Raw genomic sequence first — 57,671 nt, 5'->3', positions numbered from 1 at the left:
CGTCCGACTTCGGCGGGCCGGACGGGCGGACCGACCAGGTACGCGGGCGGCTGGACGCGGTGCTGATCGCGTCGCGGGTGGCTCCGCTCACGAGCCGCATCGGGCTGGTGCCGACGGCGACCGTCACCCACACCGAGCCGTTCCACATCTCCAAGGCGATCGCGACCCTCGACTTCACCAGCGGTGGCCGGGCCGGGTGGCGGGCGCAGACATCCCGGCCGGCGGAGAACACGCACTTCGGCCGGCGGCCGGCCCTCGCCTTCGGCGTCGCCGACCTCGACCGGCCCGAGGTTCTGGCGGCGATCACCGAGGGGTTCGACGAGGCGGCCGACTTCGTCGAGGTCGTGCGCCGGCTGTGGGACAGCTGGGAGGACGACGCCGAGATCCGCGACGTCGCCACCGGCAGGTTCATCGACCGGGAGAAGCTGCATCACATCGATTTCGAGGGCCGCTGGTTCTCGGTGCGCGGGCCGTCGATCGTGCCGCGGCCGCCGCAGGGCCAGCCGGTGGTGTCGGTGCTCGCGCACGGGACCATCCCGTACCGGCTCGGAGCGCGTGGCGCCGACGTCATCTACGTGACCCCGCGAACCGCGGATGGGGCCGCGGCGATCGTCGCCGAGGTCCGCGCCGAGCAGGAAGCGGCCGGCAGGGCGGCAGAAACCGTGCACATCTTCGGCGATCTGGTGGTGTTCCTCGACGAGACCGCCGCGGCGGCGACCGCCCGCAGGCAGCGCCTGGACGCGGCCGCCGGGGAGGAGTACGGCAGCGACGCGCTGGTCTTCACCGGTACGTCCGCCGATCTCGCGGATCTGCTGGAGGACTGGCAGCGTGCCGGCCTTTCCGGCTACCGGCTGCGGCCCGGCACCGTCCCGCACGACCTCGAGGCCATCACCCGCGCCCTGGTCCCCGAGCTCCAGCGCCGCGGCCTGTTCCGCACCGCCTACGAGGCGGGCACCCTGCGCGGGCTGCTCGGCCTTGCCCGGCCCGCCGACCGCTACGCGGCAGCCCACTGACCACGCGACTCGAGGTATCAGCATGAGCAACGCGCGTAAGCAGATCATCCTTGGCGCCTACGTCGGAGGCGTCAACCATCACACCGTGTGGTCGGATCCGGCGGCCGGCAGCCAGATCGACTTCTCCACCTTCCGCCATGTGGCGCGGACGGCGGAGCGGGGAAAGTTCGACTTCTTCTTCCTGGCCGAAGGCCTCATCCTGCGCGAGCGGCTGGGAAGGATCTTCGACCAGGACATCATCGGCCGGCCGGACACGCTGCCGGTACTCGCCGCACTGGCAGCGGTCACCGAGCATCTGGGCCTGGTCGGCACCCTCAACGCGACCTTCAACGAGCCCTACGAGCTGGCCCGGCAGATCGCGTCCCTGGACCATCTCTCCGGAGGCCGCGCCGGCTGGAACGTCGTCACCTCCTTCGACGCCTTCACCGGCCAGAACTTCCGGCGCGGCGGCTTCCTGCACCGCGACGACCGGTACGTCCGGGCCGAGGAGTTCGTCGCCGTCACCCGCCGGCTGTGGGACACCTGGGCGCCCGACGCCGTGCTCGCCGATGCCGAGCACGGCCAGTTCGTGCGCACGGGCGACGTGGGTGCGTTCCGCTTCCAGGGCCGGCAGTTCGACCTCTCGGGCCGCTTCAACGTGCCGCGCAGCCCCCAGGGCCGGCCGGTGGTTCTCCAGGCCGGAGTGTCCCCTCAGGGCCGGGACTTCGCCGCGAGCACCGCCGACGCCATCTTCTCGCCCTACCACCATCTGGCCGAGGCGCAGGAGTTCTACCGCGACATCCAGGCCCGGGTGGCCCGCGCCGGCCGCCCGGAGGGCTCGGTGCGGATCCTGCCCAGCGGTTCGTTCGTCCTCGGCGACACCGAGGCCGACGCCGTCGAGAAGGCGCGGGAGATCGCCCGTACCCAGATCACCGGCCGAACGGCGCAGATCCTGTTCGAAGCCGTCTGGAACCGCGACCTGTCCGGCTACGACCCGGACGGCCCGTTGCCGGACGTCGATCCCGACCCGGACGGCCCGCTGGTCATCCAGGGCCGGGCCCGGCTGCACCAGGACCCGTTCGCGACGGTCCGGGAATGGCGGGAGCTCGCCGAGGCGAAGAAGCTGTCCCTGCGCGAGCTCGCCATCCACCTCTTCAGCCGGGTCGAGTTCGTCGGCACCCCGACCCGGGTCGCCGACCAGCTGGACGGGTTCGTGCAGAACGGCGGGTCCGACGGCTTCATCGTCGGCTCCCACCTGACCCCGACCGGCCTGGACGAGTTCGTCGACAGGGTCGTCCCGCTGCTGCAGGAGCGCGGCTCGCTGCGCGCCGACTACTCCGGCACGACCCTGCGCGACAACCTCGGCATCCCCTTGCCGGAGCCTGCCAAGGTCCCGGTTGCCACCGCGTAGCCCGCTCGGCGCCGAGGCGGGGACGCCGTGACGGCCCCGCCAGTCGTGCTTCGAGGACCTCGTGTCCACCTGTCCCGCCCTCCTGGCGGCGCTCCAGGACGCGGGCTGGTCCAGGCGTGACCTCGACGCGCTGGCCTGGGGCAACACGGCCCGTGTTCTCGCCGAGGCCGAGGAGGTCGCAGGGCAGCCGCGTTGATCTCCGCGGCCGCCGGGCCGGCACGGGCACCGGCCGGTGAGTCAGGCGCTGCCGAGGCGGCGGTGACTGAGGCGTTCGAGGCTGGTGACGACCGCGTTGGCGAGGACCATGACGAACGTGGTCAGCACCACGGCGGACCACAGCTGGTCGTACTTGTAGGTCGCCGTCGAGCGGAGCATGAGGAAGCCGATGCCGCGGCCGGTCGCCAGCCACTCGGCGACGAGCGCGCCGATCAGTGCCCGCGGTGCCGAGATCCGGGCCGCGCTGAGCAGCGCGGGCACCGATGTCGGCAGCTGGGCCTTCACCAGGATCGCGAACCGGCCACCGCCGGACGCGCGGATCAGGTCCACCATCGGTCTGGGCGTGCCGCGCACCGCGTCGAGCACGGTCACCAGCGTCGGGAAGAACACGATGATGCCGGCGATGACCACGGTGGCGGTCAGGCCGCTGCCGAACATCGTCAGCATCAGCGGCGTGAACACGGTCAGCGGCACCGACTGCAGCAGGATCGTGGCCGGCATCAGCGCCTGGCTCGCGGCCGGCCACAGTGCCAGCAACGTCACCAGCGCCATCGCGATGGCGGTTCCGGCGACGAAGCCGATCGCCGCCTCCTGCAGGGTGGTCCCCAGCGCGCTGAACAGCTCGGAGCGGTGCTCCCCGGCCTTCGGCGCGCTGACCATGTACTCCCAGACGTCCACGGGAGTCTTGGCGACCAGGTCGGAGAGGTCGAAGACGATGATCAGGCCCCACCACAGGCCGACGACGGCGGCGGCGGAGGTGACCGCGGCGCCGGCGGTGCGGGCCCAGCGCAGCGGCGCCGGCCGGTCGGCGTTGCGCCGGCGCGCGTCGGCGTCCGGGTCCAGCGACGGGGTCAGGTCCACCGTCTCGCCCGCCCACGGGGCGACGAGCCGGCCGACCAGACCGGTCAGGACGTAGCCCGCGCCGGCGATCACGGTCGCGACCAGGGCCAGCGCCCAGGTGAGCGCGAGGTCCATCTGCTGCTGGGTGGTGATGATCGCGTTGCCCAGGCCGCGGTCCGCGCCGAGGTACTCACCGAGGATCGCGCCGAGCATGGCCGCCGGTGCCGCGATGCGCAGGCCGGCGAACAGGCTCGGCAGTGACGCGCGCAGCCGTACCCGCAGGGTCTGGGTGACCGGGCGCCCGCCCGCCGCGTGCACCACGTCGAGCGCGGCGCGCGGAGCGGTGCGGACACCGAGCACGCCGGCCAGCAGCGTGTTGAAGAAGACGCTGAGCGCGGCGATCGCGACCGAGGCGCCGTTGCCGGGCAGCAGCGCCTGCAGCACCGGCCCGATCGCCATCGCCGGCAGGCAGTAGACGACGACCGAGATCCGCAGGATGGGCCGTTCGGTGCGGGGCAGGAACGCCCCGAGGAGCACGAGGGCGACCGCGGCCGCGTTGCCCCACACCCAGCCCTTGAAGGCCCCGGACAGGGTCGCGCTCGCGTTCGCGCGGACCATGGACCAGTTGTCGACGAGCGCGGCCACGACGGCCCGCGGGCCGGGCACGTAGGCGGGCTGCCAGGCACCGACCAGCGCCCACAGCGCGCCGACACCGACGAGCGTCAGCGTCGGCGCGAGCAGCCGGGCCCGGACCGTCCGCCCGACGGTCCCGAGCCACTGGGTCGCCGGCGAGCCGCTGCCGGGGCTGCCGCTGCCCGGGCCGCCGGGGCGAGTGGGGCGGCTGGGGCTGGGGCTGGGGCCAGGGCCGCTGGACGCGGCCGCGCTCGCGACGGTCACGAGGCGGGGACCGCCGGCAGCCCGGAGATCAGCTCGGGGGACTCCTGGTAGATCTCGTCGAGCAGCGACAGGTCGAACAGGTCGGCCGCGTCGATCTCGTACCCGGAGGCGGCCAGCGTCCTGATGTTGGTGTCGATCAGCGCGTCGCTGACCGTAAGCAGGCCGGCGGTCCTGGTGCCCGCGGTCAGGATCAGGCCGTTCTGGACGTCCGCGACCTTGGTGACGACGTCCTTGTTGAGGCCGGCGTCCTTGGCGTAGGTCTGCAGGGTCAGGTCGACGCCGCGGCTCGGCGTGGTCGCCTGGGTGCCCCAGCCGGAGATCTCCGCCTTCAGCGCGGCCTTGAGCTCTTCGCGCCGGTCGGAGATGGAGGAGTCCTGCGCGATGTAGACCTGCGCGACGAGCGGGTAGCCGTTGTCGGCCAGCAGCATCGTGGTCACCTGGTGCCCCTTGGCCGCGAGCGTGATCGGCTCGTTGGTGACGTAGGAGAACCAGCCGTCGACCTCGCCGGTGGTCAGCGGCGTCGGGTCGTACTGGACGGGCACGGCCGTGACGTCACCGGCGTCGATGCCGGCCGCCGCCAGGAACGCCTCCCAGACGGTGGTGTTCACGGCCTGCACGCCGATCTTCCTGCCGACCATGTCGGCCGGCCTGCTGATCGGCGCGGAGGTGAGCGAGGTGATCGCGTAGCTGTTCTTCTGGTAGAGCGCACCCACGATCTTGACCTTGGCGCCGTTGTTGAGCCGGGCGGCCGCGACCTGGTCGGGGGTGGAGGCCACACCGAGGAACGCCTTGCCGGTGCCGACGTCGGTCGGTGACGGGGTCGCCGACGGGCCGCCGGGGATCAGCGTGACGTCACCGAAGCCCTGCTTGCCGTACAGGCCATCGCTCACAGCAATATAGGTCCCCGCGAACGCGACGCCCTGGGTGTAGGAGAGCCGGAAGCTGATGTCGCCGTAGTCCGCCGGGCCGGTGGTCGCGGCCGAGTCGGTCGAGGTGGTGGCGGTGTCGGAGTCGTCATCCGAGCAGGCGCTCAGCACGGTGGGAACTGCCAGGCCAAACGCCGCAAGGCCCACCCCACGGCGGAGGAAGGCGCGGCGGTCGGACAGCGTCGACATGGGTTCTCCTGGGAGAGGTGGTGGGGCGTCCGGGATGGGATCGGCGCCGCGGGACGAGCGGGCGTGGTGTCGACGGATCGGCGCGGACGCGTGTCCCGTCGGCCCTGCACCTACCCAGCTCATTGCATGAAGCAATATTAAGGAGGCCTGTTTCCGGATCGGTCCCCGGTCGTTGCCGGCCGGTTTCCGTCTGTGCGGGCCGCCGGCTCAACGGTTGAGCGCGCCCGTTCGCTCACCGAGCGTGGACGTCGCCGTCGTCGGGCGGTGCAGCCGCGGGGCGGCGAACTTCGCGGCCAGGTGCTCGCCGGCGACCACCGGCGGGTACTTCGGCGGGTCGTCGGCGCCGGTACAGGTGGGCAGGCACTCGACCCGGGCGTCGTAGTTGCCGTCGTGGAAGAACGCGATCGAGCGCCGCCGGGCCACCCTGTCGGCCCGCGGCACGGGCAGCACCACCCGGTGCACGGTGGAGGCCCAGTGGTCGTTGGTCCACTGCGCGAGCAGGTCACCGAGGTTGACCAGGAACGCCCCGGGCCTGGGGATGACCGGGTGCCACCCACCGTCCGGGCCGACGATCTCCAGGCCGGGCACCTGGTCGCCGTAGAGCACGGTCAGGATGCCGTAGTCGGTGTGCGCACCCATCCTGGCCGGCTCACCGGCCGCCGCATCCGCATCCGCATCCGCGGGCGCGGGCGCGTCGCCGGCCGTGACGTTCCCGCCGCGCGGGGCGGTGCGGTAGAGCAGTGCGCGCAGGGTGTCGGTGGAGTGGTCGGTGAACGCGTCGAAGTAGTTCTCGGGCAGGCCGAGCGCCACCGCGAAGATCGCGGTGAGCCGCCGGGCCAGCCCGGAGACGGCGGCGAAGTACGCGGTGAGTGCGGGACGCAGGCCCGGCGGGTCGGTGGGCCACAGGTTCACGGCGAACACCCCGTCGCGTTCCCGCTCGTACACGGGGTCACCGGCGGGCCAGCCCTCCGGGCCGATGTTGAACGCCTCGAAGGTGTCCGGCTCGGCGTTCACACCGAGGCTGTAGGCCAGCGACTCGGCCTTCGGCGGGCTGTACCCGCGGTTGGTCATGACATCCGCGGGGACGTAGCGCATCTTGGTCCGAGCTGGCAACGCCCAGAACGCGTCGAGCTCGCGCAGCGCCGCGTCGATCACCGACGGCTCGACCCCGTGGCCGACGATCTCCAGGAACCCCACTCGGCGGCACCCGTCGTCGATCGCGGACGCGATCTCCCGGCGCCGGCGCGGGTCACCGTCGTGCAGCCCGCCGATGTCCACCGCCGGGACCAGCTCCGTCATGGCATTGCTCCCCTCTGGCCAGTGGATGTCACCGCACCAGCGGGAGCGAATATAAGCCATGCCTATAACATTCGTGAGAATTTCTTGTCACGTCGATCAGATCGGGCCGGGTGCACTACCTACCATCGCCTAGCCGGCCACCAGCGCCGGGCAGCGGATCCCGGAGCACCTGGCACGATCGTGATCACGCCCGGGCCGCATCCCCGGCATCCGACCCGGCTCGTCTGGAGGACACCCGCATGGCCGCACGCCCACGTCTCCCGGTGTCGTCCCCGCGCCCCGGCGACAACGCCGCCACCAGCAACGACGCCACCAGCAACGAGGTGCGGCCCGACGACCCCGGCGGCGACACCACCGGCGCCGTCCCCGCCCCGGCGGCCCCGAACACCGCCGTCGCGCCCGCGCCCGTCGCAGCCGCCACGCCGGCGGCCGGCGGGCCACCGCCGGCCATGCGCGCGATCGGCACGGCGATCCGCGCGGCCCGCCGGCGCGCCGGGATGCCGATGACCGTGCTGGCCGAGCGGGCCGGCGTCAGCCAGCCCTACCTGAGCCAGCTGGAGAACGGGCGCAACAACCCGAGCATCCAGACGCTCTACCGGATCGCGAACGCCCTGGAGCTCTCCCCGCAGGACCTGCTCCCCTCGGACGCCGACGAGGTGGTCGTGACCAGGGCGGGAACGGCGGCCGGTACGACGATCGAGGACCGGCCGGACGCGGCTTTCGCGCGGGTGCTGGTCGGCGCGCCCAGCAAGCTCATCCAGGTCCAGGAGGTCACCGTCCGGGCCGGCGGCTTCCTCGGGGACTGGTTCGAGCACGACGGCGAGGAGTTCGTCTACCTGCTCGAAGGTGAGGTCGTCGTCGAGCTCCAGACCGACCGGACCGAGCACCTGCGGCCGGGCGACGCGATCTGGTACGCCGCCACGACCCCGCACCGGTGGCGCTCGGTCGGCGCCGGCGCGGCCCGGATCCTGGTCATGTCCGCCGCCGTCCCGCGCGGCCGCCCGCACTGAGAAATCCGCCCGTTCGTAACGGTCCGGTGAAATCCCGCACCGTTGCTTGCCCTCGGCCCCATCCAGGGCGTGTATTGCACTGAGCAATGGTGCGGAGCAGGCGTCAGCGCCCGGTCGACCCGTCGGCCGGGGGTGGCCAGGCGGAGCAGGAGGCATCAGTGTCCGAGGCAGTGACCGCACCCAGTGCGACCGACGCGGTCGTGGTGCCCGGGTACGTCCCGGTGATCGACTTTTCCGGGGCGACCAGCTCGGACCCGGCACGGCGGGCGGCGGTGGGCGCGGCGCTCGACGAGGCCTGCCGGACGTCCGGCTTCTTCACGGTGGTCGGCCACGGCATCGACCCGACGCTGATGGAGACGGCGATCGACGAGGTCCGCACGTTCTTCGAGCTGCCGATGGCGGCCAAGGAGCGCTACCTGGCGGCCAAGGGCGACCCGACGCTGCGCGGCCTGCGGGTCTGGCACAACCAGGGCGCCGGCTACGACCTGGACACGATCAACCTGGAGGGATTCGTCGAGGACCCCGACTCGCAGGAGTACGCCCGGGCACGGCGCCCCGACATCTGCGAGCTGTTCACGATGAACCGCCTCGGTGAGCCCGGCGTCGCCGAGGGCGCGGGGCTCGGCGAGCACTTCGACGTCTGGTCGAAGCCGAACGTCTGGCCGACGGAGGTCGAGACGATGCGCCCGGCCTGGCTCGCGCTCTACACCGAGCTGGAGCGGTTCGCCCAGACCACGATGCGGATGTTCGCCCTCGGTCTCGGGCTGGCCGAGACGCACTTCGACGGCATCATCGACGAGCACCTGACCAACCTGTGCGCGAACTACTACCCGGCGGTCCACGGCGAGGTCGGCCCGGAGCAGTTCCGCAAGATGCCGCACACCGACTCGGGCACCGTGACCATCCTCTACCAGGACGTCCGCGGCCTGCAGGTGATCGACCGCCGCTGCGGCGAATGGGTGGACGTGCCGTACGTCCCCGGCTCCTACGTGGTGAACATCGGCGACCTGATGGCGCTGTGGACCAATGACCGGTGGGTCTCGACGATGCACCGGGTGCTGGTGCCGCCGCCCGCCGACCGGTCCGTCCCGCGCATCTCGATGCCGTTCTTCCACCAGCCGAACTGGAACGCGCTCATCGAGTGCCTGCCGACCTGCCGGGTGGACGGCGAGGCGCCGAAGCACGCCCCGGTGCTCTCCGGCGAGTACCTCGAGTACAAGGTCATGCCGCTGGCCGCCTGAGCGCCGGGGCCCGGTCGCAGGCGCGACGCCGCGTTGGCGCCCGGCCTGGGGGTGGCCTGGCAACGCACGGCGAGCTTGCCGAACCTGGTGGCCACGCCCCCAGGCCGATCGCCGAGGCGAGCTGGCGGTCTTCCGGCTCTCCTCGAAGAGCCACTGGGACGTCCCGATCCGGGTCGGGCGGGAGACGGTGCACCTGCTGGCGAGCCATCCCACCCCGCCGACGTTCGACGGGCCGGAGGACCGCAACGGACGGCGCAACCACGACGAGATCCGGCTCTGGGCCGACTACATCCGCCCGGGTGCGGGCTCCTACCTCTACGACGACCGGGGCCGTCGCGGTGGGCTGAAGCCGGGAGAGCGCTTCGTCATCGCCGGTGACATGAACGCCGACCCCCTCGACGGGGACAGCGTCGCCTCCGCCGCCGCCCAGCTGCTCGACAGCCGCTGGGTGAACAGCACGGTCGCGCCGACGAGCACTGGCGCCGTCGAGGCCGCGGCCCTGCAGGGCGGTGCCAACACCGCCCACCGCGGGGACCCGGCCCAGGACACCGCCGACTTCGCGGACACCGCGCCGGGCAACCTGCGGGCCGACTACGTCCTGCCGTCGCGGAACCTCGCGGTCACCGGCGCGGGCGTGTTCTGGCCGCCGTCGTCGGACCCGCTGTCCCGGCTGACCGGCGTTTACCCGTTCCCCAGCTCCGACCATCGGCTGGTCTGGCTGGACGTCCGCACTCCCCGCCACTGACGGCGAGGACCCACGGCCCGGCCCGGATCCCGGATCCCGGCTCCGTCCGTCAGCCGGCGGCGGGGCCGGGGTCGGCCCGGGGCGTCTCGGCTCGGCGAAGGCGGATGACGGCGGTGGCGTCGAGGCCGCCGTCGCCGCGCTGCTGGGCTGCCGCGTAGTCGGCCTCGGCCCGGGTGGCGAACGGGAGCGGGATGTCCCGGCGGGCCGCCTCGGCCAGGCAGATGCGCAGGTCCTTGCGCATCCAGTCGACGGCGAAGCCGAAGTCGAACTCGTCGCGGACCATGGTGTGGCCGCGGTTGTTCAGGTACCAGGAGCTGGCCGCGCCGCCGCCGACCGCGGCGAGGACGAGATCGGTGTCGAGGCCGGCCGCCATCGCGAAGTTGAGGGCCTCCGCGGCGCCGGCGATCGCCGAGGCGACCAGGATCTGGTTGACCATCTTCGTCAGCTGGCCGCTGCCGACCGGGCCGATGCGGGTGATGGTGGCCCCGTAGGCGGCGAGCACCGGCCGGACGGTCTCCAGCACCTCCGGGTCGGCGCCGCACATGATGCTCAGCCGGCCGGCCTCGGCGCCCGCCTGCCCGCCGGAGACGGGGGCGTCGACGAAGCCGACGCCGGCCTCCGCGGCCCGGCCCGCGATCTCCACCGCCAGCTCGGCGGAGGTGGTCGAATGATCGACGATGGTCGCGCCGGGGCGCAGCGCCGCCAGTGCCCCGGCCGGTCCGGTGAGCACCTCGCGGACGTCGTCGTCGGCGCCGACACAGACGCAGACGACGTCCGCGCCGGTCGCGGCCTCGGCGGGGGTGGGTGCGGAGCTGCCCGGGTACCGCTCCACCCACCGGCGGGCGGTCGCCTCGGTGCGGTTGTGGACGACGGTGCTGAAACCGGCCCCGGTCAGGTGCCCGGCCATGGGGAAGCCCATGGTGCCCAGGCCGATGAAGGCCACCTTCATGTCCGCGTGCTCCTGTCCGTCCCCGTCACCCATCCGCCCCGCCACCTGTCAGCGTGTGCCCCGATGCCGACCACACCGGCCGCACCGGATGTGTTCACAGTGCGCGCAGCAGGGTCCGCAGGATGTCATCGAGATTCTCGCGCTGCTCGGCGGTCAGCGTGTTCGCCAGCCGGGTGAAGTTCGCGATGTGCTCGGCGAACGCGGCGTCGATGGCGACGCGCCCGCTGTCCGTGAGGCCCACCCGGAAGCTGCGCCGGTCAGCCGGGTCCAGCCGGCGTTCCACCAGGCCGGCGGTTTCCAGGCGGTCGAGGCGGCTGGTGATGCCGGCCCGCGACATCATCAGCTGCTCGGAGAGCTGGGAGGGGATCAGCACGCACGGCGGACCGGACGCCCGCAACGCACCCAGCACCTCGAAGTCACCGAGCGTGAGACCGTGCTCCTCGAGCGGGCGGTTCATGGCCGTCGCCAGGGCGCCGACGAAGACCTTCATGCGCGCGAAGAGCCCCATCGCGCTCAGATCCAGGTCCGGACGCTCGCGCTGCCACTGCTCGACGAAGTCGTCGACCTTGTCGGGCGTCGGCCCACCAGCGCATACGTCCGCCGGCTCCCCAGGGCATATGTCCCACCCACCGTCCACGACACGAGTGTATTTGATCACCGCCGGCCCGCCTAGAAATTAGTTTGGTCCGGTACTATTCGGTGACGTACTGTTCGGCTGCCAAGCATCCCGGCCGCCTCGGTGGCCACTCCGACAGATCACCCCCAGACATCAGGAGAGATCTTCGTGACCGCATCCACCGACGTCGCCGGCGGCGGCTCCTCGACCGCCGCGGTCGGGTCACCAGAGCCGGGGGCGCACCTCGACCCCCGCCGCTGGGTCGCGCTCAGCGTGATCGCCGTCGCCCAGCTGATGGTCGTGCTGGACGCCTCGATCGTGACCATCGCGCTCCCGCACGCGCAGGCCGACCTGGGAATCTCCACCGCCGACCGGCAGTGGGTCATGACCGCCTACACGCTGGCCTTCGGCGGCCTGCTGCTGCTCGGCGGCCGGATCGCCGACTTCCTCGGCCGCAAGCGGATCTTCATCTGGGGCCTGATCGGGTTCGCCGGCGCCTCGGCGCTCGGTGGCGCGGCCCCGAACGCCGAGCTGCTGTTCGCGGCGCGGGCCCTGCAGGGAGCCTGCGCCGCACTGCTGGCGCCGGCGGCGCTGTCACTCATCACGGTGACCTTCACCGAGGGCAAGGAGCGCGCCCGCGCGTTCGGTGTCTACGGCGCGATCTCCGGCGGCGGTGCCGCGATCGGCCTCATCGTCGGCGGGCTGCTGACCGAGTACACGTCGTGGCGGTGGTGCCTGCTGGTCAACGTCCCGATCGCGCTGGCCGCCGCGGCCGCCGCGCTCCCCATCGTGCGGGAGAGCAAGGCCGAGGGCACGCCCAGCTACGACATCCCGGGCACGGTGACGGTGACCGGCGGTCTGCTCGCCCTGGTCTACGGCTTCACCGTCGCCGCCGACGACGGTTGGGGATCGGGCAAGACGATCGGCCTGCTCGTCGGCGCGTTCGTGCTGATCGCCGCGTTCGTCGTGATCGAGGCCCGGACGGCCAACCCGCTGCTGCCGCTGCGGGTGCCGCTGGAGCGCAACCGCGGCGGGTCCTTCCTCGCCTCGATGCTGATCGGTGGCGGGCTGTTCGCGATGTTCCTGTTCCTCACCTTCTACTTCCAGCAGACACTGGGCTACAGCGCACTGCGCAGCGGCTTTGCCTTCCTGCCCTTCAGCGCCGGCATCATCTTCTCCGCCGGGATCGCCAGCCAGCTCCTGCCCCGGACGGGCCCCAAGATCCTGATGGTCCTCGGCAGCGCGCTCGCCGTCGGCGGCCTGGTGCTGCTGACCCAGATCGGCGTCGACACCGGCTACGCCAGCCACGTTCTCCCGGCCGAGCTCCTGATCAGCTTCGGGATGGGCCTCGCCTTCGTGCCGATGTCGAGCGTGTCGCTGCTCGGTGTCGCCGAGCATGACGCCGGTGTGGCCAGCGCGCTGGTGAACACCACCCAGCAGGTCGGCGGGTCCCTCGGTGTCGCGCTGCTGAACACCGTCTACGCGACGGCGGTGACCGACTACCTCACCGGTCACGGCACCGGGCCGGCCGCGCAGGCGCAGGCGGCGGTCGAGGGCTACACCACCTCGTTCGTCTGGAGCGCGGTGATGATCGGGCTCGCCCTGGTCACCGTCCTCTTCCTCGTCCGGGCCGGCCGGGACGACATCCCGCAGGGCGAGGGGGTCCCGATTCACGCCGGCTGACCGGCAGCCGGACGGCACTGCGCGGCCCCGGGCCGGGCGACCTGCAGGTCGCCCGGCCCGGGGCCGCGACCGTACGCGCCGCGGACCGTGCCTTCAGGACCTGTAACACTCAGTACCTGTAACGACGAGGGTTGCTCGTGCCGCAGACCAGGCACACCAGCCAGTCCCGGCGCCAGCCGTCGTTGTCGTCCGACGGTGCGCTGACGACGTTGGCCTCCTCCTCGCCACAGAAGAAGCAGGTTCCCTCCTCGCCCGCGAGACGTCGCATCGCCGTCAGGGCTCCGCCCGCCCGGCGCTGGTAACCGACCCAGTCACAGTGTCGGCACTCCCACCACCGTTCGGGCCTCGGTCGCGGCGCGAAGCCGCCCCAGTTGCCGCGCCGGTGAACAACCTCCAGCCAGGTCAGCGTCCGTGAGCACCGCGGGCACCCCGGACCGCTTCCCTCACCCGGCTTCCCGTTCGCCCCGGAATCCGGTTCATCGCCACCGCCCATAACGCATGAGACTGCCACCGGCGAGCCCGCCGGTGGGCCGGTCGTGCCCAGCTAGGCCGGTGCCGGCCCGGTGCGGGTGGCCGTGGCGAGGGGGACGACGATCTGGTCGACCACCGCGGCGACGAACTCGTCCGGCACCATCGGCTCACGGACCAGCGAGTACTGCACCAGCATCGCCGGGCCACTGGCCGCCACCATTTCACTCGCCGCCGCCGGCGGCACCTCGCCGCGCTCGGCCGCCTGGCGCAGCACCGTCAGGATGAGCCCGATGCACGGCTCGACCACGTGATCGATGATCGACTGGCGGATCAGCGGACGGTCGCAGCCGGCCTCGGCGGAGACGAGCTGGAACGCCGTGCCGCGGGTGGAGAGGAACGCCATCTGCACGCAGCGCAGCAGCGCGAGGATGTCGGTGCGCAGGTCGCCGGTGAGCGGCACGTCCGCCGGTGCGGGCAGCGTGTGCCTCAGCGCCTCGCCGACCAGGGCCTCCTTGGAATCCCACCGGCGGTACAGCACCGCCTTCGAGGTGTGGGCGGCGGCGGCGACCCGGTCCATCGTGAGGTTCGCGTAGCCGGTGGTGCGCAGCTGGTCGAAGACCGCGTCGTAGATCGCCCGGCGCAGCGCGTCACCGTGCCGGCGGCGGGTCACAGCGTCATTTCCGCCCGAGCGGGTGCTCGCGCGGGCCTGGGCGGCTGCGTCGGGCGGGATCACCATGATCTTCCGCCTCCGTCCGCGGGCCGCAGTCGGGCCGTGACCACGAGCGTACCGGCGCGGGCAGCTGGCGCCCGGCGCGTCCGCCGGTTACGGCTCGCCATCGGTGCCTCACCGGCTACCTGCGCGCTCGACAGTGCGACGGAAGGCGACCGGGCCGCCGCCACGCGATCCTCACCGAGCACGCCCGGTCGGAGTGCCCGACACACACGGTGTGACCTTCGGTAGCCGGTCCGGCGCTAGCATCGTTTAGGGTACGAAAAAGTTCCTTAGCCCGGCCGGGAGGCCCCCATGTCCTCGTCGCCCCTGGGCGCGACCGCCACCGAGCCGCCGCCCCACGAGGCCAGGCGGGCCCGCGTCGCGCTACTCACGATCGTGTCCTGCCAGCTCATGCTGGTTCTCGACATCACGATCGTGAACGTGGCGCTCCCCCACATACAGCAGACCCTGTACTTCTCCACCACCAACCTGGCCTGGGTGATCAACGCCTACACCCTCGCCTACGGCGGCCTGCTGCTGCTGGGCGGGCGCACCGGTGACATTCTCGGCCGGCGCAACACCCTCGTCGGCGGGATCGTCCTGTTCACCGTCGCCTCGCTGCTCGGCGGCCTGTCCACCGAGCCGTGGATGCTCGTCGCCGCGCGGGTCGGGCAGGGTGTCGGCGCGGCCTGCGCGTCGCCGAACGCGCTGGCCCTCATCGCGGCGAACTTCCCCGAGGGGCCCGCCAGGACGAAAGCGATGGGCGCGTGGGCGGCGGTCTCCGGCGTCGGCGGCTCGATCGGCCTGATCGTCGGCGGCATGCTCACCACCTGGCTGTCCTGGCGGTGGGTGATGTTCATCAACGTCCCGTTCGGCGCCGCCATCGTGCTGCTGGCGCCGCGGGTGCTGCGGACGCCGCCGCGCCAGCAGGGCCGCTTCGACGCCGCCGGTGCGCTGGCGTCGGTCATCGGCCTCGCGTCGCTGGTCTACGGCTTCCTGCGGGCGTCCTCGGACGGCTGGAGCGACAGCCAGGCCCAAGTGGCGTTCGGGCTGGCCGTGGTGGCACTGGCCGCGTTCGGCGTCATCGAGTCGCGGGCGGCGCAGCCCGTCGTCCCGCGGCAGCTGGTCACCGAGCCGCACCGGGTTCGGAGCTATCTGCTCATGCTGCTGTTGACGGGCAGCATGCTGAGCATGTTCTTCTTCGGGACGCAGGTCCTCCAGGAGATCCTCCGATTCAGCGCCCTGCGGGCCGGGCTCGCGTTCCTCCCACTGTCGCTGGGCATCCTGGTCTCGGCATCGCGGGCATCGAAGCTGCTGCCGAGGTTCGGCCCGAAGCCGCTGATGCTCGTCGGCGCCGCACTCGGCACCGGCGGCATGTCCTGGCTGTCACAGGTCTCGACAGACTCCAGCTATGTTTCGATCATGCTCGGCCCGCTGCTGATGTTCGGCTTCGGGCTCGGACTGCTGTTCGTGCCGTTGAGCGTGAGCCTCGTCGCCGGGGTGCCACCGAAGCTGTCCGGCGCGGCGGCCAGCATGATGGTCACCGTCCAGCAGGTCGGTGGGGCGCTGGGCGTGGCGGTGCTCGTCACGGTGTTCGGGACGGCCAGCCGGCATTCCCGGGCAGACGTGCCCGCGGGATCCTCGACGGCCGACGCGGCCCGCTACGTGCTCGCCCACGGCGTGGCCCGGGCGTTCCTCGTCGGCGCCTTCCTGGTCGCCGCCATCTTCCTGATCGTGCTGGCCACCCGGCCCCTCCGGGTCGGCGACGCGATGCCGCCGGCAGCCGACCTACCCGCCGGCAGAAAGGTTCCCGGGCAGCCGCCCGCCGCGGACGGAACCACGCCTGCGCACCGCGAAGCGGCCGCCCACGACGGCGCCGCGGCGGCCGGCTCCGGGCACCCGGACGACGCCGGCGCCTCGCCGGGTGGTTGAACCAGGCGTCCTCGACGCGGTCACGGGCCGCGTGCGCACCCGCCGGTCAGGCGGCCTCAGTACCGCAGGCGACTGCCACCGGCTCGCGCAACTCCTCACCGGCAAGCCGTAGCCGTACCGGGCCGGGTGCTCGGCGGTGGGAGCATCGTGGTGGCCTAGGAGGTCGGACCACCGGGCACGGCGTCGGCGGCGCGCAGTCCGCGGCTGAGGTCACGGACCTCCTGATTCGCGGCGAGCAGCCCCTCGTGCAGGTGCCGCAGTAGCAGGCGGGTCTCGGCGGGGTCGGCGTCCGGGGCCCGCGACGCGACGCGCGCGAGGTCCGTGAGCCGTCGCTGCATGCCGTCGCCCAGGTCGTGTGCCATACGGCGGCGCTGCGCGGCGCTCGCGCCGGCGACCCGCAGGTGGGCCGCGTGCGTCTCGACCAGCTGCGCCCGCACCGCCACCTGCAGCTGCGCGTTCTCCAGCGCGAGCCGCCCGGCGCGCAACGCGGCGTCGGTGAAGGCACGGTGCTGGCCGAGGGCGGGATCACCGGTCACCACCGCGAGCGGAGCCCCGTCCCGGGTCAGCACCTCCCGGGTCCACCGAGCGCCGGACGCGGGTTCGGGCGCACGGCCGGCCTCGGCAGTGCGGCCGGCGTCGGCCGCACTGCCGGCGTCCACCGGACCGCCGATATCCACCACACCGCCGATGTCCACCGGACCGCCGAGAGCCGCCGGGCGGCCGTCGACGTCGACATAGCACCGCAGGTCGGGCAGCCAGAACCGGAGCTCCACGGTGGGATCGTTCAGCACGGTCCGCAGGGCGTCACGCACGCTGACGATCGTCGCGGGGTCCGCGAGGCGCAGCACCCGGTCGGCGGCGGTGGCCACCCCCAGCGCCCGCCGGGCGGCGGCGATCCCCAGCGCCACCGGGAGCAGGGCGAGGACGACGCTCTGCGCCTCGATGCCGCGCATCACGCCGTCCAGGTCGTCGACGTCGATGGGCGGCGCCACCAGGGCCACGCCGATGCCCGCGACCGCGACCGCACCCAGGACCAGCGACGCCGCGGCCCGCTCCGGGCCCCGCAGCGCGCGCACCCGGCGGACCAGCCCGATCGCGAACCCGCAGGCGAGCAACGGGTTGACGACCTGGTAGACGTCACTGATCGTCTGGAACGTGGGCAGGTCCGCGAACCAGCCGGGCCACCACACATCGGGCCCGTAGCCGTTCCACTCCGGCCGCGACGTCAGCACGCTGACCGCCATCAACGGCCCGAAGGCGAGGCCGGCCAGCGCGACAACCACGCGGTCCGCCAGGCTGGACAGCCGCCCGTGGGGGTAGCCGAGCAGCCCGACGCCGAACAGGACGTAGAAGGAGCAGTTCCCGGCGATCCCCAGCAGCGGCAGGAGCGTGTGGTTCCAGCTCATCGCCCAGGTCGCGACCCAGGCCACGCCGGCGGCGAGCAGCGGGGCACCCGCGCGCCGCGTCGGCGGCGAGGCCATCAGCGCCGTGCCGGCCGTCGCGAGCCCACCGGAGATGAGGACGTTCACCACGGCCAGTGCCGGGGCGCCGTGCAGGTACGGCCAGCCGGCGCCCAGCACCGCCACCCCGACCACACCGCCGATGGCGAACGCCCGCGGCAGCACCCGCCCGGCCCTCACGACGCCACGCCCGTGGGCACGATGACCAGGACGGTGGTCGGGCCACCGGCCGGGCTGGACAGGTGCACCTCACCGCCGGCCGCCGCCACCCGGTCACGCAGGCCGGCCAGCCCGCCGGCCGGATGCTCCACCGCGCCGCCGCACCCGTTGTCACTGACCTCGGCGACCAGCCCGCCCGATCGCTCGGTGAGCCGCACCCGGGCGGCCGTCGCCCGTGCGTGCTTGACCACGTTGGCCAGTGCCTCCGACACCGCGAAGTAGACCGTGCGCTCGGCGACGTCCCCGAAGGGCCCGCCGCGCCCGAGCGCGACGTCGACCTCCACCGGCAGCGCCAGCCTGGCCGCGGCCTGCCGTACCGCCGCCACCAGGCCGGCGGTGCGCAGGGTCTCCGGGTCGAGACCGCGGGCGATGGCGCGGACCTCGTCGTTCGCCGCGAGCAGGCCGGCCCGGATGTCCCCGAACATCGCGGCGGCGGCCGCCGGGTCGTCGGCGGACCACTCGGCGACGCTCACCAGCATCGCCAGCGCGAGCAGCCGCTGCTGCACGCCGTCGTGCAGGTCGCGCGCGATGCGACTGCGTTCGGCGGCCTCCGCCTCCTCGACCCGCCGCCGCGCCGCCCGCGTCTCGACGAGCCGCGCCTGGATGGTCACCTGCAGATGGGCGTTCTGCAGCGAGAGCCGAGCGGTCCGCAGCGCCGCCCCGGTGAACGCGCCGTGCCGACGCAGCACCGGCGACCGGCCCGTGACCAGGGCGAACAGCTCACCCGACGGCGCGATCACGGGCTGGGACCACAGCGCCGGCGCGCCACGGCGCACGGGCACCAGCGCTCCCGCGCCAGGCACGGCGCCCGGACCGGGCACTGCGCCCAGCGCGGGAGCGCCGCTGGCCGGCTGCCCGGCGATGTCGACGAAACGCCGCTCGTCGGCGAGCCAGAAGTACACCTCGACGGTGTCGTCACGCAGGGCGCGGCGCAGGGCGTCACGGACCACGGTCACCGTCGCGGCGCCGCCGCTGGAGCGCAGCATCCGGTCCGCCGCGGTCGCGACCGCCACCGCGCGCCACAGCTCGCAGCTCACCAGCACCAGCGGGAGCACCGCGAGGGCGACGCCCTGCCAGGCGACGCCCTCCGCCACATGACCCGGTTCCCGGTTGTACAGCGTCGGTGACAGGGCGGCCAGGCAGAGCGCGACCACGCCGAGCGTGCCCAGCGCGGGTGCGACGACGGACCGTTCCAGTCCGTAGAGCCTGCTCCACCGGCGCGCGAGCAGCGCCACGAAGGCCATCGCCAGCACCGCATTGATCACCGCGTACAGCCCGGAGACGAACCCGAAGAAGGCCTGGCCGGCCCACAGCGTCGGCCAGGACGCCTGCGCCGAGAAGCCGTTCCACTCCGGCTCGGACACCACCATCGACAACACCACGAGCGGGCCGTAGGCGATGGTGGTGAGAGTGCCGACGACCCGGTCGGCCCGCCCGGTGAGGCAGCCGTCCGGGTAGAGCAGCACACCCCAGGCGAAGGCGACGAAGAACAGCGCGTTGATGAACAGGCCCAGCGCCGGGCGCGGCCCGCTCTCCCGGCACAACAGCCAGGTGAGGGCCCAGCAGACGCCGGAGGCCAGCACGAGAACCCCGGTACGGCGCAGCAGCGGGATGTCGACGAGCAGCACCCCGGAGCTGACGAACGCGCCGGCGACGAAGGCGTTGACGGCCGCGAGCGCGGGCTCGCCGCGCCAGAACGGCCAGCCGGCGGCCAGCGCGAGCACCGCGGTCAGCGCGCCGCAGGCCACCGCGGCGGCCGGAAGCCGGAACCTTGCCCAGGCCCGCGGCCGGGCGCCCATCGCACGGGAGGCCATACGACCGGGTCGCACCGGCGCGGACGCCGTCAACGCGCTGCCTTCTGCCACGGTCCCTTCCACGCCACCACACCGCCGGCCACCACCGGCGAGCCACCGCACCTCCACAGGCGCGGGACGAACGCTCGGTGCCCCGGGTTCGCCGCCACGCGTGACGATCGTCCCACGCAGATGACCGCCGTCCGCCGCGAGACCACATCAGGACATCTACTGACACCGGGATTTCCGGCCCTCCCGGCCGACCTCAGCCGAAAGCACTCGATCTCACTCGATCTCAGCCGGTCGATCCGAGCGCCGTGGCCACGATCCGGCCGACCGCGGCCGACTCCAGCAGGAAACCGTCGTGGCCGAACTCGGACGTGACCATGACCGCCTGTGTGCCGAGGTGCCGGGCGAGCTCGGCCTGCAGCCGCGGCGGGTAGAGGCGGTCGCTGTCGATACCCGCCACGGTCACCGGGACGGTGACGCCGCGCAGCGCCGCGGCGATCCCGCCCCGGCCGCGGCCGACGTCCTGGCTCATCATCGCCAGGGTCAGCGTCACGTAGGTTCCGGCGTCGAAGCGGCGGACCAGCTTGTGCCCGTGGTGCTCGACGTAGCTGGCGGCGGCGTAGCGGCCGTCCGGCTGGACCCGGTGACCGAAGCGGTGCGCGAACTCGGCCTCACTGCGGTAGCTGACCTGGCCCATCTGCCGGGCCAGTGCCAGTCCGGTCCGCGGGCCGAGGCCGGCCGGGAGGTGGTGGTAGTCGCCGCCGTGCCAGTGCGGGTCGGCGCGGATCACCGCCAGCTGGGTGGCGTACAGCGCGATCTGCTCGGCCGTCGCCGCCGCGCCGCAGGAGAGCACGACCGCGTGGGCGACGCGCTCGGGCCGGCCCACCGCCCACTCCAGCGCCCGCATGCCGCCCATCGAGCCGCCGACGACCGCGGCCCAGCGGGTTATCCCGAGCGCGTCCGCCAGCCCCTCCTCGGCGCGGACCTGGTCACCGACCGTGATCTCCGGCCAGCGGCTGCCCCACGGCCGGCCGTCGGGGGCGGCGGACGCCGGCCCGGTCGTGCCCTGGCAGCCGCCCAGCACGTTCGGGCAGACGACGAACCAGCGATCGGTGTCGAGAGCGGCGCCCGGTCCGACCAGCGCTCCCCACCAGCCCGCGGTGGGATGCCCCGGGCCGGCCGGGCCGGCGACATGGCTGTCCCCGGTGAGCGCGTGCAGCACCAGCACGGCGTTCGACCGGTCCGGGGCGAGGCGGCCCCACGTCTCGTAGGCGACGGTCACCTCGGGCAGCACGCCGCCGCGCTCCAGGTCCAGCGGCCGTGCCAGCCGGGCGAACCGGCGGCGTCCCACCGGATCACCGGGCTGCCAGCCGGCGCGAGCCGGGCGGGCGCCGTCCCGGTCCGGGCCCGGGTCCGGACCGGCGTCCGAATCAGCCTGCTCCGGGCGCGCGGCGGCGGATGCGGCCTCGTCGGGACGGGCATGGCCGGGATGGGCATGGTCGGGTCGGGCGTCGAGCGACGGGGGCTGTTGGGGCTGGGCTGTCATCCGGACTTCGCGGCCCGGAAACCGGCGTCGAGATCGGCGAGGATGTCGTCGATGCCCTCGATGCCCACCGACAGCCGGATCAGGTCCGGGGTCACCCCGGTGGCCGCCTGCTCGGCCTCGGTGAGCTGCGAGTGGGTGGTCGTCGCCGGATGGATCACCAGTGAGCGGACGTCGCCGATGTTGGCGAGGTGGCTGAACAGCTCGAGGCCCTCGACGAACTTCCGCCCGGCCTGGGCCCCGCCGACGATCCCGAACGCCAGCACCGCCCCGGCGCCGAGCGGGAGCACCTCGTTCGCCCGCTGATACCACGGCGACGTCGGCAGCTTGGGGTAGGCGACCCAGCTGACCTCGTCACGGTCCTGCAGCCACCGCGCGACCCGCAGCGCGTTGGCGCTGTGCCGGTCCATCCGCAGCGACAGCGTCTCCAGGCCCTGCAGGAACAGGAACGAGTTCAGCGGCGCGACGGCCGGGCCGAGGTCGCGCAGCAGCTGCACCCGGGCCTTGGCGATGTAGCTGCCGTGGCCGAGCGCGTCCCAGTAGACCAGGCCGTGGTAGCTGGGGTCGGGCGTGGTGAAGTTGGCGAAGCGCCCGCTGGCGCCGTAGTCGAACCGGCCGCCGTCGACGATGATCCCGCCGATGGACGTCCCGTGCCCGCCGATGAACTTCGTCGCCGAGTGGACGACGATGTCGGCTCCGTGCTCGAACGGCCGGTACAGGTACGGGGTGGCCAGCGTGTTGTCGACGATCAGCGGCACGCCGACCTCGTGGGCGACCGCGGCGACGCCGGCGGTGTCGAGGACGTCCGAGCGCGGGTTGCCGATCGTCTCGCCGTAGAAGGCCCGGGTCCGCGGTGTGGCGGCGGCCCGCCACTCGTCCAGGTCGTCGGGGTTCGACACGAACGAAACCGAGATCCCGAGCTTGGGCAGTGTGTAGTGGAACAGGTTGTACGTCCCACCGTAGAGGTTCGCGGAGCTGACGATGTGGTCACCGGACTCGGCCAGGTTGAGGACGGCCAGCGTCTCCGCCGCCTGCCCCGACGACGTCGCGAGCGCCCCGACGCCGCCCTCGAGGGCGTTGACGCGCTGCTCGAAAACGTCCTGGGTCGGGTTCATGATGCGGGTGTAGATGTTGCCGGGCTCCCCCAACGCGAACAGGGCGGCGGCATGGTCGGTGTCACGGAAGACGAAGCTCGTCGTCTGGTAGATCGGGACGGCGCGCGCCCCGGTCGTCGGATCGGGCTGCGCGCCCGCGTGGATCTGCTTCGTCTCGAACGACCAGGTCGGCTCGGTCATGGCGAATTCCCCTCCGGCGGTGAGTGGTGCGGGACGATCGGCGTTTCTCGGACGAGGCACCGGACCGGCTCCCGGACCGGGACAGCATCCGGGCCGGGCCGGCGCGGCCGGCGGCGGGCCTGCCGGGTCATCGGACCACCCGCGCTCCCCGCCCCATCCCACGGCCCCGACGGCCCCCGGGAGCACGTCCGTTGGTCCTGGCTGATCGGTCGTTCGCCGCCTGGCCGACGTGACACCGCCCGGCAGACCGCGAGGTGGCCGACCCCGAGAAGGATGCCGCGCACGGACCGGAATCGCTCGGATACACGCCCGGCGTCGCCGCTGGGAGCATCCGGTACCGGGCGGTGACGCGCTGCACCCTGCATACTCCACGTCACCACCTGAGTAAGTTTACTTTATCGATCGGAAATACCTAAAATTGCAGGGAGGCCCACATGCGCCAGGCCCCTGGCCGTCCATCCGGTCCGTCGCCGCGCGAGCTTCCCCTGCTCGACCTGCGCCGCTACACCGCACCCGAGCACCCCGCCGACCGGGCCGGGTTCGTCCTCGCGCTGCGCGCGGCCTGCCGCGTCCCGGGCTTCTTCCAGCTCACCGGCCACGGCGTGCCGACCTCGCTCACCGATCGGGTCCTGGCCGTGAGCCGCGACTTCTTCCGGTTGCCGACCGCCACCAAGCTGCGGATCGAGAACGTTCACTCGCCGCATTTCCGCGGCTACACCCGCCTCGGCCAGGAGATCACCCGGGGCAACCCCGACCTGCGCGAGCAGATCGACATCGGCGACGAGCGCCCGCGCCGGGTGTGCGGCCCCGCCGACCCGCCCTACCTGCGCCTGGACGGCCCCAACCAGTGGCCGGCGCACCCGGCCGAGCTGCGGTCCGTCGTCGAGGAGTACATGGCGGCGCTGGCCGGGGTCGCGCAGGTCCTCGTCCGCGCGCTGGCCGAGTCGCTGGGGCTCGCCCCCGACCACCTGGACGCCACGTTCGCCGACGACCCCCGCTCCCACCTCAAGCTGCTGCGCTACCTGCCCGCACCCGACGGGCCGGCCGCCGAGACCGGCCACGTGGCCGGAGTCGGAGACGGAGACGGAGACGGAGACGGCGAGCGCACCGACCGGCACCGGCGGGACACCGGCGGCGCCCGTTCGCAGGGCGTCGGGGCGCACAAGGACGGTGGCTTCCTGAGCCTCGTCCTGCAGGACGCCGTCCGGCGACAGGACGCGCCCGACGCGCCCGAAACCCCGGTGGATCCGGCGAACGCGGCGGACCGGGCGTGGCTGCCGGGGCTGCAGGTCGCCGACGGCTCGGGCGGGTGGATCGACGCCCCGCCGGTGCGGGGGGCGTTCGTGGTGAACATCGGCGAGATGTTCGAACTTGCCACGCTGCGCTACTATCCGGCAACTGTGCACCGTGTGATGAGCCCACCACAAGGCCACGAACGAGGATCCGTGGCGTTCTTCTTCGGACCGGGCCTGTCCGCCACGATCGAGCCCGTGCCGCTGCCCCCCGCGCTCCTCGCGCAGATCCCCGACGCCGGACCTCCCGACCCGGACAACCCGATCTTCGCCCAGCACGGGGAGAACACGTTGAAGAGCTGGCTGCGCAGCCATCCCGAGGTCGCCCGACGCCACTACGCCGACCTCACGCGACCAGACGGGGCCGCCCGGTGACCGACACCGTCGACCCGGTGACCCAGACGGCGGACCTGCGCGAGCCCGGCACCGGAGTCCGCAGCGCCGCCTGGTCGTTCGAGACCCGCCAGGTTCATGCCGGCACCACCGCGGACCCGACGACCGGCGCCCGCGCGGTGCCGATCTACCAGAGCGCCTCGTTCGTGTTCGCCGACGCCGCCCAGGCCGCCGGCCTGTTCGCGCTCACCGAGACGGGCTTCACCTACACCCGGGTGGTCAACCCGACCCACGACGCACTCGAACAGCGCGTCGCCGACCTGGAGGGCGGCGTCGCGGCACTCGCCACCGCCAGCGGGCAGGCGGCGCAGACCCTCGCCCTGCTCAACGTCGCCTCGGCCGGCGATCACATCGTGTCGTCCGCGTCGCTGTACGGCGGGACGTACGCACTGTTCCGCCACACCCTGGCCGACCTCGGCATCGAGACCACCTTCGTCGACGACCCCGACGACCCCGACGCCTGGCGGGCCGCCATCCGGCCGCGCACCGCCGCGTTCTACGGCGAGACCATCGGCAACCCGCGCGGGAACGTCCTCGACATCGCCGCCGTCGCGGGCGTCGCCCACGACGCCGGGATCCCGCTCGTCGTCGACAACACCCTCGCCTCCCCCTACCTGGCCCGCCCCTTCGAGCACGGCGCGGACATCGTCGTCCACTCGGCGACGAAGTTCATCGGCGGGCACGGGACGTCCATCGGCGGGATCATCGTCGACGGCGGCCGCTTCGACTGGGGCAACGGCCGCTACCCGCGCTTCACCCAGCCCGATCCCGCCTACGACGGGCTGGTGTTCCTCGACGCGTTCCCCGAGACGGCCTACATCCTGCGGGCCCGCGCCCGGCTGCTGCGCGACCTCGGGCCGGCACTGTCGCCGATGAACGCGTTCCTGCTCCTGCAGGGCCTGGAAACCCTGTCGCTACGGATGGAGCGGCACAGCACGAACGCCCTGCGGGTCGCCCAGTGGCTGCGGGACCGCGACGACGTCACCGCGGTCGCCTACCCGGGCCTGCCCGACAGCCCCTGGCGCGCCGCGGCGGACCGCTACCTGCCCCGCGGCACCGGCGCGGTCCTCGCCTTCGAGCTGGCCGACGGGCTGCGCCGCGGCCCGGCCTTCATCGAGGCGCTCACCCTGCACAGCCACCTGGCGAACGTCGGGGACGTCCGCTCGCTGGCCATCCATCCCGCGTCGACCACCCACGCGCAGCTGACACCGCAGCAGCGGAGGGCCAGCGGCGTGTCCGCCGACCAGATCCGCCTCTCCGTGGGCCTCGAAGGCATCGACGACATCCTGGCCGACCTGGACGGCGCCTTCCGCGCGCTCCGCTGACCCTCCTCCCCACAAGTGGCATCAAAGGGGCGCGGAGTCACCAGGCAGTAGGCAGGAGTGAGGATTTCGGTTGCTGCAGCAGCCAATGTCCGCACTTCTTGTTCACAGGCAGCGACAGCAGCGGCGACCCGAACTCTGGATCCTGCTACGGGCGGAAACCCGGGCGAGAACAGCGGGAGCGGCTTCAGAACGTCAGGACCACACCCAGACGTCAGACTGTGCGGATCCACGTTGGATCAGAACGGGGATGGTGGGGACGTCCACAGGGACCGCCCGCTGCCAGGCAGCGAGGACCTCACTCACGTCGATCTCGTCCACCTCGACCTGGGGCACGGTGACGGCCAGACCGGGCAGGCCGACCTCGATCCGCGGCATCACGATGTCGATCGTCGGCACATCCACGTCGACGCGGGGAAGGTCGATGTCGACGAGGTCGCCGATCCCGGATTCGTGGTTGCCGGCCAGGTATCGCGCCGGGCGCCCGGTGGTGGCACCACGGACGTCCGCGACCGGTGCCGCGGGCGCCGCCTGGGCCGGCGGAACCGGCAGCGGGGCCGGCGGTGCAGGCGCCGGGGCCGGTGGCAGGGCAGGAGCGGCGGGAGCCGCGGGTTCCGGCGCCGCGGCGTCGGCGACGCCCCGCCACAGCTCGGCCTGACCGCCGCTGTCGGCGGAGTGCGCCATGCCCAGGACCTCCCCCGGGCTCGGCACCACGCCCATGCTCGCCGCCGCGGCGGCGATCGCCACCACACCGACCGCGGGCACCAGGCGGCGTGCGGTCACCGGATGCCGGCGCCGCCGTGCCGCCGGCCGGTCGGGCACGGGGTCCTCGCCCGCCGGGTCGGCCGACGCGACGGAGCTGCTGCCCACGAGGATGTCCAGGGCGGCCAACGACCTGGCCCGCTGCTGCGCGCTGTCGCCACGCGGACGTCCGCCGGCCCGATGGGCACCCCCCGACCGCCGCCCGGCACCACCCGCACGCCCCGCCACCCGGGTCGCTTCCGCCGCCACGGCCCCCTCAGCCTGTCCGGCCCGTTCGGCCCGTTCGGACTCATCGGCCACGCGGGACGCCTCGGCCAGGCCGGATGTCTCGGCCTCCGGCCCAGCCGGCTGGGCCGGTGCGGGTTCCGGTGCCGGCACGAGGCCCGCGGGGACGTCCCCGGACGCCAGCCAGCTCACCAGATCCGTGGCGGTGGGGCGCAGCTCGGGCCGGGTGCGCAGCGCCGTGGTGACCGCCGGGCGGAGGTCATCCGGAACACCGTCGATGTCGGCGTCGCCGTGCACGGTGCGCAGCACCAGCGTCTGCAGCGGGCCGTCCCCGAACGGCGCGCGGCCGGTGGCGGCGAACGCGACGGTGAGTGCCCAGCCGAAGACGTCGGCCGCCGGGCCCGGCCGGGAGTCCCCCGAGATCAGCTCGGGGGCCATGTAGCCGACGCTGCCCAGCACCACTCCCGACGCCGTCATCGCGCCGGCGAGGCCCACCGCGATCCCGAAGTCGATGACCTTCGGCCCGTCCGCGCCCATGATGACGTTGCTGGGCTTGAGGTCACGGTGCACCACGTCGGCGCCGTGGATGGCGCGCAGCGCCTCGGCGAGGCCCGTCGCCAACGTGCGCAGCGTCTCCGGCCGGGTCGGCCCGTCCGCCGCGACGGCGCCCAGCAGGGTGGGCCCGTGGACGTACTCGGTGGCGATCCACGGCTGGTCACCGTCGGGGCCGGCGTCCAGCAGCCGGGCGACCCGCGGGCTGTCGATCGCCGCGATCGCGGCCGCCTCCCGGGTGAACCGCCGCCGGAACCCCTCGTCCTCCAGGTACTCGTCGCGCAGCACCTTGACGGCACCCTGCCGCCCGCGCCCGTCGACTCCGAGGTAGACGACGCCCATCCCACCGCTGCCGAGGCGGGCCGCCAGCCGGTACGGCCCCATCACGAGCGGGTCGCCCGCCCGCAGCGGCTTCAACGCCACCAGGTCCTCCGATCGTGATCTTCCTGTGCTGCTCCGTCGGAGGGAAACACCGCCACCACCGGATCGTCTCGTCATCGGACAGCTGCGCTGGACGGCACCGGCCTGCGCCGCACGGTGACCGCGGGGCCGAGACCCCCACAGCTAGATACGCCGTCACCACCTGGCTACCCACACACCTGTCGGGACGCCGATACCTGCCGCCGGTGCGGATACTTCAGCCATGGGACAGACCTACGAGCTCCTCGACGACCGGCTACGGGCGTTCATCCAGGCTCAACGGATCTTCTTCGTCGCGTCCGCGCCACTGTCCGCGCAGGGCCGGATCAACCTCTCGCCGAAGGGCCGGGACGGTTCGCTGACGGTGCTCGACGAGCGGACCGTGGCCTACCTGGACTTCGGCGGAAGCCACGCGGAGACCATCGCGCACCTGCGGGAGAACGGCCGGATCACGCTCATGTGGTGTGCCTTCGACGGGCCGCCGAAGATCCTGCGGGTGCACGGGGAGGGGGAGCCGGTGTTCCGTGACGACCCGCGCTGGGGTGAGCTGCTCAGCCGCTTCCCGGCCGAGCAGGCGAACGCGGGCGGGCTGCGCGCGATCATCGTCGTGCGGGCCCGGACCATCAGTGACAGCTGCGGGTACGCCGTCCCGTTCATGGAGTACCAGCAGGAGCGGGACCTGCACACCAGGTACTTCGACCGCAGGACGGAGGAGGAGTTCGCCGCCTACTGCGAACACAGGTCCCACAACGGCACGAGCATCGACGGCCTGCCCGCGCTCCCCCTCCCCCTGCCTCCCCTGCCGCGCTGACCACACCGAACGGCGCCAGACCGCAGCGGACGACATCTGGCGCCACCCGGTACCGCTGGCAAGGCCGAGTCATGCCGGTTCACGCGGTCCACCCGCGGCTGGCCCGCCGCATCGTGGTCATCCCACGTACGGGCCAGGCCGGCCACCCGTTCGGGCCAGCTCAGCTCCAGCCGGGCCACGGCCCCGAGCCGGACCTTGACCTGGAACCGGGGCTGGAACCGGCGCGGTTCGCCGCCGGGCCGGGCACCGGCGGTGGCAGCACCGGCCGCGGTGGCGGCGGCAGCACCGGGCCGGAACCGTAGGCCGACCGGGTGGCGGGCGCGGCGGGCACGCTGCTCGGCCGGTGCAGCAGGCTGCCGGCCTCCCGCTCGGTCAGCCGGCGCAGCAGGCTCCCGCGCCGCAGCTCGATCCGGGGCGCGGGTGGGGTGCGGCCCGGGCGGGTTACCCGGGTGGGCCGGGTAACGTCCGCGTCGGGCTCCGGGGGCACCCAGCCACCGGAGTCGTACGCCGCGGCGCCCCGTTCGTCCACCGCGATCTGGCCGGTCACCCGAACCCAGGCCCCTTCCAGGGTTGCCAGGTCCCCGTGGGTGGCGGTGAGCTCCCGGCTGACGCGATCCCACCCCACCACGTGGAAGCCGCCCGCCGCGGGGACGCCGCCTCGGTGACCGTCGGCGAAGTCGAGGACGGTCACCGCCCCCGTCCGGCGGAACTGGCGCACCCGGGCGACCCGGCCGACGACCATCGCCTCCTGGCCCCGCCGGACCAGCAGGCCGGAACGGTCCAGCGCGGACAGCACGGAGGGCGCCATGACGGGCGCGCGATACAGCGGGCGGGTTCGCAGGTACCGGGCCGCCGAGACGGTGCTGACGACCCCCACGGAACCCACCGGGCCCGCACCGGCCGATCCCGGCAGGCCAGCGGATCCAGCCGGACCGGCGGGCCTCGCCGAACCGGCCGGAGCAGCCGGAGGCGCCGCGGCGGCGTAGCGGACGTGCGCCTGGCCGTCGAGGATCGCGCCGGCGTCGGCGTAGTCCACCAGGCAGGCGTCGCGCAGCCGCCGGGCGGCCGGGCCAACGACCGGCATCCGTTCGAGGCGGGCGAACAGGGCCGACGCACCCGGGTCGGCGAAGTCGGCCGCCGAGAGGATGAGGTTCTCGCCGGTGTTGAACTCACGCCACAGCTGCGGGTCCCGGGCGAGCGCGGCCAGCGACACCACGATCACTTCCTGGGCGAACCGGTCCAGCGTGACGTCGTACTGGTTCGAACGGTCCGGATGCTGGTAGTTGCGGTGGCCGCGCTCGGAGGCACCCAGGGCGCCCAGCGCGGGCAGGTACATCCCGTCGTAGTCGACCAGCCGGATGGACGAGTCCGGCAGCACCAGGATGTTCCCGTGCTGCAGGTCGCCGTGCGCGGCACCGCGCCGGCGCAGCTCGGCGACGGCGGAGTTGAGGCTCACCCGGGCCCGGTCCAGCCGGGCCGGGCGGTCCAGATTCTCCTGGACCCAGTCGTCGAGGCGGACCCCGTCGATCCACTCCATCCGCACGATCGGCCAGGCACGCTCGCCCACCCGGATGCCGGCCGGCAGGTAGTCGACGTCCACCAGGAACGCCAGCGCCGCGGAACGCACGAAGTCGGCGATGCAGGCGTAGCGGAGCTCCAGGTTGTCGCTGTGCCGGTGGAAGCAGCGCACCGCGTACCGGCGCCGGCCGTGGCTGACGTCGAAGGTGAGCGCGAAGCCGCCGGTGGCGACCGCCGGCATGCCCAGCGGGGTGAGCCGCGGCACGCTCTGGCGCAGCTGGTCGTCCAGGAAGGCCAGCCGTGGCACCTGGACGGCCTGTTGGTAGTCGATCAGGGTGGGCAGTTTCATACCGACGCCCGCGCACACCCGTGACCGCCCCCGCGGAGCGGGCACCACCCGAAGGAACTCACGGTCACGTCTGGACCACACAGATCGTCGTGTCGTCGTTGGCGAGACATCCATGGTGGCGGTAGGCCGCGACCATCCGGGCGAACCGGCCGGCGCTGTGCGCGAGCCAGCCCGGCGAGGGCATCCGGCCGCGGTCGGCGTCGGCGCACAGAAGCAGCCGCGCGAGCGCGTCGGTGGCGAGCACGAACACATCCCCGGGCTGGTAGGTGCCGCCCAGCACGGTCGGGGCGGGAACAGCCGCGCCGCGGCTGCCGACGAGCTGCGCGAAGCGGGAGAAGTCCTCGGCGCGCAGCACCGGGCCGGCGGTGCGGGTCCGTCCGCCGCTCAGGTGGAACACACAGGAGTCACCGACGCAGGTCGCCGCCCACCGCAGGCGTTCGACGTCGACGCACAGGCCCAGAAAGGACGCGTCCGCCCCCGACTGCAGCTTCGCCCGCGCGTACCAGGGCAGGCCCGGCCGGCTCACCTGCTCCCACCACCGCTCCCGCAGCCCGGCCAGCACCTCGGGTGCCAGCGGGTCGAGGGACTCGCACACGAACGCGTGCACCAGCAGCCGGCTCCAGACCTCGGGACGCGCCGAGGTCGAGGCACCGTCCGCGATCGCGAACCTCCCCCGTTCGGGGCAGGCCGCGCAGCAGTCCTCGTTCTCGTCGTCGGCACGGCCGAGCTTCGCCACCGTGCGGGACGTCACCGTGAGCCGCGCCGCCCCGGCGGAGCCGGCAGACACCGCTGAGCCGGCAGACACCGATGAGCCAGCGGAACCAGCAGAGCCGGCGCAGACAGCGGGGTCGGCGGCCGCGGAGCCGGCGCGCGCGGCGGAGCCCTCCGGAACGGCCTCAGCCGCGGTGGGGACGGTGACGGACACCGGTGTCATCCGCTGGACCGCGGCCCGACGGTGAGGTCACGCAGGCCCGTCGGCGTCACCGCCCGGGTACCGATGTCGAGGAACTCGATCAGCGCGGTGACGTCGGCATTGTACAGGAAGCCCTTCGACCCGGCGGTCGCGGGATAGCCGAGGCTGTCCGCCGCCGCGACCATCGCGGGCGGCAGGTGGCTGGACATGTCGAACAGCACCTGCGCGAACTCGCCGGGCAGGTCCGCGCGGTCCCGGGGGAAGGTCACGGCCCGGCGCGTGGTCGCGGAAAGGTGCGCGTTGAACAGCAGCGCGTTGCCGTCGGCCGTGCCCGCGGCCCGCACCTGGGCGGCCGCCTCCCGCGGATCACCGTCGGTGCTCTGCCCGTCGGTCACGTTGACCACGATCGGCGGGAAGCTGGCGGTGTGGGTGCGGCACCAGCCGTCGACGACCCAGGCGGCGACCCGCAGCGCCTCGACCATCGGCGTCCACCCGTCCGCCACCGGATCGACCCAGGCCGGTATCGGGGTCTGCACCTCGACCAGGCCGCCCGCGCCGTCAGGCACCTTCCGCAGGACATGGTCGACCCGGTTCGGATTCAGCGCGACCTCGCTGATAGGCAGCAGCGGGCGACTCACGCTCGAACCATACAGGACCGGCGCGACCCCCCGCCCATAGCCCAGAATTCCTACCTCGAAATAGTCGTAGACCCGATCGTCACCCCTACTGCAGAGCAACACCGCGTTACCGAGCAGCCGATTGACGGCGAGCGCGAGCTGGTCAGCCTTGCTCATTGTTCCACCGGCCCAGGTCTCAGCCATCGACGTCGAGTGATCGATGACGAGCAGCAGACATGCCGGCTGCTTGCGATTGATCTCGGCGGAGTACATGCCCTTATCGTTTCACAGCGCGCGAACATTTCGATGCTCCGACCACGCTCGACCTCAGGGCCGGGGTTAGCTGAGGGCACTTTCCGATGAATAATCGCGGGCCGGCGGGCAGGCGTTCACCCGCAGGAGTCACCCGGTGCGGCAGAGGACGACGGGGACAACGGGGCCGACGAAGTGGCCGAAACCGCGGCGGACGGAGAAGCCGGGGCGGCCGCGGTCACGGCCGCGGGACGCAGGATCGTCACCGTGTCCTCGCCGGCGTCCGGGGCGAGCAGTGCGCGCCGCAGGTCCAGCGGGGCCAGGTCCTCGCGGTTCGTCCGACCGCAGCGGGGGCAGGTCGGCTGGCTCAGCGGCAGCAGCACCCCGCAGCCGCCGTCCCCGGCACCGCACCGGCGCCAGTCGGTGCCCACCTCGATGCTCGACCGCCGCTGGGCGAACCGCCCGGCTGACCGGCGCCCCAACACCATGCTCAGCCCCCGTGCCGCCGCGGACCGCCCGTCGTCACGGCCCGCGTCCCGCGGAATGATCTTTCGCATGCGCGTCCTCGCTCCTCGGTCGGGAGACAGCGGTACTCCGCCGCACCACCGCACCGCCGCACCGCCGGGCCGGTGACGTGACAGCTCGGGCATTCGTCAGCCCGGGGACCGCATCAGCCCGGGCGGCCGGGCTGTTCGGGCAGCCCACGGCCCCGGCCGGCAGGGATCCGGCCCGCCGTCGGTGCGCGATGAACCCGGTAACAGCGGAAAGCGACACTACGGATCGGCGGTGATGTCGACAATCCGTCGGTGCCGACCAATGGCCCGAACGTATTAGAGCGCCACCCGCAGCTGTGCCGTCTCCCACCCGGCCGCCCGACGAAAGCCCTGACCGGCCGGGACCGACGGACCACCGGCAAACCCGTTCGGCGTAGCCCGTCAGCGCCATCGCCGTTTTGAGCCGACGCGGGGCTCCGGCAGAATTCGCGAGTGGCTGCCCACCGACGTAAACCGGCGGCGTGGCCGCAGGCCACCCGGAGACGGGATCCAACCTGACCGCTGAAATCCCGGACCGTGTCCCGCCAGAACCTCGGCACGCCGGAACCCACCGCTGGACGTCCGATGCCGGACGGTTCTCCCGGTGGCATCCGGTCACGGGAACAGCGGAACCTCTCGGTTTCCGGCAGGCCCCGGGAGAAACGCGAAGGACCACGAAACAAACCCGGAGCCGAAAGGAACCACAAAGAACCGAAAAGCGCCGGACACCTGAAGGCGTCAGCCCCCTCGGGAGGTCCTGATGGACAACAGCAACCCGCAGCCGCACCCGTCCGGCCCGCCGGCCGAGCAGGTCCGGGCCGCCTGGCGGGCCAGGATCGTCCGCCTGGACCCGGCTGACCAGGTGGACGCCCTGCTGGCGCTGGTCGTCGACCACCTGGTCGCGGTGAGCGGCCGCGAGCCGACCACGGTCGACCGCGGTGCGCCCTGGCGAGCGCTGGGCATCTACCGCGGGGCCGCGGACGCCCTGCGCGAGCGGCTGGCCGCGGCGACCGGCGTGGCGCTGCCGGCGACACTGCTGTTCGAACGGCCGACCCCACGGGCGGTCGCGTCGCATCTGCGCGGCGCGGTCCTCGGCTGGCGCGAGGACGCCGCCCGCGGCCCGTCCTCGCAGACCAACCCGACGGCCGTCCCGGTGACCACCCGGGTGACCGACCGGACGACCGACCAGGCAGACGGCCAGGCGGACAGCCGGGCAGACGGCCGGGCGACCGGCCCGATGGTCCGTTCACCAGGCGGCTCGACAGCCGGGCCGGTGGCGGACCCCGTGGTCGTCGTCGGGACCGGGTGCCGCCTGCCGGGCGCGGACTCCGCGGAGGCGCTGTGGGAGCTGGTCGCCGCCGGTCGGGACGTCACCGGGCCGCTGCCCGCGGATCGCGGCTGGGACCTCGCCCACCTGCACCACCCGGACCCGGACCACCCCGGCACCACGTACACCCGCGGCGGCGGCTTCCTGCCCGGCATCGATCTGTTCGACGCCGCGTTCTTCGGCATCGGCCCGCGGGAGGCCGTCGCGATGGACCCGCAGCAGCGCCTCATGCTGGAGGTGTCCTGGGAGGCCTTCGAGCACGCCGGGATCGACCCGATGTCGCTGCGCGGCAGCCGTACCGGGGTGTTCACCGGGGTGTCCCTGCAGGACTACGGGTCGGCCTGGCACCGGGCACCCGCCGACCTGCAGGGCCATCTGCTGACCGGCAACGCGCTCGGGGTGATCGCCGGGCGGGTCTCCTACACGTTCGGGTTCGAGGGCCCCGCGCTGACCATGGACACCCAGTGCTCCGCCTCCCTGGTGGCCGTCCACCTGGCCGCGGCCTCGCTGCGCAGCGGGGAATGTGATCTCGCTGTCGCGGGCGGGGTCACCCTCATGAGCACGCCGGCGATGCTGGTCGAGTTCAGCCGCAAGCGGGGCCTGGCCCCGGACGGACGGTGCCGGGCGTTCTCCGCCGACGCCGACGGCACCGGCTGGGCCGAGGGCGCCGCCGTGGTCGTCCTGACCCGGCTGTCGCAGGCCCGCGCGCGTCGGCTACCCGTCCTCGCCGTCATCGCCGGCAGCGCCGTGAACTCCGACGGGGCCAGCAACGGGCTGACCGCACCCAACGGCCTGTCCCAGCAGCGCCTCATCGCCCAGGCCCTCGCGGACGCCGGCGTGGCGCCCGGCGACGTCGACGCCATCGAGGCGCACGGCACGGGCACCCCGCTCGGGGACCCCATCGAGGCCCGCGCCCTGCTCGCCGCGTACGGCGGTTCCCGACCGCCCGGACGGCCTCTGTACCTGGGCTCGCTGAAGTCCAACATCGGCCACACCCAGGCCGCCGCCGGCGTCGCCGGCCTCATCAAGCTCGTCGAGGCGATGCGTCACGAGCTGCTGCCGGCGAGCCTGCACATCACCGCCCCCACCCCGCACGTCGACTGGAGCGGCGGCGCCCTCGAGCTGCTGACCGCGCCGGTCGCCTGGCCGGTGGGTGCCCGCCCGCGGCGGGCCGCGGTCTCCGCGTTCGGCATCTCGGGGACGAACGCGCACGTCATCCTCGCCGAGCCCCCCACAGCACCGCGTATCCCGAACCAGAGCACCCCGTCCCAGAACGCCGCGGCCCAGAACACCGCGGCCCAGAACACCCCGACGCAGAGCATCCCCGCCCAGAACACCGGCGGCCGGGACGTCGCGCGCCTCGGCGGCCGGAGCGTGCCGGCACCGGAGGGATCCGTCCCCGCACCGGTGACGGTGGTCGTCTCGGCCCGCGGCGAGACCGCGCTGCGGGCGCACGCGGCACGACTCGCCGAGCACCTGCGCCGGCACCCCGAACTGCGCTGCGACGACGTCGCGCTCACCCTCAACGGCGGCCGCGCGGCCCTGCCCACCCGCGCGGCGGTCGTGCTCGACGGTCCGCCCTCGGCCCGTACCACGGAGCTGGCCGGGGCACTCACCACCCTCGCGGCCGGCGGCACCACGCCGGCGCTGGTCCGGGGCAGCGCCCCGGCCGACCCCACCGGTGGCCGGCCCGCCGTCGCGTTCACCGGGCAGGGCAGCCAGCTGCCCGGGATGGGAGGACGTCTGCACGCCACCTACCCGGTGTTCGCACGCGCCCTCGACACGATCTGCGAGCACTTCGCGCCGCACCTCGACGAGCCACTGCGCGACGTCATGTTCGCCGCGCCGGGCACCCGCCGCGCCGCGCTGCTCGACGAGACGCTGTACACCCAGTGCGCCCTGTTCGCGTACCAGGTCGCGATGTTCCGCCTGCTCGAGACGTTCGGGCTCGTCCCCCGGCTCGTGCTCGGCCACTCCATCGGCGAGCTGACCGCCGCGCACGTCGCCGGCGTCTGGACACTCACCGACGCGACCGCGGTCGTCGCCGCCCGCGGCCGGCTGATGGGCGGCGCCCGCCGCGGCGCGATGGCCGCGGTGAGTGCCGGCGAGGACGAGGTGGGCGCGTCCCTGGCCGGTCTCGACGGCGTCGAGATCGCCGCGGTCAACAGCGCCGCCTCGGTGGTCGTCGCCGGTGACGACGACGCCGTCGCCGCCGTGACCGCGCACTGGGCCGCGCGCGGCCGCCCGACGCGCCGGCTCGCCGTCCGGCACGCCTTCCACTCCGCCCATCTGGACCCGGTTCTGGAACGCTTCGCCGACGTCGTCCGCGGCGTCACCTACCGCGCCCCGACGGTCCCGCTCCTCTCGGCGCTGACCGGACATCGGGCCGGTGATCCGGAGGCGCCCGTCCAGGTCACGGAGCCCGAATACTGGGTGCGCCACCTCCGCGAGCGCGTCCGGTTCCGCGACGCCGTCGCCCGCGCCCGACGGGAGGGCCCCGCGGCCTGGATCGAGATCGGCCCACGGGCCACGCTCGCCCTCCACATCCAGGACACCGTGCTCGACGACACCGTGCTCGACGACGGCAAGCTCGGCGACGGCGTCCCCGCTGGCGGAGTCGCCGGTGACGGCGTGACCGGTGCCGTCGGAGCCGGCGCGGGCTTCGACGGCACCGCCGCCCGCGACGGTGGACGGGGGCCGATGCCGCGGCTGGTCAGTGTCGCGGCGAGTGGGCGGTCCGAGCCGGCCGCGCTGCACCATGCCCTCGCCGAGCTGCACACCCACGGCGTCGCGATCGCCTGGGAGCCTGCCAACCAGCCCGGTCTCCGATCGCAGCCCCAGCTCGGCCTCGATCCGCAGCTCGTCCCCGAGGAGCGGGCCCAGGCGTGGGACGCACGTTCGCCGGGAGCGGCCACCAGGCCGGTACGGCTGCATCTGCCGAGTTATCCGTTCCAGCGCCGGCGGTACTGGATGGAGCCGCCCGTCCCCGCCGCGGCAGCTCCGGCCGGCGCGGCCCCGGACGGCGTCCACGACACGGACGGGTCGGCGCAGACCCCGGGCCCCGCCCGCTACCGCACTGCCTGGCGCGCGCTGCCCGACGCCGCCAACGCCGCGCTCACCGGAGCCGCGGCACTCGCCGACGCGGCGGCGCTCACCGGCACCGGCGGCTCCGGCTCACCGCTGTCAGGCCCCTGGGTCGTGCTGCGGCCCCCCGCCGGCGTCGGCGACGAGGAGGTCTCCCGCATCCGCTGGATCCTGGAACGCCTCGGCGCCACCACCACCGAACTGAAGCTGGAGCACACCGACGCCGACCGCCCGCGGCTGCGCGGCCGTCTCGACGCCTGCCTTGGTGCCCAGCTCGACGCCCTGAGGCCGCCGGAAGCCACGAGTTCGCCGCCAGCACCGGGTTCACCGGCGGGACCGGGTTCACCGGCGGCACCCAGCTCGCCGACGACCGCCGGCGGCCGCGGGGGCGTGCTCGCCCTGCTCCCGATGGACACCACGGCGCATCCCGACCACCCGGCGCTGACCACCGGCTTCGCGCTCACCTGCGCGCTCGCGCAGGCGCACCACGACCTCGGGCTGCGCGCACCGCTGTGGGCCCTGACCCGGGGGGCGGTCACCACCGGCATCGACGACCCCGTCCGAGACCCCGCCGGGGCGCCCCTGTGGGGGTTGGGACGGACCCTGGCGCTCGAACGCCCCGACGTGTGGGGCGGGCTCATCGACCTGCCCTCCGCGCTGGACGACTCCGCGCTCGCCTGGCTCGGCGCCGCGCTGGCCCTGGGCCAGGGTGAGGACCAGTTCGCCGTACGGACGTCCGCGCTGTTCGTGCCCCGTCTCGTCCACGACGCCGTCCCGACGACCACCGCGACCGCTGCCGACACCGCCGGCACCGCCGACACCGCCGGCACCGCGATCACAGGGGGAACGGCGGGTCCGTCCGCCTGGGACCTGCGGGGCGGAACCGTGCTGGTCACCGGAGGGACGGGGGCGCTCGGCGCGCGGATCGCCCGTGATCTCGCCCGCGCCGGAGCCCGGCGACTGGTGCTCGCGAGCCGCCGGGGCCCGGACGCGCCGGGCGCGGCCGCCCTGCGCGCCGAGCTGGCCGGGCACGGAACCGACGTCGTGGTGCGTCGTTGCGACACCGCCGACCACGACCAGCTGGCCACGCTCCTGACCGGCCTCGTCGCCGACCAGGAGGCGCCGCTTCGGGCGGTCGTCCACGCCGCGGGCGTCTTCGGGCCCACCGCGGCGCTGCACGAGCTCGATCTCGACCAGATCGCGGGCGTCCTCGCGCCGAAGGTCACCGCCGCCGAGCTGACGCACCGGATCGCCGGCGACGTCCCTCTCCTGCTGCTGTCCTCGATCGCGGCGACGTGGGGCAGCTCCGGGCAGAGCGCCTACAGCGCGGCGAACGCCTATCTCGACGCGCTGGCCGCGTTCCGAGTGGCCGCCGGCCTGCCCACCGCCTGCGTCGCCTACGGCCCGTGGGCCGGGTCGGGCATGGCCGCCGAGCCGTCCCGACAGGCGTACCTGCAGCGTCGCGGTCTGCGTCCGCTGCCCGCCGACGACGCGGTCGCCGCGCTGGTGGGCCAGACAACGGACCCGACCGGAGGCGTTGTCACGTTCGCCGACGTCGACTGGGAGCTGTTTCTGCCGGTCTTCACCGCCGCGCGGCCGTCCCGGCTGTTCGACGAGATCACCGCGAGCACAGGTCCCTCCCGGCCCGGCACCGCCCAGCCCGGCGCCGCCGGACCCGCTACCGCCGCCGGCTCGACGGCCACCGCGGGCGGGGCGCCGGGGCAGGCCCTGCAGGCCTGGCCGACCCGGCAGGGCGGAGCGGCCGGAGGCACCGCACGGGCGGCGGATCACCCCGCCCCGGCCCGGCCCACCTCCGTCAGCCTCGGCGCGCTGCCGGCCGCGCAGCGCCGGCGCGTCCTGCACGACCTCGTCCGGGCCGCGGTGGCCGAGATTCTCGGGCATGCCGACCCGGCGGACGTGGACACCGCGCGACGCTTCCTGGAGATCGGCTTCGACTCCGTCGCCTCCGTGCGGCTGGGCCGCCGACTCGCCGAGCTGACCGGCCTTCGGCTGAGTACGACCGTCGTCTTCGAACACCCCACCGTCGCCGATCTGGCGGCCCACCTCGCGGCACTGCTCGCCGCCCGGGCTGCCAGCACGGACCCGCCCACGAACGGAGGCACTGCCGGCGACCCGGATCGCGCGGCGGGCATCGGCCCGGGGCCGGAAACGGGCCGCAGGCCTGGACCGGAAAGCGGGTGGGGCGCGCCGGGCGACCGCGGCGGCATCACCACCGCGGCCGGCTCCGCGCCCGGAGGTGTGCGGGAGCTCTACCGCCAGGCGTGTGCCGACGGCAAGTTCGCGGCGGGCATCGGTGTGCTGCGTGCCGCCGCGCGGCTGCGACCCACCTTCACCAGCCCGGACGCACTCCCCCACCGGCCATCCCCGGTCACGCTCGCCTCCGGTCCGGCCGGCCCCGCGCTGGTCTGCCTCCCGTCGATGGTGGCCCCGTCAGGACCACACACCTTCGCCCGCCTCGCCCTGCACCTGCACGGCCGACGGGACGTCCATGCCCTCGCCCACCCCGGTTTCGGTGACGGCGAGCTGCTGCCGGCGACCGCCGAGCTCGTCGTCGACCTGCACGCCGACACGATGGCCCGGCATTTCGCGGATGCCCCGGTCGCGCTCGCCGGCTATTCGTCCGGTGGATGGCTCGCCCACGCGGTCGCGGCCCGGCTGGAGGCACGGGGGATGGCGCTGGCGGCCGTCGTCCTGCTCGACACCTGGCTGCCCGGCGACGCCATCCCCGACGCGGACGTCGCTGAGGAACTGCGCGGCATCGCCGTCAACGATCAGGCGTTCGCGCTCATGACCGAGGCGCAGGTGACCGCGCAGGGCGCCTACCTGGACCTGTTCGAGGGCTGGCGACCGACCCCGGTGCGCACGCCGATCGTCCTGGTCCGCGCCACCGAGGGCCTCCCCCGCCGCAACGCGGCGCCGACCACACCCACACCGCCCGGCGCCGCCCCCGCTGGAACCGAACCAAGGCCGGCGCCGCCGGGTGCGGTGTCGCCGGGTGCGGTGTCGGCGGCCGGAGCCGACGCCTGGGATCTCGACTTCGACCTCGTGCACGCCGCGGGCAGCCACCAGTCGATGCTCAACGAGCACGCCAGATCCACCGCCGACACCGTCCACGCCTGGCTGGACCTCCTCGGCGGATCTCCCGTGGCCGCGGCCGCACGCCCCGGATCCGTCCCGGTCGCTCACTCCCCGTAACACACCGAACCGGCGAGCTGTCTGCTGTCCTCCTGTCAAGGGCGGCACCACGAGAAGGGCCCGGAAGCCACCCCGAGGAATTATCCCGGCGGGTGTTCCGGGCCCATCTCATGTCCCACGAAAGACATCCGACACATGCACTCCCACCCGCTTTTCTCCGGCATGGTGTTCCTTGTCAACAAGGTATTCACGCAGTTCGCGTGACAGCTGCGCGAACCTCATGGAGGTCGGAGATGGGCAGCATTCGGCAGGGTTGGGGCGGGCGCCGACCCGTGCTCGGCGCAATCGCCGCGTCAGCGTTGGCAGCTGTGCTCACGGGATGCCAGGAAGGCTCCCTCACGCTCAGCACGCCGACGACGTCTCCGACCGCGGGCCCCGCGACGAAGCCTGCCCCGGCCGGACCGGAAACCCCGTCAACGCAGGTCACCGCCACACCGACGAGCCAGCTGAGCGCGGCGGACTACGTGCTCGCAGCGGGCCCGGAAACCGCGGGCTTCGAGAGCTCGGGTGGCGCGGACGATCCGGACAGCGACGGCGACAGCGCGATAGAAACCACTGTCGCCACCTGCGCCGGTTTCCCGGAATATGACCCGCCGGAACCGTCGGACGAGACCACGGGGGATCTGTTCACCAGCACCGAGGAATCAGATTTCCAGGCGGTCAGCCGCGCGAAGATCCTGCCCGCGAGCCAGATCCGCCAGAACGCCGAAATTGTCACCAGCCCCCTGTTCGGTGACTGCTACCGCGCGGCGCTGGAAGAGCAGTTCACCGGCCCGGACGCGAACGGATACACCTACGAGCTCGTCGCGGTCGAGACCCCGCCCCCGCCGCCCGGGGCCACCGCGCTCATCCGGACCTCACTGGGTGTCACGGACCAGTACGGCACCTACGGCTACGTCCGCGACACGCTCTACTTCTACGTCGGCGAGGTGGCCGTCCAGCTCGAGGTCATCAACGTCCAGAACGTGCCGCCGCCGGACATCGAGCAGGGCTTCGTCGACCAGATCGCCGACAGGCTGACCAACCAGTGAGACGTCCCCGTCGCCGGCCCGGACTCCCGGCAGCCCTGGCCGCGCGCCGTTACGCGCGGCACAGGCGGTGACACCGCGCAGAATCCTCTCCCGAGGACACCCGGAATGCCGATCCGGCAGATAGCCGGGTTTCGGGGCCTCGTCGCCCGCTTCCGGGGTCACGATGGGCATGGTCTGGGCGCAAGGGGGCGGATTCAGGCTGCGGATGCCCGACACTGGTGCTGGAGGACGCGATGCCCTACCGGTTCGATTCCGAGCGCGCGGCGCTGGTCGAGATCACGCCGTTCGCCGTCCTCGACGACATCACCGCGAGTCGAGCCCGGGCCATGGAGCTGATCCTCTCCGCGACCCGCGAGATCGACCTGACCGGCGTGAACATCACCGACACGAGCGTTCCCGGCCCGCCGGACGCACCGGACGTGGCGGTGCGCATCTACACACCGCTGATCGGCACCCGGCCGACCCCGGCGGTCCTGCATCTTCGTGGCGGCGGATTCGTCGCGGGTGCGCTGGGCACGGACCACCGGGCCAACATCGAGCTGAGCCGGGCGCTCGGCGCCGTCGTGGTCTCGGTCGACTACCGCCTCGCCCCCGAGAACCCGTACCCGGCCGCGATCGAGGACTGTTACGCGGCCCTGCTGTGGACCGTCGACCGCGCCGAACGCCTCGGTGTCGATCCCAGGCGGATCGCCGTGCACGGGGTGAACTCCGGCGCCGGCCTGGCCGCGGCGCTGACGCTGCTCACCCGGGACCGCAACGGCCCGGCCCTGTGCTTCCAGTGCCTCTGCCGGCCCGAGCTGGACGACCGACGTGCCGGCGCCGCACCGGCCCCCGTCGATGTCACAGGCCAGGCCCCGAGTGCCCGTTGGGACGCCTATCTGGGTGCGGACCTCGCCGGGACCGCCGACGTGCCGGCCTACGCGGCTCCAGCCCGGGCCACCGACCTGCGGGGGCTGCCCCCGGCCTACGTGTCCGTCCTGGAGGGGGATCGGCGCCGGGACGACGGCGTCGCCTACGCCGCGGCGCTCCGCGCGGCCGGGGTGCCCGTCCGCCTGCGCCACCATCCGGCCGCCGCCACCACGACCTCAGGCCCGGCCTCGATGCCGACCTCGGCCACCGCCACGGCGGCCACGGCGGCCACGGCCGGAGGCTCTCTCGCGGCGGCTGCCGGACGTTGCACCTCCGGCCAGGCTGCTCGGCGCCGGCACCGGGGATCGGTCCCGGTTCACAGCGCCACCGTCAACACCGGCACCACCGGCACCACCCACGGCACCCCGAGGGCGGGCCGGGAGCGCGACGACAAGATCACCGCGCTGCGCGCGGCCTTCGGTATGCGGTTCTAGCGTTCCGCCCGCGTCCCTGCCCGCCCACTCCGGTATCCGAAGAGGCGAAGGGCGATCAGACGAGAATTCTGGTCGCCGCGGAGCCGGGTGGCGACGGCTGAGGTCGCCGCTGATGGGCGACCACGGACTGCCAGGCCGATGTCGGTGGCCCAGGCCCGCCGCTTCTCAGGCTTTCGCCAATGGGGCTGCATCGGCCCCCGGGTTTGGTGGGAGGGGTGTCCGGGGCCCCGCGGGGCGGGTGAGAGACGCAACACCCACCGAGGCGTACGACACCGTCGCCCTCGTCCACCTCACCGGCTGCCAGAAGCAGTGACCAACAGAAACGGCCGGCGACGAAGACCCACTGGGGCGCTGCACCAGTTCACGAGCTGGTTCTCGGGGAGCTCGTGGTCAACCACGGCTCACAGTCGCGGCGCGGCCGCGGCGGCACCGATTCCGCCACGACCGCGCCGTCAGGACTCCGTCAATGCGGCCGCACCACCGCGGCCGCATCACCGCGGCCGAGACCGAGACGGCCGGCTGCCGCTGCGAAGCCGAGGGTCCAGGTCCGAGTCCGTTTACTGCTCCAGCTGCCACTGCCGAGGCGCTTACCGCGGCGACTTCGCCGGGGTGCCCCAGTCCTGACGGGCGTAGAGGGCCTGGATGTCCTGCCGCAGGCCCGGCGAGGTGTCCGCCGACTCGAGGATCTCCTCGAACTGGTGACGGACGCGGCGAACGGCACGCCGGGCGGCGAGCTTCCGGTACAGGCCGGAGTGGTCGGAGAAGAAGAGGTTCATGGCTGCCTCCTTGCGACTTGTCCAGCGGCGGCGCCATTTCCACCGCCATATCCATAATGACTCACAATCCCGAAAGAATCCTGATCGCGAACGTGACGTCCGACGCACTCACGGGGGTCGACCGAGGTCCGGTGTTAGCCACGTCTATGTCGTGGGCCACATTGCGCAAAAATGAGTCCCGGACGCGACAGGAATGCGTGACGACGATCACCTGCCGACTATTTCCGTGACCGGCGTCACGGTCGGCGGAAACCTCGTCCGCGTGAACCGTGGACGGCCACCGCGGTTAGTGCAGGCGCGGCTGGGCCGAGCGACCCATCTGACCGGGCGCCTTTTCGCCGGCGGCAAACGCACCAGGAGCCCACACCGTGATCGGGGCCACACGGTTCCGCCGCCACCGCACCGGGGAGCACATCGCGCGACCGCCGACGCGGATCCCCACCAGTCGCCACTGGTCACAGCACGACAGAGCCATCCAGGGCCCGGCAGGCCGCCCGCGCGCCCGACGGTGACGGCGGATCCACCCCGTTCGCCCCAGTCGCCCCACAGATCCGTGACGCACGGGAGTGCCATCCTTCCTGTCCGGCTGGGAACTTAGGCCGGTCAAGAACCGTTCGTGGTAGGCACATACAATTCAGGCTACTGATCGCGTCGGGACCGCCCGGGCCTGCGGGCTGGCGACGTCATCGATTCTGGGGAGGCCTCACATCGACCGCGACGAACTCGTCGATCTCACCCGACGGGCGCTGAAGACAGCAATCGACAAAACCACCGACATGACACCTGAAGAAGGTGGCGTGGCCGCCCAGGCATATACCTGCTCGGAGCAGTTCGAAAAAGAACGCGAGCTCGTCCGGCGGTCACCGCAGCTTGTCGGCTACAGTTCCGAGCTGCCCGCGGCCGGCAGTTACTGCACAAAGACGGTGATGGACGTCCCGGTGCTGCTGACCCGCGGCACGGACGGCGCGATTCGCGCCTTCGAGAACATCTGCCTGCATCGTCAGGCCCCGCTCGCCACCGGCTGTGGCACGGCCGAACGTTTCGTCTGCCCCTGGCACGCCTGGACGTATGACGCCCACGGCGCGTTCGTCGGCGGTCCGGGGCGGGAGGGCTTCCCGGCCACGCTCGGCGGAAAGGCCCAGCTCACCGAGCTGCCCGCGACCGAGCACTCCGGCTTCCTGTGGGTCGGGCTGGATCCCCAGGCCGGCCCGCTGGACATCGACGCGCATCTGGGCCCGCTGGGCCCGGAACTCGCCTCCTGGGGAATCGGGAACTGGGCACCGGTCGGCGAAAAGGTTCTCGACGCTCCGGTCAACTGGAAACTGGCGCTCGACACCTTCGCCGAGAGCTACCATTTCGCCACGGTGCATCGGGACACCTTCGCCCAGATCACGAAGAGCAACTGCGCCCTGTTCGATTCCTTCGGTCGCCACCACCGGCTGATCTTCCCGATGAGGCACATCACCGACCTGGCGAACCAGCCGGAGCAGGAGTGGGTGCCGTTGAACAACCTCGTGTTGATCTATGCCCTGTTCCCCAACATCGTTCTGTCGGTCACCGTCGCCAACGGGGAGATCTTCCGGGTGTATCCGGGGGAGCGCCCGGGTCATTCGGTGACCGTCCACCAGAACGCGTCGTCGATGGACGTGAGCGAGCCGGGAATGGCCGAGGCCGCCCGGAGCATCTTCGAGTACGCCCACGATGTCGTACGCGACGAGGACTACGCACTGGCCGCCCGGGTGCAGGCGAACCTGGCCGCCGGGGCGCGGGCGAACCTGGTGTTCGGCCGTAACGAGCCCGGGCTGCACCACCGCCACGACGTCCTCGCGGACGCCCTCGCCGGCGCCCGCTGAACGGCGGTTGCTCAACCACCGGCTCGTGGTGCCCCCGCGGCAGCGGAACGGGCCCTCAACCGGTGGTTGAGGGCCCGTTCCGGGCAGTACGCGGATCCGGCCGGTCCAGCCGATCCAGGCGGTGTTGCTCGGCTGCCGGCTGTCAGGCCAGGGTGGCGACGGCCTCGTTGAAGGTCGCCGACGGACGCATCACCGTCGCGGCCTTCGCCGGGTCGGGCTGGTAGTAGCCGCCGATGTCCGCGGGCGAGCCCTGCACGGCGAGCAACTCGTCCACGATCGCCTTCTCCTGCGTCGAGAGCGTCTCGGCGAGGCCGCTGAACGCCTGCGCGAGCTCCGCGTCGGCGCTCTGGCCAGCCAGCTCCTGAGCCCAGTAGAGGGCCAGGTAGAAGTGGCTGCCGCGGTTGTCGATACCGCCGACGCGGCGGGTCGGCGACTTGTCCTCGTTGAGGAAGGTCGCGGTGGCGCGGTCGAGGGTGTCGGCGAGCACCTGGGCGCGGGCGTTGCCGGTGGACTGGGCGAGCTGCTCGAAGCTCACCGCCAGGGCGAGGAACTCACCGAGGCTGTCCCAGCGCAGGTAGTTCTCCTTGACCAGCTGCTGGACGTGCTTGGGTGCCGAGCCACCGGCACCGGTCTCGAACAGGCCGCCACCGTTCATCAGCGGCACGACCGAGAGCATCTTGGCGCTGGTGCCGAGCTCCAGGATCGGGAACAGGTCGGTGAGGTAGTCACGCAGCACGTTGCCGGTGACCGAGATGGTGTTCTCACCGCGGCGGATGCGCTCCAGCGAGAAGGTGATCGCGTCGACCGGCGCCTTGATCTCGATGGTCAGGCCGTCGGTGTCGTGCTCGGTCAGGTAGGTCCGCACCTTCGCGATGAGCTGGGCGTCGTGCGCGCGGGTCTCGTCGAGCCAGAACACCGCCGGGTCGCCGGTGGCGCGGGCGCGGCTGACGGCGAGCTTCACCCAGTCGCGGATCGGGGCGTCCTTGGTCTGGCAGGCGCGGAAGATGTCGCCGGCGCTCACCGTCTGCTCCAGCACGACGGTGCCACTGGTGTCGACCAGGCGCACGGTGCCGGTGGTCTGGATCTCGAAGGTCTTGTCGTGGCTGCCGTACTCCTCGGCCTTCTGGGCCATCAGGCCGACGTTGGGCACCGAGCCCATCGTCGCCGGGTCGTAGGCGCCGTGCGCGCGGCAGTCGTCGAGAACCGCCTGGTAGATGCCCGCGTAGCTGCTGTCGGGCAGGACGGCGAGGGTGTCGGCCTCGGCGCCGTCCGGGCCCCACATGTGGCCGGAGGTCCGGATCATCGCCGGCATCGACGCGTCGACGATGACGTCGCTGGGGACGTGCAGGTTCGTGATGCCGCGGTCGGAGTCGACCATGGCCAGCGCCGGGCCGCTCGCCAGCTCCGCCTCGAAGGAAGCCTTGATCTCCGCGCCCTCCGGCAGCGCCTCCAGGCCCTTGAAGATGCCACCGAGACCGTCGTTCGGGGTGAGGCCGGCAGCGGCGAGCACGGCGCCGTGGCGGGCGAACGTCTCGGGGAAGAAGGCCCGTACCACGTGGCCGAAGATGACCGGGTCGGAGACCTTCATCATCGTGGCCTTCAGGTGCACGGAGAACAGCACGCCCTCGGCCTTGGCCCGGGCCACCTGCGCGGTGAGGAACTCACGCAGCGCGCCGATGCGCATCACGGAGGCGTCGACGACCTCGCCGGCCAGCACGGGTACCGACTCGCGCAGGACCGTGGTGGTGCCGTCGTCGCCGACCAGCTCGATGCGCAGCGCGCCGTCCGCCGCGATCACCGCGGCCTTCTCGGTGCTGCGGAAGTCGTCGGCGCCCATGGTGGCGACGTTCGTCTTCGAGTCCGCGCTCCAGGCGCCCATGCGGTGCGGGTGGGTCTGCGCATAGCCCTTGACCGAGGCGGGGGCACGCCGGTCGGAGTTGCCCTCGCGCAGCACCGGGTTGACCGCGCTGCCCTTGATCTTGTCGTACCGGGCGCGGACCTCGCGCTCCTCGTCGGTCTTCGGGTCGTCGGGGTAGTCCGGCAGCGCGTACCCCTGCTGCTGCAGCTCGACGACCGCGGCCTTCAGCTGCGGGATGGACGCCGAGATGTTGGGCAGCTTGATGATGTTCGCCTCGGGCGTCTTTGCCAGCTCACCGAGCTCGGCGAGCGCGTCATCGATGCGCTGGGACGGTTCGAGGTGCTCCGGGAAGCTGGCGATGATCCGCCCGGCCAGGGATATGTCACGACTCACGACCTCGACCCCGGCCGTCGACGCGTACGCCTGCACCACCGGCAGGAACGAGTACGTCGCCAGGGCCGGCGCCTCGTCGGTCAGCGTATAGATGATCACCGAATCAGTCACCGAAACTCCGCTTCGCGTCTACTACTGCGTGTCGTATCAAGGTATGCCCTGCCCGTCCCGCACCCACCGGCCAGACGTGGGCGCGTGTGGTACAGCTCGCGCCGCTCGTCGCGGCCGTCGCACGACCGCACCCGGCCCGCCCGGTCTCCGACCTGGCACACGAAGAGCCAGAATAGTTAGGCGAGCTTAAGATTTTTACCGTGATGTCGCCTTGTACGCATCTTCTACGGCCGTCGGCGGCATGGCTCAGACAGGTGCGATGGCTCCGACCAGTCCGGTGACTCAGAGACCAGCCTGGTGACGACCAGTCTGGTGACGACCAGCCTGATGACTCAGACCAGTCCGGCGACGAGGTCGTCCGGGGCTCCGAACCGGTGCGCGGTCACGCTGATCGACTGCTCCCGCAGGAACGGCAGCAGTTCCAGCCGGCCTGACTCCGTCACCGGACCCGCGTGCACGACGATCCCGGGCCGACCCCGGGTCACGTCCGCCAGCGCGCGAGCTGCCCGCGCCAGCGCGTCGGCGTCCCGGCCGGTCACCCGGACGCGCAGCTCGCGCCCCCTGGCCGCGGCCCGTGCGACCTCGGCCAGCCATTCGCCCTCGGCCGCGAGCCGCCAGGGAACGCCCAGTTCGCGCAGCGCCGACCCCAGGCCCGCGGGCGGCTCCACCGCGGCGGTGACCCGGATCGCCGAGCCGGCCAGCAGGCCCGCCGCCACCACCCGCACCAGGGCGACGAACCCCTCGTCCACGAGCCGGATCTCGACCGGCACGGGTCGATACCGCAGCACGTTGCGCTCGGCGACGAGCCCACCCACCTCACGCGCGACGCCGTACTCCTGCGCCCAGGCCGCGGCGTCGCTGCGCAGCGCTCGCTCGAGGCCGACGATCTCCTCCGCGGCCTCCCCGGCCAGGGGAGCCCGCCGGACTGCGGCCAGCAGCTGACCGGCGACCGGAGCCAGCGTAGCCGGAGCCGGAGCCGTGGGCGTCGCGGCGGCGGCGGTACTCGGCGTGCTCGCCCAGGTCCCGAGGGCCAGCAGGTAGGACGGACCTCCGGCCTTGGTACCGGGCCCGACCGCCGAGCGTTTCCACCCCCCGAAGGGCTGACGCCCGACGATGGCACCCGTGATGCCCCGGTTGACGTAGAGGTTGCCGGCCTCGACGTGCCGCAGCCAGTACTCGATCTCCGCCCGGTCACGCGAGTGCAGCCCCGCGGTCAGCCCGAAGTCGACGCCGTTCTGGAGCTCGACGGCCGTCCCGAGATCAGGCGCGGCCATGATCCCCAGCACCGGGCCGAAGTACTCGGTGCGGTGGAACTCCGAGCCCCGGGCCACGCCGGTGCGCACCCCCGGCGACCAGAGCCGGCCCTCGCCGTCGAGCCGGCGTGGCTCCACGATCCACCGCTCGCCGGGCCCGAGCGTCGTCAGCGCCCGCAGCAGCTTCCCCGCGGCCGGCTCGACGAGTGGCCCCATCTGGGACGTCGGGACGTGGGCCGGCCCCACGGCCAGTGAGCGCACCGCGTCCACCAGCTGGTCGTGCAGCCGGCGTGACCGGGCGGCCGAGCCGACGAGGACGAGGAGGGACGCGGCGGAGCACTTCTGGCCGGCGTGGCCGAAGGCGGACGCGACGACGTCGCGCACGGCCAGGTCGACATCCGCGCTCGGCGTCACCACGATCGCGTTCTTGCCGCTGGTCTCGGCGAGCAACGGCAGATCATGCCGCCAGGAGCGGAACAGCCGCGCGGTCTCGAACGCCCCGGTCAGCAGCACCCGCTCGACCCGCGGGTCGCTCACCAGCGCCCGCCCCAGCTCCCCTTCGTCCACGTACACCAGCTGGAGGACGTCGCGGGGCACACCGGCGTCCCACAGCGCCTGGGTCAGCACCGCACCGCACCGGCGGGTCTGGCCGGCCGGCTTCAGCACCACCGGCGAGCCGGCGGCGAGCGCCGCGAGCGTGGAGCCGGCGGGGATCGCGACCGGGAAGTTCCACGGTGGTGTCACCACGGCGAGGCGGGCGGGGGTGAACACCGCCCCGTCGACGTGATCGAGTTCCACCGCCCGGTCGGCGTAGTAACGGGCGAAGTCCGCCGCCTCGGAGACCTCCGGATCGGCCTGGTCGAAGGTCTTGCCGGCCTCGGCGACCATGACCTCGATCAGCTCGGCGCGACGGCTTTCCAGCTGTTCGGCGGCGCGCCGCAGCACCTTCGCGCGGCCGGCGCCGCCGAGCGCGGCCCAGCCGGGACCGGCCGCCACCGCGCCGGCGAGGACGTCGTCGAGCTCGGCGGATGTCCGCACCGCGGCCCGCTCGACCAGATCCGCGCCGAGGGCGGACGTCCCGGCCCGTGCCAGGATGCGCCGCGCCCACGCCCGGTTCGCCGCCAACGACGGATCGGTGTCCGGCGCGTTGCGGAAGCCGACCCCGGCGTCGACCTCGGTCTCGGTCTCGGTCTCGGTCTCGGTCTCGGTCTCGGTCTCGGCCTCGGCCTCGGTCTCGGTCTCAACGTCAGCGTCAGCGTCGATGTCGACCTCAGGTGCCGACACGGACCGCAGCTGCCGGTTCTGGGTGCGGTGGGCAGCCGGCGGGACCGCCGCCTCCGCCTCCAGCCGGGCCACCGACGCCCGGAACCGCCGCTCCTCCCGCGCGAACAGCAGGCCGCCACCGCCACCGCTGCCGCCACCGCTGGCGCTGTCACCGGCCAGGTCGAACATCGCCGACAGGAAGTTCTCCTGACTGGCACCCTCCTCCAGCCGCCGGACCAGGTAGGCGATGGCGACGTCGAACTCCGCGGGCCGCACGGCCGGGGTGTAGAGGAGCAGGCCGCCCACCTCGCGGGCCACCACCCGGGCCTGCGCCTGCGCCATTCCCCGCAGCATCTCGAACCGCAGACCGCCCCGGACCCCGCGGCGCCCGGCGAGCACCCAGGCGAAGGCGAGATCGAACAGGTTGTGCCCGGCGACCCCGATGCGGACCGCGTCGACACGCTCCGGCCGCAGCGCGTGGTTCAGCAGCCGCTTGTAGTTGGCGTCGGTCTCCTCCTTGGAGCCGTACGGCGCCGCCGGCCAGCCGCGCAGCGATGCCTCGACGTGTTCCATCGGCAGGTTCGCGCCCTTCACGATCCGCACCGTGATCGGGGCACCTCCGGCCGACACCCGCCTGGTGCTCCACTCCCCCAGCCGGACCAGCGCTCCCAGCGCGTCGGGCAGGTATGCCTGCAGGACGATCCCGGCCTCCAGGCGGCGCAGGTCCGGCCGGTCGAGCAGCGTGGTGAAGACCGAGATCGTCAGATCCAGATCCCGGTACTCCTCCATGTCCAGGTTGACGAACGTGGCCGGGCGGGTCGCCGCCGCCCGCGTGTACAGCGGGTGAAGCGCGTCCACCACCTGGTCCACCGTCTCCTCGAACGCCCAGGGCGCATGCGGTGCGGTGCCCGCCGACACCTTGATCGACACATGGTCGACGTCCGGCCGCTCGACAAGGGCCATCGTGCCCGCCAGCCGCCGCGCCGCCTCCCGCTCGCCGAGGACCGCCTCACCCAGCAGGTTCAGGTTCAGCCGCACACCCGGCTCACACGCCGCCGAGATCGCTGGCCCCAGCCGCCGCTCGGTCGCGTCGACGACCAGATGCCCCACCATGCCCCGCAGCGCCCGGCGCGCCACCGGGATCACCAGCCCCGGCGCCACCGGCCCCGCCACCCCGCCGGCCCGGACCGCGGCCCGCAGATACCAGGGCAGGAACCCGGGCGCGGACGGCGCGAGCCGGGCCAGGTTCCGAGCCGCGACCCGGCTGTCCTCGGGCCGGATCACCCCGTCGACGAACCCCACCGTGAACGCCAGGCCCCCCGGCTCCCGCAGCACTCCCGCCAGCCGCGCGGCGGCGGCGTCCACCGGTTCGTCCGCCGCCTCGGCGGCCCAGCGGCGGACGAGCGCCACCGCCTCGTCGGCCACCGCGGACAGCTCGGACACGGTGGTGCTGTGAGCCGCGGTCATCGGCACTCCCAGGTTCTCGTCGCCGGCGCCGGTCGCCGGCGCCATGAGCCCTACCCGGCAGGAACCCTTCCAGTGTCATGGGCCTGCCCCCGCCCAGCGACTCACGCCGCGCGCCACGTCCACCCCGGTGCCCGCACCTGCCGACCTTCAAGATCAAAAAGGTGAGCCGGGGGCGTCAACAGCGTTGACTATCTACGTCACCCACCACACGGTTGCATAGAGTGGCGGGAGTGTGATCGGAGGAGCTGGGCGGAAGGGGCGGCCGGTGCGGCGTTTCAACACGGCCGGTCCGTGCCGTCCTGATCTTCACTACATGGTGCCGGCGCTGTCGCGGCTGCCCGAGGCGTCCAGGCTGGTCGCGCAAGACGCCTACTTCGTCGTGCACGCCCCACCGCAGACGGGGAAGACGACGGCCCTGCGCGCGTTGGCCACCGAGCTGACCGCGTCCGGGCAGTACACCGCGCTGCATTTCTCCGGCGAGGTCGGAGAGGCAGCGGGCGACGACTACCGGGCTGCCGATCGGAGTGTTCTGCAGGAGATCCGCGACCGGGCCGAGGTGGCGCTGCCCGAGGAGCTTCGTCCGCCGGCGTGGCCGGAGCCGGCTGCGGAGAACGCGCTCCGGCGGGCCCTGTCCGCGTGGGCGCGGGCGTCCCCGCGCCCCCTCGTGCTGTTCTTCGACGAGATCGACGCGCTGCGTGGACCGAGCCTGATCAGTGTTCTGCGACAGCTGCGGGCCGGATTCGGCGACCGTCCGGAGGTGTTCCCAGCGTCGGTCGTCCTGTGCGGCCTGCGCGACGTCCGCGACTACCGGGTCGCTTCGGGCGGCGGCCCGGATCGGCTCGGGTCGGCGAGCCCGTTCAACGTGAAGGTGAAGTCGCTGCGGCTCGGCGACTTCACGGCGGACGAGGTCGACGACCTCTACCAGCAGCACACGGACGAGACCGGGCAGGCCTTCACCGAGGACGCTCTCGCGCGGGCGTTCGAGCTGACTGGCGGCCAGCCGTGGCTCGTCAACGCGCTCGCCCGCGAGATCGTCGAGGAGATCGCCGTTCCCCCCATCGAGACGATCGCCCTGGATCATGTGGAGCAGGCGAAGGAACGACTCGTCCTGGCCCGGGCCACCCACCTGGACTCCCTCGCCGCCACCCTCGCCCAGCCACGCGTCCGACGGGTGCTGGAACCAGTGCTCGCCGGCACCGTGGTCAACCTCGACGCCTACGACGACGACCTCTCCTACGTCCGCGATCTGGGCCTCATCGCCCCCACCAACCCGGTCCGGATCGCCAACCCGATCTACCAGGAGGTCATCGCCCGGGTCCTGACCGACGGCGTCGAGGCGGTCGTCCTCGCCGACCCCCGCGCCTTCGTCCTGCCCGACGGACGGTTCGACCTGGCGACGATGCTCGACGAGTTCGCCCGGTTCTGGGTCGAGAACGGGGAGATCCTCGCCTCCGGTCGCCGCTATCCCGAAGCAGCCTGCCAGCTGGTACTCATGGGCTTCCTGCAGCGGGTCGTCAATGGCGGCGGCTATGTCGAACGCGAGTACGGCATCGGCCGTGGCCGTATCGACCTGCTCATCCGCTGGGCCCACACCGCGGCCGACGGCCGGCGGGAGGTGCAACGGGAGGCCTTGGAGCTCAAGGTCCGCCGGGAACGGGAGACCGATCCACTCCCCCGGGGCCTGCTCCAACTCGACGGCTACCTGGAACGGCTCGGCCTCGACCGCGGCACACTCGTCATCTTCGACACCCGCCCCGACGCCGCGCCCATCGCCGAGCGCACGGCCATCACCACCGTCACCAGCCCCGCCGGCCGCCCCGTCACCCTGCTGCGCGCCTGACCGATCCCCGCGCGACGCGAGCGCTGCGTGACGCGAGCGCCGACAGGCCAGCAGGGCCGAGACAGGCGACCGTCAGGCCGGCATGCCGACGGTGCGCCTGATAAGGATGTCGAAGGCCCGGTTCGGCAGAATTCTGCTGAGCAGGATGAGCGGTCGGGCCCCGAAGCCGACGACATACCGGGTGCGGGGGCTTCGGGCGGTGGCGGCCTTGGTCACGGCGTCGGCGATGACGGCGGGCGGTGAGGTTCTCCGCGCGTCGGGCCGCGAGCTCCGTTCCAGCGATGCGGCGACGGCGGCGGCCTGCTCCGCGTAGGGTCCGTCCGCGGAGGTGGCGCGGAGCCTGTCGGCGGCGATGGCGCCCCACTCGGTGCGGATCAGGCCGGGCTCGATGAGAACGACATCGATGCCGAACCGCTTCAGTTCCAGGCGCATCGTGTCGCTGAGGCCTTCGACGGCGTACTTGCTGGCGTGGTACCAGGCCCCCAGGGGAGTGGCGAACCGCCCACCCATCGAGCTGATGTTGATGATGGTGCCGCCGCCCTGGGCGCGCATGGCCGGCAGCACCATCCGGGTGAGGTGTGCGAGCCCGAAGAGGTTGACGTCGAACTGGGCACGGGCCTCGGAGATCGGGACGTCCTCGACCGCGCCGTACGAGCCGTAACCGGCGTTGTTGACGAGGACGTCGATGCGGCCCTCGGCCGCGAGGATCTCGGTGACGGCATTCTTGGCGGAGGCCTCGTCGGTGACGTCGAGGGCGATGGTGTGTACGCCCGTGGCGGCGAGCTCCGCCATCCGGTCGACGCGCCGAGCGGCGCCGTACACGACGAAGCCGGCCTGGTGGAGGCGGCGGGCGGTGTGTTCACCGATACCCGAGGAGGCGCCGGTGACCAGGGCGACCTTGCGAGCCATAACAGTTCCTTTCGAGGAGAACGCAGCGGACACCCCTGTCGCCCCTGTCGCCGCGCGGTCATTCCCGCGCGGCGAGCCAGGCTCTGCGGGCCCGGCCGGCACCGTCAGGTTCGGGGATGCCGACATCGACCACTGGACGTCCACCGAGCGGCTGGTCGAGGTACACGACGGTGCTCCACCGGCGGCTGGCGGCCTGGCGGCACATCGCGCGCAGGCGGCGCCCGTCCGGCAGGGTCCGCACCGGCCCCGTGCCGAAGGACGTCGGCCCGTCCGGGCCGAAGGCGAGCCAGGCCCGGACGGTGACCCGTTCCGGGGTCTGCTCGACGTCGAAACCGGCCAGCATCTCGTCCCGGTAGCCGCTGCCCGTGCACCACAGTTCGCGGCCGTCGGCGGTGACCGAACAGGCCCCCACCGCGCTCTGCCATCGGTGCCGCGCCTCGATCACCGGCCCCTCCGCCCGCCAGCGGTGGTATGCCCGCACGGCCTCCGGCAGCCAGCCCGGGGTCGCCGCCGGTGCGTCCAGGACACCGGCCGGCGTGGGCCGCGCACCGGGCCGCGGATGGCGTGCACGAACGTGAATCAGCTGGCCTGCGTGAAACGACGCTGCGACGGTGTCGGACGCTGCCAGCAGGAGGCGCCCGACGGCAGCGCCGTCGTAGGGGCGGTCGGGATGGATCGGCCAGGCCCACCAGGTGCTCGCCGTCATGCTGTCATCGGCGACGTACCCGACGGGCCGGATGCCACCAGCGGGGCCGGAGGCGGAATCGTCCGTCATGGCCTGCCGAAGTCCGTCCCCCTGCGGCACCAACCACCAGGTCACATAGGTGACGTCCGGCTGGACGCGTACCTCGAGCCGCCGACCGCCGATTCCGGCCTCACGTTTTCCAGCCCCGCCGCGGCCGGCACCTCCTGCCCGGTGGCCTCGGTCTCCGTCGCGCGCGCGAGTCGCGTCCATGTCATCCGCCATGCCGCCGCCTTTCGGATACTGCTGCGCAGAGACCCTTCCGGTTCATCCCGATGATGCACCGGACTGGATGCCGGCCATTGCAAGGACCTTTTTCACCGTCGCCGGACCCACCGTGGTTCGGGCATCAACCGGGCCCGGTCTGGAGGCCAGCTCTCGTGATCGCCACCGGGTGACGCCCGCGACCCCCTGAAGACGGCCCGGTCATGGGCACAGCGGCACTTTCCCGGACTGTCCAGAGCGGGCGGGGAAGGTCAGGAAGTAGCCGTCGCGCCGGCCCGGACCGGAGACGAATCTGCCCCTGGCGTCGGACCAAGAGGTGACGATCATCACCAAGATCGTCCGCAGCGGCCCCGAACCTCGGAAACTTGTCGGACGTGCGCCCGGCCACCAGACCCAGCGGCATCCGGATACCACGCCGCCAGGCTGCCCTCGCTGTACATGACGATCTACCCGGCCGCGGGGCCGGCCATATCTCGCCGTTCGGGTGGGCAACGCGTCCGGTCTCGGGTGAACGTGCTATCACGCGGCATCACGCAGGGGCAGGACCGGACTCAGTCTGGCTCGGGAATTCCCAGGTCATATCGAATTCTGGTTGCGAGCAGCGACAAGGTGCGTTGATGCCGGTCGAGCCACTCGCCGAAGGTTCCGCTTCCGGGTCTGCCGTTGACTGCCGCTGATTGCCGCCGGACCAGCGCACCGTCGTCCATGTCGAGAAAACGGCGCGATGTCTCACGGCCGATCACCTCGAAGACCGCATACCTCAGGCCGAGTAGGCGCAAAAAGTGCTCGTCCAACTGCCAGGCCAGGCCGGCGTTGCGAGCGATGACCCACTTTTCTACAGTACCGAAGGACAGTTCGAAGGCGCTGGGCGGATCCATGCCCCTGTCGTAGGCCATGAGACCGCCGTACAGAGACCGGCGCGGCTGGCCCGGCGCGGCGGCGACGCATCGCAGCATCGGCATGAAGTCGTTGATGCGCCCCGGCCACCCAAACGCCACCGTCGCCGGAAAGTCACAGGGATTGTAGACACGCGCGATCAGATTGGTGCGCGGGCTGCGATCCGCCAACTCCTGGCACCACGCCGCAACGATCGGAGCCCATGTCGGGTTTGCCGAGAGGGCGAAGTCGATGCGTTCGAGACAGCGCGTCCATCGCGCGGCGTGATCCGCGCACGCCACACCGGTGAACTTGACGTCAGAAAGCCCTCCCGCCGTGGATTCGAGAACGAGATCTTCCTTCGGGAAGAGTAGTTCGTCCTCGTATACACCGGCACGGCGTGGGGCTCCGACCGACCAGTCGGGATCACTGACGAGCTGCGACAGAGCGTGGGGGTGGCCGCTTTCCAGAACGAATGGAACCGGGGAGGAGCACAGCCGCACCAGCGCCTCGTACTCGATCTCGTAGCCCGGCGGGGCATCCGAGGCGCCAACCACAGCCTCGTCGTACGGGAACTCACCATCGAAGATCCCTCCGCCGCCCACTACCCGGTTCGTCCGACCCGTCAGAACCGAATTCATGCGGCCCAGAACGAGGTATATTCCATTGTCGTAGACGGGGTGAGCGACGTCGAATCCGACGAAACTGTGGGCGCCGAACACCCGAAGGTTCTCGACCATCCACCGCCAGACAGCATCGAGGTCACCGGTTCTGGATTGAACGAGAAGTTGCACCGGCGTCAGACTACGCACGGTCGTTTCCGACAACGGCTTAATTTGCTCGACAGCGACTGGCGTCACACCGTCACCCTCCAGCACGAGGCGGTATCCTCGAAGGTCCGCATCCCATTCACGAGCCGCCTGGCTGAAGGCCAGATGGAGTTCGTGCCACTCGACCGCCACCACAACCACACGCAGGTCGGCATCACCCAGCCCCCTCTCCCGCCGGAAGAGTTCCACGTATTTATGCAGCTCGTGCAGGGCAGTTCGCGCCGCAGAGTCGGTGCGCTTCAGTTCGATGATCACATAACAGCCGGTAGAGTCCCTCGCGAGAATATCTATACGGCCACCCGCCCCGACCCCGCTCTGGATCCGATACTCGGTTGCCAGGCATCTCAGGCCTTTCTCGACAAGATCGAGGCGGAGCGCCAGGGCGTCCCTTATCGCATCCTCGTGTGGCCTGCTCACGCCAGCTCCACTCATCACTCCTCAAGGCGACGGTCAGCCGACAGCGCAGGTCAGGGTTACCCGGACCTCTATACGGGGCACCTACAGATTCACCGTGTTCCCGGTCGCCGCCGCCGCCGTCTGACCTTCTCGGTTCCGGAAGCATACGGATATGGTGCTCGACAGCCTCGTCTGGGCATACCGAAGGCCGCAGTCCCCGCACCGGGTCGACCGACCGTTGTCCTGGTCGCCGGAAGATGTTCTGCATGCAGCATTCCCAGTCCATCAGGATGGGGGGAGGCATGCCGGGCAGGCCGCTCCGACCCGGCGGCCTGGGATACCCCGGCCGGCGGGGTAAGCGCGATTCCGCAGTGGCACGCCCCCCGGCCCGCTCAGATGTCGGTGGATGGCAGAGTCCGGACGACTCGACCGCATCACCGATCTGGCCGACCGGTATCGCCACCAGCATCA

At 72.7% G+C, this 57,671-nt stretch carries 38 protein-coding genes (1 of these 38 only partly in view); 16 read left to right on the top strand and 22 right to left on the bottom strand.

The annotated features are described in order from the left end of the window. The 3 genes from AWX74_RS14200 to AWX74_RS42015 all read left to right on the top strand — a co-directional run. On the top strand, nucleotides 1-1,013 hold the 3' portion of the coding sequence (locus tag AWX74_RS14200; protein WP_091276416.1) for an LLM class flavin-dependent oxidoreductase. The gene continues 196 nt to the left of window position 1, outside the view; 1,013 of the gene's 1,209 nt are visible here — the last part of the coding sequence; its start codon lies beyond the left edge, outside the window; its stop codon occupies nucleotides 1,011-1,013. Nucleotides 1,014-1,035: 22 nt separating this feature from the next. After that, a complete protein-coding gene (locus AWX74_RS14195) occupies nucleotides 1,036-2,403 on the top strand; it encodes an NtaA/DmoA family FMN-dependent monooxygenase (protein WP_091276411.1) in 1,368 nt (455 codons plus the stop codon). A 61-nt stretch (nucleotides 2,404-2,464) separates the two neighbouring features. After that, nucleotides 2,465-2,599 carry a hypothetical protein gene (locus tag AWX74_RS42015; protein WP_278184628.1) on the top strand — a complete coding sequence of 45 codons (135 nt, stop codon included), beginning with the start codon at nucleotides 2,465-2,467 and terminating at the stop codon, nucleotides 2,597-2,599. Nucleotides 2,600-2,640: 41 nt separating this feature from the next. Here the strand turns inward: AWX74_RS42015 and AWX74_RS14190 are convergent, their stop codons facing one another. From AWX74_RS14190 to AWX74_RS14180, 3 genes are all read right to left on the bottom strand, one after another. After that, a complete protein-coding gene (locus tag AWX74_RS14190) occupies nucleotides 2,641-4,356 on the bottom strand; it encodes an ABC transporter permease (protein WP_193209674.1) in 1,716 nt (571 codons plus the stop codon). Further along, nucleotides 4,353-5,471, bottom strand: coding sequence for an ABC transporter substrate-binding protein (locus AWX74_RS14185; RefSeq protein ID WP_193209675.1), 1,119 nt, complete (start codon nucleotides 5,469-5,471; stop codon nucleotides 4,353-4,355). Before AWX74_RS14185 ends, AWX74_RS14190 begins: the two co-directional genes overlap by 4 nt. Before the next feature lie 207 nt (nucleotides 5,472-5,678). Then, nucleotides 5,679-6,770 (bottom strand): isopenicillin N synthase family dioxygenase, encoded by a 1,092-nt coding sequence (locus tag AWX74_RS14180; protein ID WP_165615619.1) that lies wholly within the window; start codon nucleotides 6,768-6,770, stop codon nucleotides 5,679-5,681. A gap of 239 nt (nucleotides 6,771-7,009) precedes the next feature. Here AWX74_RS14180 and AWX74_RS14175 point away from each other — a divergent pair, with 239 nt between their 5' ends. From AWX74_RS14175 to AWX74_RS14165, 3 genes are all read left to right on the top strand, one after another. After that, complete coding sequence (locus tag AWX74_RS14175) at nucleotides 7,010-7,780, top strand: helix-turn-helix domain-containing protein (RefSeq protein WP_091276403.1); 771 nt, start codon at nucleotides 7,010-7,012, stop codon at nucleotides 7,778-7,780. Nucleotides 7,781-7,938: 158 nt separating this feature from the next. Continuing rightward, the gene (locus tag AWX74_RS14170) at nucleotides 7,939-9,021 is read left to right on the top strand and encodes an isopenicillin N synthase family dioxygenase (RefSeq protein WP_207550313.1); all 1,083 of its coding nucleotides are present in this window, start codon (nucleotides 7,939-7,941) and stop codon (nucleotides 9,019-9,021) included. Nucleotides 9,022-9,208: 187 nt separating this feature from the next. After that, nucleotides 9,209-9,766, top strand: a complete 558-nt coding sequence (locus AWX74_RS14165; protein ID WP_242666225.1) for an endonuclease/exonuclease/phosphatase family protein — start codon at nucleotides 9,209-9,211, stop codon at nucleotides 9,764-9,766. Between the two features lie 49 nt (nucleotides 9,767-9,815). On the opposite strand, the gene AWX74_RS14160 is transcribed toward AWX74_RS14165, so the two are convergent. After that, the gene (locus tag AWX74_RS14160; protein ID WP_226930894.1) at nucleotides 9,816-10,748 is read right to left on the bottom strand and encodes an NAD(P)-dependent oxidoreductase; all 933 of its coding nucleotides are present in this window, start codon (nucleotides 10,746-10,748) and stop codon (nucleotides 9,816-9,818) included. Between the two features lie 61 nt (nucleotides 10,749-10,809). Continuing rightward, nucleotides 10,810-11,373 (bottom strand): MarR family winged helix-turn-helix transcriptional regulator, encoded by a 564-nt coding sequence (locus tag AWX74_RS14155; protein WP_242666224.1) that lies wholly within the window; start codon nucleotides 11,371-11,373, stop codon nucleotides 10,810-10,812. A 126-nt stretch (nucleotides 11,374-11,499) separates the two neighbouring features. Between AWX74_RS14155 and AWX74_RS14150 the strand changes: the two genes are divergently transcribed. Continuing rightward, a complete protein-coding gene (locus AWX74_RS14150; protein WP_091276398.1) occupies nucleotides 11,500-13,014 on the top strand; it encodes an MFS transporter in 1,515 nt (504 codons plus the stop codon). A 109-nt stretch (nucleotides 13,015-13,123) separates the two neighbouring features. Here the strand turns inward: AWX74_RS14150 and AWX74_RS41250 are convergent, their stop codons facing one another. After that, a complete protein-coding gene (locus AWX74_RS41250) occupies nucleotides 13,124-13,282 on the bottom strand; it encodes a hypothetical protein (protein ID WP_226930895.1) in 159 nt (52 codons plus the stop codon). Nucleotides 13,283-13,558: 276 nt separating this feature from the next. Beyond that, nucleotides 13,559-14,221: a TetR/AcrR family transcriptional regulator gene (locus AWX74_RS14140; RefSeq protein WP_091276390.1), complete on the bottom strand. Its 663-nt coding sequence runs from the start codon at nucleotides 14,219-14,221 to the stop codon at nucleotides 13,559-13,561. Nucleotides 14,222-14,509: 288 nt separating this feature from the next. On the opposite strand from AWX74_RS14140, the gene AWX74_RS14135 reads away from it, so the two are divergent. Beyond that, a complete protein-coding gene (locus AWX74_RS14135; protein WP_091276386.1) occupies nucleotides 14,510-16,129 on the top strand; it encodes an MFS transporter in 1,620 nt (539 codons plus the stop codon). A gap of 155 nt (nucleotides 16,130-16,284) precedes the next feature. On the opposite strand, the gene AWX74_RS14130 is transcribed toward AWX74_RS14135, so the two are convergent. From AWX74_RS14130 to AWX74_RS14115, 4 genes are all read right to left on the bottom strand, one after another. Further along, on the bottom strand, nucleotides 16,285-17,769 hold the full coding sequence (locus AWX74_RS14130; RefSeq protein WP_091276384.1) for a sensor histidine kinase: 1,485 nt from the start codon (nucleotides 17,767-17,769) through the stop codon (nucleotides 16,285-16,287). Continuing rightward, nucleotides 17,766-19,673, bottom strand: a complete 1,908-nt coding sequence (locus AWX74_RS14125) for a sensor histidine kinase (RefSeq protein WP_091276873.1) — start codon at nucleotides 19,671-19,673, stop codon at nucleotides 17,766-17,768. Before AWX74_RS14125 ends, AWX74_RS14130 begins: the two co-directional genes overlap by 4 nt. 223 nt (nucleotides 19,674-19,896) lie before the next feature. Then, complete coding sequence (gene metX / locus AWX74_RS14120) at nucleotides 19,897-21,156, bottom strand: homoserine O-acetyltransferase MetX (protein ID WP_091276383.1); 1,260 nt, start codon at nucleotides 21,154-21,156, stop codon at nucleotides 19,897-19,899. Beyond that, the gene (locus tag AWX74_RS14115; protein WP_091276379.1) at nucleotides 21,153-22,448 is read right to left on the bottom strand and encodes a bifunctional o-acetylhomoserine/o-acetylserine sulfhydrylase; all 1,296 of its coding nucleotides are present in this window, start codon (nucleotides 22,446-22,448) and stop codon (nucleotides 21,153-21,155) included. Before AWX74_RS14115 ends, metX begins: the two co-directional genes overlap by 4 nt. Nucleotides 22,449-22,882: 434 nt before the next feature. On the opposite strand from AWX74_RS14115, the gene AWX74_RS14110 reads away from it, so the two are divergent. Both AWX74_RS14110 and AWX74_RS14105 read left to right on the top strand, forming a co-directional pair. Continuing rightward, nucleotides 22,883-24,115 (top strand): isopenicillin N synthase family dioxygenase, encoded by a 1,233-nt coding sequence (locus AWX74_RS14110; RefSeq protein WP_091276375.1) that lies wholly within the window; start codon nucleotides 22,883-22,885, stop codon nucleotides 24,113-24,115. Between the two features lie 35 nt (nucleotides 24,116-24,150). Next, nucleotides 24,151-25,458: a bifunctional o-acetylhomoserine/o-acetylserine sulfhydrylase gene (locus AWX74_RS14105; RefSeq protein WP_091276866.1), complete on the top strand. Its 1,308-nt coding sequence runs from the start codon at nucleotides 24,151-24,153 to the stop codon at nucleotides 25,456-25,458. A gap of 192 nt (nucleotides 25,459-25,650) precedes the next feature. Here the strand turns inward: AWX74_RS14105 and AWX74_RS40730 are convergent, their stop codons facing one another. Then, nucleotides 25,651-27,417, bottom strand: coding sequence for a serine/threonine-protein kinase (locus AWX74_RS40730; protein WP_242666223.1), 1,767 nt, complete (start codon nucleotides 27,415-27,417; stop codon nucleotides 25,651-25,653). A 220-nt stretch (nucleotides 27,418-27,637) separates the two neighbouring features. Between AWX74_RS40730 and AWX74_RS14095 the strand changes: the two genes are divergently transcribed. After that, nucleotides 27,638-28,225, top strand: a complete 588-nt coding sequence (locus AWX74_RS14095) for a pyridoxamine 5'-phosphate oxidase family protein (RefSeq protein WP_091276372.1) — start codon at nucleotides 27,638-27,640, stop codon at nucleotides 28,223-28,225. A 160-nt stretch (nucleotides 28,226-28,385) separates the two neighbouring features. Here the strand turns inward: AWX74_RS14095 and AWX74_RS14090 are convergent, their stop codons facing one another. From AWX74_RS14090 to AWX74_RS14075, 4 genes are all read right to left on the bottom strand, one after another. Then, complete coding sequence (locus tag AWX74_RS14090; RefSeq protein WP_091276368.1) at nucleotides 28,386-30,092, bottom strand: DNA-binding protein; 1,707 nt, start codon at nucleotides 30,090-30,092, stop codon at nucleotides 28,386-28,388. Nucleotides 30,093-30,156: 64 nt separating this feature from the next. Beyond that, a complete protein-coding gene (locus AWX74_RS14085; protein WP_091276365.1) occupies nucleotides 30,157-31,026 on the bottom strand; it encodes a hypothetical protein in 870 nt (289 codons plus the stop codon). After that, entirely contained in the window at nucleotides 31,023-31,895 is an 873-nt protein-coding gene (locus tag AWX74_RS14080; protein ID WP_054570177.1) for a vWA domain-containing protein, read from the bottom strand. The genes AWX74_RS14085 and AWX74_RS14080 overlap by 4 nt, the downstream gene beginning before the upstream one ends. 116 nt (nucleotides 31,896-32,011) lie before the next feature. Beyond that, nucleotides 32,012-32,431, bottom strand: a complete 420-nt coding sequence (locus AWX74_RS14075) for a hypothetical protein (RefSeq protein ID WP_091276362.1) — start codon at nucleotides 32,429-32,431, stop codon at nucleotides 32,012-32,014. Between the two features lie 736 nt (nucleotides 32,432-33,167). Between AWX74_RS14075 and AWX74_RS14070 the strand changes: the two genes are divergently transcribed. From AWX74_RS14070 to AWX74_RS14060, 3 genes are all read left to right on the top strand, one after another. Continuing rightward, entirely contained in the window at nucleotides 33,168-40,034 is a 6,867-nt protein-coding gene (locus tag AWX74_RS14070; protein ID WP_091276359.1) for a type I polyketide synthase, read from the top strand. A 233-nt stretch (nucleotides 40,035-40,267) separates the two neighbouring features. Continuing rightward, entirely contained in the window at nucleotides 40,268-41,065 is a 798-nt protein-coding gene (locus tag AWX74_RS14065; protein WP_091276356.1) for a hypothetical protein, read from the top strand. A 218-nt stretch (nucleotides 41,066-41,283) separates the two neighbouring features. Further along, on the top strand, nucleotides 41,284-42,408 hold the full coding sequence (locus AWX74_RS14060; RefSeq protein WP_242666222.1) for an alpha/beta hydrolase fold domain-containing protein: 1,125 nt from the start codon (nucleotides 41,284-41,286) through the stop codon (nucleotides 42,406-42,408). A 587-nt stretch (nucleotides 42,409-42,995) separates the two neighbouring features. Here AWX74_RS14060 and AWX74_RS14055 read toward each other — a convergent pair. After that, complete coding sequence (locus AWX74_RS14055) at nucleotides 42,996-43,184, bottom strand: hypothetical protein (RefSeq protein WP_091276354.1); 189 nt, start codon at nucleotides 43,182-43,184, stop codon at nucleotides 42,996-42,998. Between the two features lie 776 nt (nucleotides 43,185-43,960). Between AWX74_RS14055 and AWX74_RS14050 the strand changes: the two genes are divergently transcribed. Continuing rightward, nucleotides 43,961-45,037 (top strand): aromatic ring-hydroxylating oxygenase subunit alpha, encoded by a 1,077-nt coding sequence (locus AWX74_RS14050; protein WP_091276351.1) that lies wholly within the window; start codon nucleotides 43,961-43,963, stop codon nucleotides 45,035-45,037. Between the two features lie 142 nt (nucleotides 45,038-45,179). On the opposite strand, the gene AWX74_RS14045 is transcribed toward AWX74_RS14050, so the two are convergent. Both AWX74_RS14045 and AWX74_RS14040 read right to left on the bottom strand, forming a co-directional pair. Continuing rightward, complete coding sequence (locus AWX74_RS14045) at nucleotides 45,180-47,399, bottom strand: NADP-dependent isocitrate dehydrogenase (protein ID WP_091276347.1); 2,220 nt, start codon at nucleotides 47,397-47,399, stop codon at nucleotides 45,180-45,182. 332 nt (nucleotides 47,400-47,731) lie between these two features. Next, entirely contained in the window at nucleotides 47,732-51,427 is a 3,696-nt protein-coding gene (locus tag AWX74_RS14040) for a proline dehydrogenase family protein (RefSeq protein WP_091276345.1), read from the bottom strand. 220 nt (nucleotides 51,428-51,647) lie between these two features. Here AWX74_RS14040 and AWX74_RS14035 point away from each other — a divergent pair, with 220 nt between their 5' ends. Then, on the top strand, nucleotides 51,648-53,222 hold the full coding sequence (locus AWX74_RS14035) for an ATP-binding protein (RefSeq protein ID WP_242666221.1): 1,575 nt from the start codon (nucleotides 51,648-51,650) through the stop codon (nucleotides 53,220-53,222). A 72-nt stretch (nucleotides 53,223-53,294) separates the two neighbouring features. On the opposite strand, the gene AWX74_RS14030 is transcribed toward AWX74_RS14035, so the two are convergent. The 3 genes from AWX74_RS14030 to AWX74_RS14020 form a co-directional block, all read right to left on the bottom strand. Next, entirely contained in the window at nucleotides 53,295-54,131 is an 837-nt protein-coding gene (locus tag AWX74_RS14030) for an oxidoreductase (protein ID WP_091276341.1), read from the bottom strand. 58 nt (nucleotides 54,132-54,189) lie between these two features. Further along, a complete protein-coding gene (locus AWX74_RS14025) occupies nucleotides 54,190-54,906 on the bottom strand; it encodes a hypothetical protein (protein ID WP_131799459.1) in 717 nt (238 codons plus the stop codon). A 743-nt stretch (nucleotides 54,907-55,649) separates the two neighbouring features. Continuing rightward, nucleotides 55,650-57,236: an endonuclease NucS domain-containing protein gene (locus AWX74_RS14020; RefSeq protein WP_091276335.1), complete on the bottom strand. Its 1,587-nt coding sequence runs from the start codon at nucleotides 57,234-57,236 to the stop codon at nucleotides 55,650-55,652. Between the last annotated feature and the right edge of the window lie 435 nt (nucleotides 57,237-57,671).

It is taken from the genome of Parafrankia irregularis, assembly GCF_001536285.1.
Classification (GTDB): domain Bacteria; phylum Actinomycetota; class Actinomycetes; order Frankiales; family Frankiaceae; genus Parafrankia; species Parafrankia irregularis.
The sequence above is the reverse complement of the archived record's forward strand: the minus strand, read 5'-3'. Positions and strand labels throughout refer to the sequence as shown.

Coding starts and splice junctions, on each gene's coding strand:
- AWX74_RS14195 (WP_091276411.1), top strand. CDS start 1,036: ATGAGCAACGCGCGTAAGCAGATCATCCTTGGCGCCTACGTCGGAGGC.
- AWX74_RS14185 (WP_193209675.1), bottom strand. CDS start 5,471: ATGTCGACGCTGTCCGACCGCCGCGCCTTCCTCCGCCGTGGGGTGGGC.
- AWX74_RS14180 (WP_165615619.1), bottom strand. CDS start 6,770: ATGACGGAGCTGGTCCCGGCGGTGGACATCGGCGGGCTGCACGACGGT.
- AWX74_RS14175 (WP_091276403.1), top strand. CDS start 7,010: ATGGCCGCACGCCCACGTCTCCCGGTGTCGTCCCCGCGCCCCGGCGAC.
- AWX74_RS14160 (WP_226930894.1), bottom strand. CDS start 10,748: ATGGGTGACGGGGACGGACAGGAGCACGCGGACATGAAGGTGGCCTTC.
- AWX74_RS41250 (WP_226930895.1), bottom strand. CDS start 13,282: ATGCGACGTCTCGCGGGCGAGGAGGGAACCTGCTTCTTCTGTGGCGAG.
- AWX74_RS14140 (WP_091276390.1), bottom strand. CDS start 14,221: ATGGTGATCCCGCCCGACGCAGCCGCCCAGGCCCGCGCGAGCACCCGC.
- AWX74_RS14135 (WP_091276386.1), top strand. CDS start 14,510: ATGTCCTCGTCGCCCCTGGGCGCGACCGCCACCGAGCCGCCGCCCCAC.
- metX (WP_091276383.1), bottom strand. CDS start 21,156: ATGACAGCCCAGCCCCAACAGCCCCCGTCGCTCGACGCCCGACCCGAC.
- AWX74_RS14115 (WP_091276379.1), bottom strand. CDS start 22,448: ATGACCGAGCCGACCTGGTCGTTCGAGACGAAGCAGATCCACGCGGGC.
- AWX74_RS14110 (WP_091276375.1), top strand. CDS start 22,883: ATGCGCCAGGCCCCTGGCCGTCCATCCGGTCCGTCGCCGCGCGAGCTT.
- AWX74_RS14095 (WP_091276372.1), top strand. CDS start 27,638: ATGGGACAGACCTACGAGCTCCTCGACGACCGGCTACGGGCGTTCATC.
- AWX74_RS14090 (WP_091276368.1), bottom strand. CDS start 30,092: ATGAAACTGCCCACCCTGATCGACTACCAACAGGCCGTCCAGGTGCCA.
- AWX74_RS14085 (WP_091276365.1), bottom strand. CDS start 31,026: ATGACACCGGTGTCCGTCACCGTCCCCACCGCGGCTGAGGCCGTTCCG.
- AWX74_RS14080 (WP_054570177.1), bottom strand. CDS start 31,895: ATGTACTCCGCCGAGATCAATCGCAAGCAGCCGGCATGTCTGCTGCTC.
- AWX74_RS14075 (WP_091276362.1), bottom strand. CDS start 32,431: ATGCGAAAGATCATTCCGCGGGACGCGGGCCGTGACGACGGGCGGTCC.
- AWX74_RS14070 (WP_091276359.1), top strand. CDS start 33,168: ATGGACAACAGCAACCCGCAGCCGCACCCGTCCGGCCCGCCGGCCGAG.
- AWX74_RS14065 (WP_091276356.1), top strand. CDS start 40,268: ATGGGCAGCATTCGGCAGGGTTGGGGCGGGCGCCGACCCGTGCTCGGC.
- AWX74_RS14055 (WP_091276354.1), bottom strand. CDS start 43,184: ATGAACCTCTTCTTCTCCGACCACTCCGGCCTGTACCGGAAGCTCGCC.
- AWX74_RS14050 (WP_091276351.1), top strand. CDS start 43,961: ATGACACCTGAAGAAGGTGGCGTGGCCGCCCAGGCATATACCTGCTCG.
- AWX74_RS14040 (WP_091276345.1), bottom strand. CDS start 51,427: ATGGCGCCGGCGACCGGCGCCGGCGACGAGAACCTGGGAGTGCCGATG.
- AWX74_RS14030 (WP_091276341.1), bottom strand. CDS start 54,131: ATGGCTCGCAAGGTCGCCCTGGTCACCGGCGCCTCCTCGGGTATCGGT.
- AWX74_RS14025 (WP_131799459.1), bottom strand. CDS start 54,906: ATGACGGACGATTCCGCCTCCGGCCCCGCTGGTGGCATCCGGCCCGTC.
- AWX74_RS14020 (WP_091276335.1), bottom strand. CDS start 57,236: ATGAGTGGAGCTGGCGTGAGCAGGCCACACGAGGATGCGATAAGGGAC.